The 56,438-nt window shown below is 36.7% G+C and carries 60 protein-coding genes and 2 pseudogenes (2 of these 62 running past the window's edge); 14 read left to right on the top strand and 48 right to left on the bottom strand.

Annotation, left to right across the window (positions count from 1 at the left end):
* The 3 genes from B9N62_RS03210 to B9N62_RS03200 all read right to left on the bottom strand — a co-directional run.
* On the bottom strand, window positions 1-1,046 hold the 5' portion of the coding sequence (locus tag B9N62_RS03210) for an ArsS family sensor histidine kinase (RefSeq protein WP_087584347.1). The gene continues 196 nt to the left of window position 1, outside the view; the window shows 1,046 of its 1,242 coding nt (coding positions 1-1,046); its start codon is at window positions 1,044-1,046; its stop codon lies beyond the left edge, outside the window.
* The gene (locus B9N62_RS03205; RefSeq protein WP_087584346.1) at window positions 1,046-1,723 is read right to left on the bottom strand and encodes a response regulator transcription factor; all 678 of its coding nucleotides are present in this window, start codon (window positions 1,721-1,723) and stop codon (window positions 1,046-1,048) included. The genes B9N62_RS03210 and B9N62_RS03205 overlap by 1 nt, the downstream gene beginning before the upstream one ends.
* 98 nt (window positions 1,724-1,821) lie before the next feature.
* Window positions 1,822-3,225, bottom strand: a complete 1,404-nt coding sequence (locus B9N62_RS03200; RefSeq protein ID WP_087584345.1) for a Do family serine endopeptidase — start codon at window positions 3,223-3,225, stop codon at window positions 1,822-1,824.
* Window positions 3,226-3,380: 155 nt separating this feature from the next.
* Between B9N62_RS03200 and B9N62_RS03195 the strand changes: the two genes are divergently transcribed.
* Genes B9N62_RS03195 through B9N62_RS03185 form a run of 3 tightly spaced genes read left to right on the top strand, consistent with a single transcriptional unit; the run spans window position 3,381 to window position 6,284 of the window.
* Window positions 3,381-4,277, top strand: coding sequence for a DnaJ C-terminal domain-containing protein (locus B9N62_RS03195; RefSeq protein ID WP_087584344.1), 897 nt, complete (start codon window positions 3,381-3,383; stop codon window positions 4,275-4,277).
* Window positions 4,278-4,280: 3 nt separating this feature from the next.
* Window positions 4,281-4,655 (top strand): heat shock protein transcriptional repressor HspR, encoded by a 375-nt coding sequence (locus B9N62_RS03190; protein WP_087584343.1) that lies wholly within the window; start codon window positions 4,281-4,283, stop codon window positions 4,653-4,655.
* A gap of 3 nt (window positions 4,656-4,658) precedes the next feature.
* Entirely contained in the window at window positions 4,659-6,284 is a 1,626-nt protein-coding gene (locus tag B9N62_RS03185; RefSeq protein ID WP_087584342.1) for a cation:proton antiporter, read from the top strand.
* A 102-nt stretch (window positions 6,285-6,386) separates the two neighbouring features.
* Here the strand turns inward: B9N62_RS03185 and B9N62_RS03180 are convergent, their stop codons facing one another.
* The 3 genes and pseudogenes from B9N62_RS03180 to secA all read right to left on the bottom strand — a co-directional run.
* Window positions 6,387-7,586 (bottom strand): ABC transporter permease, encoded by a 1,200-nt coding sequence (locus tag B9N62_RS03180; RefSeq protein ID WP_087584341.1) that lies wholly within the window; start codon window positions 7,584-7,586, stop codon window positions 6,387-6,389.
* Window positions 7,587-7,637: 51 nt separating this feature from the next.
* A pseudogene (locus B9N62_RS11005) lies at window positions 7,638-7,739 on the bottom strand (SEC-C metal-binding domain-containing protein); the annotation flags it as partial.
* A 108-nt stretch (window positions 7,740-7,847) separates the two neighbouring features.
* Window positions 7,848-10,244 (bottom strand): annotated as a pseudogene (gene secA / locus B9N62_RS03175) (preprotein translocase subunit SecA); the annotation flags it as partial.
* Between the two features lie 97 nt (window positions 10,245-10,341).
* Between secA and lolA the strand changes: the two are divergent.
* Complete coding sequence (lolA, locus tag B9N62_RS03170; protein WP_054196481.1) at window positions 10,342-10,854, top strand: LolA-like outer membrane lipoprotein chaperone; 513 nt, start codon at window positions 10,342-10,344, stop codon at window positions 10,852-10,854.
* Window positions 10,855-10,880: 26 nt separating this feature from the next.
* On the opposite strand, the gene B9N62_RS03165 is transcribed toward lolA, so the two are convergent.
* From B9N62_RS03165 to B9N62_RS03140, 6 genes are read right to left on the bottom strand one after another with little or no spacing between them, the layout of a single operon-like run.
* Window positions 10,881-11,420, bottom strand: a complete 540-nt coding sequence (locus B9N62_RS03165) for a hypothetical protein (RefSeq protein ID WP_087584339.1) — start codon at window positions 11,418-11,420, stop codon at window positions 10,881-10,883.
* Window positions 11,417-12,736, bottom strand: coding sequence for an ATP-dependent DNA helicase (locus B9N62_RS03160; RefSeq protein ID WP_087584338.1), 1,320 nt, complete (start codon window positions 12,734-12,736; stop codon window positions 11,417-11,419). The genes B9N62_RS03165 and B9N62_RS03160 overlap by 4 nt, the downstream gene beginning before the upstream one ends.
* Window positions 12,737-14,746 carry a bifunctional C40 family peptidase/M15 family metallopeptidase gene (locus tag B9N62_RS03155; RefSeq protein ID WP_087584337.1) on the bottom strand — a complete coding sequence of 670 codons (2,010 nt, stop codon included), beginning with the start codon at window positions 14,744-14,746 and terminating at the stop codon, window positions 12,737-12,739.
* On the bottom strand, window positions 14,743-15,237 hold the full coding sequence (locus B9N62_RS03150) for a chemotaxis protein (RefSeq protein WP_087584336.1): 495 nt from the start codon (window positions 15,235-15,237) through the stop codon (window positions 14,743-14,745). The genes B9N62_RS03155 and B9N62_RS03150 overlap by 4 nt, the downstream gene beginning before the upstream one ends.
* On the bottom strand, window positions 15,230-15,676 hold the full coding sequence (locus B9N62_RS03145; RefSeq protein ID WP_087584335.1) for a DUF523 domain-containing protein: 447 nt from the start codon (window positions 15,674-15,676) through the stop codon (window positions 15,230-15,232). The genes B9N62_RS03150 and B9N62_RS03145 overlap by 8 nt, the downstream gene beginning before the upstream one ends.
* Complete coding sequence (locus B9N62_RS03140; protein WP_087584334.1) at window positions 15,673-16,539, bottom strand: D-amino acid aminotransferase; 867 nt, start codon at window positions 16,537-16,539, stop codon at window positions 15,673-15,675. The genes B9N62_RS03145 and B9N62_RS03140 overlap by 4 nt, the downstream gene beginning before the upstream one ends.
* A 104-nt stretch (window positions 16,540-16,643) precedes the next feature.
* Between B9N62_RS03140 and B9N62_RS03135 the strand changes: the two genes are divergently transcribed.
* Window positions 16,644-17,147, top strand: a complete 504-nt coding sequence (locus tag B9N62_RS03135; RefSeq protein WP_087584333.1) for a hypothetical protein — start codon at window positions 16,644-16,646, stop codon at window positions 17,145-17,147.
* A 122-nt stretch (window positions 17,148-17,269) separates the two neighbouring features.
* Here the strand turns inward: B9N62_RS03135 and B9N62_RS03130 are convergent, their stop codons facing one another.
* Window positions 17,270-17,563, bottom strand: a complete 294-nt coding sequence (locus tag B9N62_RS03130) for a hypothetical protein (protein WP_021090986.1) — start codon at window positions 17,561-17,563, stop codon at window positions 17,270-17,272.
* Between the two features lie 2 nt (window positions 17,564-17,565).
* Complete coding sequence (gene rsmH / locus B9N62_RS03125) at window positions 17,566-18,489, bottom strand: 16S rRNA (cytosine(1402)-N(4))-methyltransferase RsmH (RefSeq protein WP_087584332.1); 924 nt, start codon at window positions 18,487-18,489, stop codon at window positions 17,566-17,568.
* Window positions 18,490-18,616: 127 nt separating this feature from the next.
* On the opposite strand from rsmH, the gene B9N62_RS03120 reads away from it, so the two are divergent.
* The 4 genes from B9N62_RS03120 to ftsZ all read left to right on the top strand — a co-directional run bounded on the left by B9N62_RS03120 (window position 18,617) and on the right by ftsZ (window position 23,389).
* The gene (locus B9N62_RS03120) at window positions 18,617-19,204 is read left to right on the top strand and encodes a class II aldolase and adducin N-terminal domain-containing protein (protein ID WP_087584331.1); all 588 of its coding nucleotides are present in this window, start codon (window positions 18,617-18,619) and stop codon (window positions 19,202-19,204) included.
* Window positions 19,205-19,343: 139 nt separating this feature from the next.
* A complete protein-coding gene (locus B9N62_RS03115) occupies window positions 19,344-20,801 on the top strand; it encodes a peptidylprolyl isomerase (protein ID WP_054196471.1) in 1,458 nt (485 codons plus the stop codon).
* 6 nt (window positions 20,802-20,807) lie between these two features.
* Window positions 20,808-22,235: a cell division protein FtsA gene (gene ftsA, locus B9N62_RS03110; protein WP_087584330.1), complete on the top strand. Its 1,428-nt coding sequence runs from the start codon at window positions 20,808-20,810 to the stop codon at window positions 22,233-22,235.
* 14 nt (window positions 22,236-22,249) lie between these two features.
* The gene (gene ftsZ / locus B9N62_RS03105; protein ID WP_087584329.1) at window positions 22,250-23,389 is read left to right on the top strand and encodes a cell division protein FtsZ; all 1,140 of its coding nucleotides are present in this window, start codon (window positions 22,250-22,252) and stop codon (window positions 23,387-23,389) included.
* Window positions 23,390-23,479: 90 nt separating this feature from the next.
* Here ftsZ and B9N62_RS03100 read toward each other — a convergent pair whose 3' ends face one another.
* The 16 genes from B9N62_RS03100 to rpmH all read right to left on the bottom strand — a co-directional run bounded on the left by B9N62_RS03100 (window position 23,480) and on the right by rpmH (window position 38,265).
* A complete protein-coding gene (locus tag B9N62_RS03100) occupies window positions 23,480-23,773 on the bottom strand; it encodes a metal-sulfur cluster assembly factor (protein ID WP_021091019.1) in 294 nt (97 codons plus the stop codon).
* Between the two features lie 3 nt (window positions 23,774-23,776).
* Window positions 23,777-24,967: a peptidase M50 gene (locus B9N62_RS03095; protein WP_087584328.1), complete on the bottom strand. Its 1,191-nt coding sequence runs from the start codon at window positions 24,965-24,967 to the stop codon at window positions 23,777-23,779.
* Between the two features lies 1 nt (window position 24,968).
* Entirely contained in the window at window positions 24,969-25,307 is a 339-nt protein-coding gene (locus tag B9N62_RS03090; RefSeq protein ID WP_021090578.1) for a hypothetical protein, read from the bottom strand.
* Between the two features lie 73 nt (window positions 25,308-25,380).
* Window positions 25,381-26,421: a peptide-methionine (R)-S-oxide reductase MsrB gene (gene msrB / locus B9N62_RS03085; protein WP_087584327.1), complete on the bottom strand. Its 1,041-nt coding sequence runs from the start codon at window positions 26,419-26,421 to the stop codon at window positions 25,381-25,383.
* A 79-nt stretch (window positions 26,422-26,500) separates the two neighbouring features.
* Entirely contained in the window at window positions 26,501-28,033 is a 1,533-nt protein-coding gene (gene purH, locus B9N62_RS03080) for a bifunctional phosphoribosylaminoimidazolecarboxamide formyltransferase/IMP cyclohydrolase (RefSeq protein ID WP_087584326.1), read from the bottom strand.
* Window positions 28,034-28,054: 21 nt separating this feature from the next.
* Window positions 28,055-28,627 (bottom strand): hypothetical protein, encoded by a 573-nt coding sequence (locus tag B9N62_RS03075; RefSeq protein WP_087584325.1) that lies wholly within the window; start codon window positions 28,625-28,627, stop codon window positions 28,055-28,057.
* On the bottom strand, window positions 28,628-29,371 hold the full coding sequence (locus B9N62_RS03070) for a TerB family tellurite resistance protein (RefSeq protein WP_087584324.1): 744 nt from the start codon (window positions 29,369-29,371) through the stop codon (window positions 28,628-28,630).
* A 3-nt stretch (window positions 29,372-29,374) separates the two neighbouring features.
* Window positions 29,375-30,436, bottom strand: a complete 1,062-nt coding sequence (locus B9N62_RS03065; protein WP_087584323.1) for an SDH family Clp fold serine proteinase — start codon at window positions 30,434-30,436, stop codon at window positions 29,375-29,377.
* A gap of 3 nt (window positions 30,437-30,439) precedes the next feature.
* Window positions 30,440-32,629, bottom strand: coding sequence for a phosphoribosylformylglycinamidine synthase subunit PurL (gene purL / locus B9N62_RS03060; RefSeq protein ID WP_087584322.1), 2,190 nt, complete (start codon window positions 32,627-32,629; stop codon window positions 30,440-30,442).
* A gap of 272 nt (window positions 32,630-32,901) precedes the next feature.
* Window positions 32,902-33,489 carry an NAD(P)H-dependent oxidoreductase gene (locus B9N62_RS03055; protein WP_087584321.1) on the bottom strand — a complete coding sequence of 196 codons (588 nt, stop codon included), beginning with the start codon at window positions 33,487-33,489 and terminating at the stop codon, window positions 32,902-32,904.
* Window positions 33,490-33,531: 42 nt separating this feature from the next.
* Window positions 33,532-34,857 carry a tRNA uridine-5-carboxymethylaminomethyl(34) synthesis GTPase MnmE gene (mnmE, locus tag B9N62_RS03050; RefSeq protein ID WP_087584320.1) on the bottom strand — a complete coding sequence of 442 codons (1,326 nt, stop codon included), beginning with the start codon at window positions 34,855-34,857 and terminating at the stop codon, window positions 33,532-33,534.
* Window positions 34,854-35,915: a Jag N-terminal domain-containing protein gene (locus B9N62_RS03045; protein WP_087584319.1), complete on the bottom strand. Its 1,062-nt coding sequence runs from the start codon at window positions 35,913-35,915 to the stop codon at window positions 34,854-34,856. Before B9N62_RS03045 ends, mnmE begins: the two co-directional genes overlap by 4 nt.
* Window positions 35,915-37,468 (bottom strand): membrane protein insertase YidC, encoded by a 1,554-nt coding sequence (gene yidC, locus B9N62_RS03040; protein ID WP_087584318.1) that lies wholly within the window; start codon window positions 37,466-37,468, stop codon window positions 35,915-35,917. Before yidC ends, B9N62_RS03045 begins: the two co-directional genes overlap by 1 nt.
* Before the next feature lies 1 nt (window position 37,469).
* Window positions 37,470-37,811, bottom strand: coding sequence for a membrane protein insertion efficiency factor YidD (yidD, locus tag B9N62_RS03035; RefSeq protein ID WP_087584317.1), 342 nt, complete (start codon window positions 37,809-37,811; stop codon window positions 37,470-37,472).
* Entirely contained in the window at window positions 37,808-38,143 is a 336-nt protein-coding gene (gene rnpA, locus B9N62_RS03030) for a ribonuclease P protein component (protein WP_087584316.1), read from the bottom strand. The genes yidD and rnpA overlap by 4 nt, the downstream gene beginning before the upstream one ends.
* Entirely contained in the window at window positions 38,131-38,265 is a 135-nt protein-coding gene (gene rpmH / locus B9N62_RS03025) for a 50S ribosomal protein L34 (protein WP_002940373.1), read from the bottom strand. Before rpmH ends, rnpA begins: the two co-directional genes overlap by 13 nt.
* A 122-nt stretch (window positions 38,266-38,387) precedes the next feature.
* Here rpmH and B9N62_RS03020 point away from each other — a divergent pair, with 122 nt between their 5' ends.
* Together B9N62_RS03020 and B9N62_RS03015 are read left to right on the top strand one after the other, a co-directional pair.
* A complete protein-coding gene (locus B9N62_RS03020; RefSeq protein ID WP_087584315.1) occupies window positions 38,388-39,041 on the top strand; it encodes a uracil-DNA glycosylase in 654 nt (217 codons plus the stop codon).
* Window positions 39,038-40,288 carry a hypothetical protein gene (locus B9N62_RS03015; RefSeq protein WP_087584314.1) on the top strand — a complete coding sequence of 417 codons (1,251 nt, stop codon included), beginning with the start codon at window positions 39,038-39,040 and terminating at the stop codon, window positions 40,286-40,288. Before B9N62_RS03020 ends, B9N62_RS03015 begins: the two co-directional genes overlap by 4 nt.
* A gap of 43 nt (window positions 40,289-40,331) precedes the next feature.
* Here B9N62_RS03015 and B9N62_RS03010 read toward each other — a convergent pair whose 3' ends face one another.
* The 14 genes from B9N62_RS03010 to B9N62_RS02950 form a co-directional block, all read right to left on the bottom strand.
* On the bottom strand, window positions 40,332-40,721 hold the full coding sequence (locus B9N62_RS03010) for a YbgC/FadM family acyl-CoA thioesterase (RefSeq protein ID WP_087584313.1): 390 nt from the start codon (window positions 40,719-40,721) through the stop codon (window positions 40,332-40,334).
* A gap of 22 nt (window positions 40,722-40,743) precedes the next feature.
* The gene (locus tag B9N62_RS10465; protein WP_180382146.1) at window positions 40,744-40,884 is read right to left on the bottom strand and encodes a hypothetical protein; all 141 of its coding nucleotides are present in this window, start codon (window positions 40,882-40,884) and stop codon (window positions 40,744-40,746) included.
* A 10-nt stretch (window positions 40,885-40,894) separates the two neighbouring features.
* A complete protein-coding gene (locus tag B9N62_RS03005) occupies window positions 40,895-42,067 on the bottom strand; it encodes a Cj0814 family flagellar-dependent secreted protein (RefSeq protein WP_087584312.1) in 1,173 nt (390 codons plus the stop codon).
* 117 nt (window positions 42,068-42,184) lie between these two features.
* Entirely contained in the window at window positions 42,185-42,709 is a 525-nt protein-coding gene (locus B9N62_RS03000; RefSeq protein ID WP_087584311.1) for a threonine/serine exporter family protein, read from the bottom strand.
* Window positions 42,702-43,484, bottom strand: a complete 783-nt coding sequence (locus B9N62_RS02995; RefSeq protein ID WP_087584310.1) for a threonine/serine exporter family protein — start codon at window positions 43,482-43,484, stop codon at window positions 42,702-42,704. The genes B9N62_RS03000 and B9N62_RS02995 overlap by 8 nt, the downstream gene beginning before the upstream one ends.
* Window positions 43,468-43,947: a DUF4149 domain-containing protein gene (locus B9N62_RS02990; RefSeq protein ID WP_087584309.1), complete on the bottom strand. Its 480-nt coding sequence runs from the start codon at window positions 43,945-43,947 to the stop codon at window positions 43,468-43,470. Before B9N62_RS02990 ends, B9N62_RS02995 begins: the two co-directional genes overlap by 17 nt.
* A gap of 10 nt (window positions 43,948-43,957) precedes the next feature.
* The gene (gene prmC / locus B9N62_RS02985; protein ID WP_087584308.1) at window positions 43,958-44,770 is read right to left on the bottom strand and encodes a peptide chain release factor N(5)-glutamine methyltransferase; all 813 of its coding nucleotides are present in this window, start codon (window positions 44,768-44,770) and stop codon (window positions 43,958-43,960) included.
* Window positions 44,760-45,962 carry a M48 family metallopeptidase gene (locus B9N62_RS02980; RefSeq protein ID WP_087584307.1) on the bottom strand — a complete coding sequence of 401 codons (1,203 nt, stop codon included), beginning with the start codon at window positions 45,960-45,962 and terminating at the stop codon, window positions 44,760-44,762. Before B9N62_RS02980 ends, prmC begins: the two co-directional genes overlap by 11 nt.
* A gap of 11 nt (window positions 45,963-45,973) precedes the next feature.
* Entirely contained in the window at window positions 45,974-47,347 is a 1,374-nt protein-coding gene (locus tag B9N62_RS02975; RefSeq protein WP_087584306.1) for a sodium-dependent transporter, read from the bottom strand.
* A gap of 189 nt (window positions 47,348-47,536) precedes the next feature.
* The gene (locus B9N62_RS02970; RefSeq protein WP_087584305.1) at window positions 47,537-47,977 is read right to left on the bottom strand and encodes a hypothetical protein; all 441 of its coding nucleotides are present in this window, start codon (window positions 47,975-47,977) and stop codon (window positions 47,537-47,539) included.
* Window positions 47,978-48,083: 106 nt separating this feature from the next.
* Window positions 48,084-48,884 carry a 3'-5' exonuclease gene (locus tag B9N62_RS02965; RefSeq protein WP_087584304.1) on the bottom strand — a complete coding sequence of 267 codons (801 nt, stop codon included), beginning with the start codon at window positions 48,882-48,884 and terminating at the stop codon, window positions 48,084-48,086.
* Window positions 48,881-49,528: a ribulose-phosphate 3-epimerase gene (rpe, locus tag B9N62_RS02960; RefSeq protein ID WP_087584303.1), complete on the bottom strand. Its 648-nt coding sequence runs from the start codon at window positions 49,526-49,528 to the stop codon at window positions 48,881-48,883. Before rpe ends, B9N62_RS02965 begins: the two co-directional genes overlap by 4 nt.
* 9 nt (window positions 49,529-49,537) lie before the next feature.
* Window positions 49,538-50,860, bottom strand: coding sequence for a hypothetical protein (locus B9N62_RS02955; RefSeq protein WP_180382150.1), 1,323 nt, complete (start codon window positions 50,858-50,860; stop codon window positions 49,538-49,540).
* A 47-nt stretch (window positions 50,861-50,907) separates the two neighbouring features.
* Window positions 50,908-51,654 carry a hypothetical protein gene (locus tag B9N62_RS02950; protein ID WP_087584301.1) on the bottom strand — a complete coding sequence of 249 codons (747 nt, stop codon included), beginning with the start codon at window positions 51,652-51,654 and terminating at the stop codon, window positions 50,908-50,910.
* A 173-nt stretch (window positions 51,655-51,827) separates the two neighbouring features.
* On the opposite strand from B9N62_RS02950, the gene rpmB reads away from it, so the two are divergent.
* The 3 genes from rpmB to B9N62_RS02935 all read left to right on the top strand — a co-directional run bounded on the left by rpmB (window position 51,828) and on the right by B9N62_RS02935 (window position 53,488).
* A complete protein-coding gene (gene rpmB / locus B9N62_RS02945) occupies window positions 51,828-52,019 on the top strand; it encodes a 50S ribosomal protein L28 (protein ID WP_021090707.1) in 192 nt (63 codons plus the stop codon).
* Window positions 52,020-52,042: 23 nt separating this feature from the next.
* Window positions 52,043-53,173 (top strand): potassium channel family protein, encoded by a 1,131-nt coding sequence (locus tag B9N62_RS02940; RefSeq protein ID WP_021090478.1) that lies wholly within the window; start codon window positions 52,043-52,045, stop codon window positions 53,171-53,173.
* A gap of 114 nt (window positions 53,174-53,287) precedes the next feature.
* Complete coding sequence (locus B9N62_RS02935) at window positions 53,288-53,488, top strand: YdcH family protein (RefSeq protein ID WP_087584300.1); 201 nt, start codon at window positions 53,288-53,290, stop codon at window positions 53,486-53,488.
* 25 nt (window positions 53,489-53,513) lie between these two features.
* Here B9N62_RS02935 and epsC read toward each other — a convergent pair whose 3' ends face one another.
* From epsC to B9N62_RS02915, 4 genes are all read right to left on the bottom strand, one after another.
* Window positions 53,514-54,065 carry a serine O-acetyltransferase EpsC gene (gene epsC / locus B9N62_RS02930; RefSeq protein WP_087584299.1) on the bottom strand — a complete coding sequence of 184 codons (552 nt, stop codon included), beginning with the start codon at window positions 54,063-54,065 and terminating at the stop codon, window positions 53,514-53,516.
* A gap of 4 nt (window positions 54,066-54,069) precedes the next feature.
* Complete coding sequence (gene cysK, locus B9N62_RS02925; RefSeq protein ID WP_087584298.1) at window positions 54,070-54,975, bottom strand: cysteine synthase A; 906 nt, start codon at window positions 54,973-54,975, stop codon at window positions 54,070-54,072.
* Window positions 54,976-55,093: 118 nt separating this feature from the next.
* Window positions 55,094-55,762, bottom strand: coding sequence for an endonuclease III domain-containing protein (locus B9N62_RS02920; RefSeq protein ID WP_087584297.1), 669 nt, complete (start codon window positions 55,760-55,762; stop codon window positions 55,094-55,096).
* On the bottom strand, window positions 55,759-56,438 hold the 3' portion of the coding sequence (locus B9N62_RS02915; RefSeq protein ID WP_087584296.1) for an ATP-binding protein. The gene runs 85 nt beyond the window's last position; the window shows 680 of its 765 coding nt (coding positions 86-765); its start codon lies beyond the right edge, outside the window — the gene reads right to left on this strand; the stop codon is at window positions 55,759-55,761. Before B9N62_RS02915 ends, B9N62_RS02920 begins: the two co-directional genes overlap by 4 nt.

Raw genomic sequence — 56,438 nt, 5'->3', positions numbered from 1 at the left:
CCTTGGGTTATAAATTTCATATGATCCTTGCTAACAACGATATTTACATGCTTATCAGTTGAGTACTTTATACCATTATCTATCATATTTTTTATAGCAACTGAAAATAGCTTGAAATCAACAAGAACCCTAACCTCATCAAGCTCGCTAATGCCAACATGCTCTTTTTCTACCATTGCTATATCTATGGCTTCATCGATAAGATCTCTCATAAGACAAGGCGTTTTATTACTAAGTCCTATTTTTGATGTTATCTGCTCTATCGCTGCAAGTTCGTTTATTAAATTTTCAAGCTTGTGAAAAACAGAGATCAGCCTCTCTTGATTTTTACTTTTTTCTATCATTTGAGCAGCTATTAGGCCTTTTGTAATAGGGGTTTTTAGCTCGTGCATTATATTTCTTAAAAAAAGATGCCTTGAGTCATTAAGTGCCTTGATCTGACAAACTGCCTCATAAAATGCCTCTGAAACTTCAGAAATTTCATCCTTGCCATTGCCGACATTTTGCACACCCTCAAGCTCACCATTTGCAAATTTAACAATCTGACGCTTTAGTTTTCTAAGCGGTTTTATTTTATAGATGACAAAAATATAAGCACCTAGCAAAATAACCGCAACCACCAGAAAGACAGCCTTTATCACCTCGTATCTGTAAGGTTGAAATTCTTTATCCATTAAAAGCTTTAGCTCATCTAAATGCTCAATCCTTAAGTAATGATGCTTGTCATAAAGCAAGATCGCACTTGAGCCTAGATCGCTTGAAATTTCTTCTAAAACGGTCGCTTGTTTTAAAATTTCATCTTTTTTCTTCTCGTCTTTGATCTCTGGCATATCGATATTTGAAAGCTGGCGGTCGTACTGAGTTTTATTTATGATGCCACCCATATAAAACAAATTTGTCCTAGCAACATTTGAGTATTTGTTGTTTAGCTCTCTTGTATAGTTTTGCTTATCAAAGCCCATAAGCCACAAAAAAGCTAGAAATATCGAAACGAGCGCGAGCCCGAAGATAAAAGTTATAGTTATAAAAATAGATGATCTTGGCATCAAAGAACCAATTTGTAGCCGATACCACGGATCGCATGGATATATTTTGGCTCTTTTGGATTTTCATTTAGTTTTTGGCGAATCCTACCAATGATAACATCTATACTTTTGTTTGAGCTGTCTTCATTTATGCTTTCGCAGTTATAGATAAGTTCCTCTCTAGTGACCGCTCCACCCTCTTTTAAAAGTAGGTATTTTAAGATGTCGTATTCTGCAGCAGTTAAATTTAGCACATTTCCTTTGAATAAAATTTCACGCTCAAACTCTTTTAAAACCAAGTCTTTATTTAAATTTTTTGACTCATTTAAAGGGGTTGCATTTTGTCTTCTTAAATGGCTTTTGATACGAGCCAAAAGCTCTTGTGGGTCATATGGCTTTGGCAAATAGTCATCAGCACCGTTATCCAACGCATTTACCTTATCTGTTATATCATGCCTTGCACTTGATATGATAATTGGGATGTTGTGATTTTTCCTGATCTCTTTACAAACTTCTAGTCCGTCCATACCAGGCAGCGTAAGATCTAGTATAACCAGGTCAAATTTACTTGTATTTAGCGTAGATAGTCCGATATATGGCTCTTCGGCAGTTATCACTTCGATATCGTAATTTTCCAGATACTCGGTTAAAATTTCAGCAAGTTCCATATCATCTTCTATCATTAAAATTCTAGTCATGATCTTTCCTGTTGTAAATTTAATTTTTAAGGATTATAGCAGATTAAGATTTTAAAAATTTAAAAGAGTAAAGAGCTGAAATTTCAGCTCTTAAGTGGTTATTTTATAACAAGGCCTTGCATAATGCCACCGCGATTTACCCACACCAGCGTCTTTTTGCCTTTTGTGTTTTTGACCGTATTTGAAAATGTCTGAAGGTCTTTTATGCTCTCTTCGCCAACTTGCACGATCACATCGCCTCTTTCAAAGCCAAAATCTTCAGCCCTAGAGCCGCTTTTTACGTCAGTTACAAGCACACCTTGGGTATCTGGACTGATTTTATACTTAAATCTTATCTCATCACTTAGATTGCTAACACTAAGTCCTTCGATGATAATGCTTTTTGCTATGTCTTTTGAATTGTGATCAGCGTTTGCAAGCTTGATTTTTGCATTCATTATTTTATTTGATCGCTCGTAAGTTATATCAACGCTGCTATTTGGAGTTAGTGAGCCGATGAAATTTTTAAGATCATTTGCATTTTTGATAACTTTATCATTAGCCGATATAACCAAATCGCCTCTTTTTAGTCCAGCCTCATCTGCTGGCATACCCTGCTCTACACCGCTTATTAGCGCACCTTCTTTGTTTGTATAAAGCTCTTTTTGCTCATCTGTTAAATTTGCGATCGTAACGCCGATAAAGCCACGCTCTATTTTGCCATCGACGATTAGTTTTTTAGCTATGTCTTTTACCATGTTTGATGGGATTGCAAAGCCAATGCCGTTATTGCCGCCACTTTTTGAAAGAATGGCCGAGTTTATACCAACTAAATAGCCCCTACTATCAACCAAAGCACCGCCTGAGTTGCCAGGATTTATAGAGGCGTCTGTTTGGATAAAATTTTCATATTGATTAAGGCCTATATTATCTTTATTTAGACCTGAGACGATGCCTTGAGTGATACTCTCACCAACGCCAAATGGATTTCCTATAGCAAATACAACGTCTGCATCAAGTAGTTTTGACGAGTCTGCAAAAGTAATTGCATTTAGTCCGTTTGCTTCTATCTTTACAACGGCTAAATCGGTTTTTGGATCACTTCCTATTAGCTTTGCTTTATACTCTTTGCCGCCATTTGCAAGAGTTACGACTATTTGATCGCTATCTTCTATAACGTGGTTATTTGTAACGATATATCCATCATTTGAGATAATAACACCAGAGCCAAGCGAAGTAGTTTTTTCTTTTTCTTTTGGTTTTGCAAAATTAAATCCAAAAAATTCATTAAAGAAAGGGTCATTAAACATCTGCTCAATGCCAGCATTATTTACCGTTTTTGTAGTTGAGATATTTACAACTGAAAGCTTTGCCTGAGCGATCGAGTCATAATAAGAAAGTACGCTATTTTTATCGCTAAGTGGTGAGACTCTCGTGATATTAGAGTTAGCTTCATTAAATTTAATATCAGCCCCCACTAAAAAAGAAGCTGTTACTAATGAAATTAGCATAATCTTTTTCATTTTTTTCCTTTAAACTAAAAATTTTTGCAAATTATAAATATAGTGAAAAAATAAAATCTTAACACTTTTTCTTGTTATTAAACAAAAATAAACTTGACTTGCATAGACTAAAGCTTTGTGATATAATCCGTATCAAAAAAATATAAGGAGAATATATGAGTGAAAGCTTGTATGAGACTTTAGGGGTTTCAAAGGGTGCCTCAAGCGACGAGATAAAAAAAGCTTATAGAAAACTTGCTAGAAAATACCACCCAGATATCAATAAAGACCCTGGAGCAGAAGATAAATTTAAAGAGATAAATGCTGCTTATGAAATTTTAAGCGACGATAAAAAACGAGCTCAATACGACCAGTACGGCGATACTATGTTTGGCGGTCAAAATTTCCACGACTTTGCTAGTAGTTCAGCCGATATGGGCGACCTAAATGAAATTTTAAAGAATATCTTCTCAGGTGGCTTTGGTAGCGGTGGAGCTAAATTTAGCAGCGGATTTGGTAGTAATTTTGGAGGATTTGACGGATTTAGTAGTGGTGGATTTGGCTTTGGCGGAGCTGATCTAGACGTAAATGCAAAAATTTCTATACCATTTGACGTAGCTGTAACTGGCGGTGAACATAAGATAAATTTTAATGGCGAAAGCATTAAGATAAAAATTCCAAGTGGCATAGAAGGCGGCGAGAAGCTTCGTGTAAAAGGCAAAGGTAAAAGCGCTGGCGGACAAAAAGGCGATCTTATCCTTGCTATTAGTGTTGAACCAAGCGACGAGTACGAAAGAGTTGGCGATGATCTATATAAAGATGTAGAAATTCCACTAAAAACTATGCTTTTTGGTGGCAAAATCGACGTTCATACATACAAAAAAGATGTCACGATTAAAATCGCTGAGAACTCAAAAACAGGCACAAAGATCCGTTTAAAAGGATATGGTGTGCAAAATAGAAAGAGCGGAATTTATGGAGATCTTTACTTAAAAGCTAGAGTAAAACTTCCAAATATTAGTGAGCTTGATGAGAGCTTAGTAAAAGAATTAAAAGAAAAATTACCGGAGTAAAAAATGCAAAATTATGAAGAACCACTTTTTTTAATAAGCGTTGTTGCAAAGGTTTTAAGCATACATCCACAAACTTTAAGACAGTATGAAAGAGAGGGACTTATCGAGCCATCAAGAACAGATGGCAAGATGAGGCTCTACTCTCAAAAAGACGTTGACCGCGTAAAAACTATACTAAATTTAACACGCGAACTAGGTGTAAATTTAGCCGGCGTTGATGTGATACTTCAGCTAAGAGAGAAGATTGACGATTTAGAATCAACTATTGATGAGCTAAATAAAAAATTGCACGAAGTTACCAGCCAAACTAGCACAAAAAGATCGCTCGTAAAGAGAAAAAATAGCTTTGATCTTGTATTTTACGAAGGTAAAAAATAATTTATGGAACAAATTTTAGAAGGTTTCTTGCTTGTTGCAGCGATCTCAGTCGCATTAAATGTCATTTTTAAAAAATTTCAGATCCCAACCATCATCGGCTACATCGTAACTGGTACGCTTATATCAGAATTTTTCAACCTAAAAAGCAATGATGAAATTTCTCATATCGCGGAATTTGGTATCGCATTTTTGATGTTTACCATTGGGCTTGAGTTTAGCTTTAAACACTTAATGGGCATGAAAAAAGAGGTCTTTTTAAATGGCGGCTTACAGGTTTGTTTAAGTGGCTTTATAATGGGTGTGATGCTTTATTATGCCCTTCACTTAAAAGACGAAACGGCACTTATTGCAGGTCTTGCGCTTGCACTCTCATCAACTGCGATCGTACTAAAGACACTAAACGATAGTGGCGATGTGAGTAAAATTTACGGCAGAAAAGCACTTGGAATTTTACTATTCCAAGATATTGCCGTCATTCCTATTTTGCTTATGATAGATATGTTTAGCTCGCAAGATGCCTCTATAAATGAGCTTTTACTAAAGACATTTACAAGTGCGATTATTCTTATCGTTGTGCTATTTTTACTTGGTAAATATGTCATCAACTGGATATTTTATAAAGTTATTCAAACAAATTCGCAAGAGGTTTTTATAGCTACGATTTTATTTATGGTCGTTGGCTCTAGCACTTTGGCTCACTTTTTTGGCTTCTCATACTCTTTGGGTGCATTTTTGGCCGGTATGATGATGGCTGAGACACAGTATAAACACCAAATCGAAGTTGATCTTATTCCTTTTAGAGATTTGCTCTTAGGGCTATTTTTTATAACCGTTGGTATGCAGATAAATTTTGCTGTCGTCATCTCAAACATCTGGCTTGTTCTTGGCCTAGTATTTAGTGTCATGGTGATAAAAGCAGTTGTCGTTTTTGCTATCTTAAACATCTACTTAAAGCGAAGAGTTGCTGCAAAAACTGCACTTAGTGTTTGTCAAATAGGCGAATTTGCACTAGCTGTTTTTGGACTAATGACTACTAGAAATTTACTTGATATACAAACTGCTCAAATTTTTATCGCAGCATCAGTTGTGTCGATGTTTGCCACGCCTTTTATACTTAAAAAACTAGACGCGATAGCTGACCTCATAGAACGTGAGATCGTTGTTGAACCAAATGAAGCTCTAAAGCCGCAAAAAATAAAAAATCACATCGTAGTCTTTGGTTATGAAAGGCTTGGACAAGAAGTCGTTTTAAGACTAAAAGAGACAAAGCTTTTATATCTTGTGCTTGATAATGATATTAGTCTAGTTGAGCTTGGTAGGAGCCGCGGGGAAAATGTATTTTTAGGAAATGTTCTACAAAACAACACCCTTGAAAATGCTTGCCTAAAAGACGCAGCCGCTGTTGTTATAACCGTTAACAATGAGCAAAGAGTGGAGCTCATCGCGCAAAAGATAAAAGACTACGGCGTAAATACCCAAACTATAATAAAAATAAATGGTGAGGGCAATAAAGATATTTTTGGTGAGCTGGGTAAAAATTTTCACCTAATAAACGAAGAGCGTGTCATGGCAAAAACACTCGTACACGAGGCTCTTCAATGCAAAATCGATCATGATATAAGAGCGTAAAAGTATAAATTTATCCTAGAATTTTACGAGTTTATGCTAGTTTTAAAATAATCTTTTAAAAATAACTTTTACAAGCAATGAGAAAGCCTAGATCTCTAGGCTCTACTCATTTCTTAAAGTTTGAAGCACATTTACTTCTGTGGCTTTTTTAGCTGGGTAATAAGAAGATATAGCAACGATAAAAATAGCTCCAACGATGATAAGCACAAGATCGATTATGGATAGTTCAAGAGGCAGTTTGCTTGAGCCGTAAACATCAGCCGGCAAGTCTATAATATTAAAATTTCCAAGTAAAAATAGCCCCAAAAAGCCAAGTATCAAGCCAAATATAATGCCGCCTCCGCCGATAACTAGCCCTTGATAAAAAAAGCTCCTTTTTATCTCGCCTTTGCTAGCACCAAGCGCTAAAAGCAAGGCGATCTCCTGCCTGCGGTTCATCACAGTCATTAGTAGCGAGCTTATGATATTTAGCGAGGCAACAAGTATGATAAGCATCAAAACTATAAAAAGTGCTCTTTTTTCAAGTGCGAGCGCTGAGAAAAAGTTGCCATTTTGCTCCCACCAGCCAATAGCAACCGTGCCAGCTGGAAGCCCCTCGCGCACCCTTTTTATATCATCAAATGGCTTACTTGAAAAGATGTGAATTCCATCATAAACGCCTTTTGGGTAGTCTAAAATTTTCCTTAATGCATCAACTGAAGTATATGAAAATGCCTTATCGTAGGCGATTAGCCCAGATGTAAATGAGCCACCGATATCAAAGCGTTTCATCTTTGGCGTTAGCGAAAAGCCAGCAGGATCAGCCTTTGTAAAGATAAGCGTTAGTTTTTCATCGTTTCTTAGCCTAAACTCACTCGTTATGCCACTTCCCACAAGTATCTCAAAGCCCTCTAGCTCTTTTTCTTTCAAAGCTTCATTTACAACTGAATTTATCTGCTTTTCATCTTTAAAATTTACGCCATAAATTAGCCCACCTTCAAGCGCATTTGCCGAGCGGTAAATGACCTGCGTGCTGATATATGGACTAAATTTAAGGTCGCTAAATTTAGCCTTTAGCTCATCTACAAAGCCATCATCGATCGATCCTTTAAAAGCGCTTTGAACAGTTATTGGATAGTTCATCGTAAAAAGCTTGCGCTCAAATTCTTTATCAAACCCATTCATAATAGCCATCGCAACTATTAAAACCATAAGTCCTATGCTAACACCAAGAAAGGCAAGCAAGGCGCTTAGAGCGATAAATGGCTGAGTTTTATCAAATCTTAAATATTTAAAAAGTAGGTACTTTGGTAAGCTTGTCATCAAATAGCCTTTAAAAGATTAAGGCGCTTTGGCGCCTTAAAAGTAGAAATTTTAAGCAAATATGCCTTTTTTAGGGCCACTTTTGCCGTGGCAATCTTTATATTTTTTACCGCTTCCACAAGGGCATGGAGCATTTCTTGGTATCTTTTTTTCAGGCATGAAATTTTCTTCTTCGCCTTGGTTGTTGTAGCTTAGAGGCTCATTTTCAGCATTTTGGCTAGCTTCAAGCATCATCCTAGCTTGCTCTTCTTGCTCCTCGCGGCTCTTAAATCTAACAACTTGAAGCGTCTTAACGCTCTCAGTTTTTAGCCTACCAACTAGCTCCATAAAGAGGTTGTAGCTCTCTTTTTTATACTCCACTAATGGATCTTTTTGGTTATAGCCTCTTAGACCGATACCAGTTTTTAGGATATCCATCTGATAAAGGTGCTCTCTCCACGCATTATCAAGCACTTGAAGATATAAAATTTTCTCTATATCTTTTCTTTGCTCTTCGTTTAGCACGCTCATCTTTTCGTTATATCTAACCTCTAAAATTTGCGCTATTTTTTCTACTAGCTCATTATACTCTAGCCCTTTTAGCTCGCTCTCGTCGATCTCTTCGCCACAATCTGCAAGGATGATAGAGCATAAATTTTTAATGTCAAAGTCATCTTTCAAGCCGCCATGGAAAATTTCAGCCGTATCAAGTAAATTTGTAGCGTATTCAACCCTATTTTGAGCTATCTTTTCGCTCATATCATAGCTCTTATCAAGTAGCTCGTCGCGGTATTTGTAGATAGTCTTTCTTTGCTCGTTCGCCACGTCGTCATACTCAAGCAAGTGTTTTCTAGCCTCAAAGTGCAAACTCTCGACTTTCTTTTGAGCATTTTCAACAGCTCTTGTCACCATGCGGCTCTCGATACTCTCGCCCTCGTCGATACCAAGCCTATCCATGATCGCTTTTATGCGGTCGCTACCAAAAATTCTTAAAAGATTGTCCTCCAAGCTTAGGTAAAATCTACTCATACCAGGGTCGCCCTGACGTCCAGCACGGCCACGGAGCTGATTATCTATCCTTCTACTCTCGTGCCTTTCGGTGCCTATGATATATAGGCCGCCAAGGTCTCTGACCTCGTCGTTTATCCTGATATCAACACCACGTCCAGCCATATTTGTAGCGATAGTTACAGCGCCTTTTACGCCAGCTTGTGCGATGATCTCGGCCTCTTTTTCGTGGTTTTTAGCATTTAGCACAGAGTGTGGGATGCCAACCTTTTTAAGCATCTCGTGAAGCACCTCACTGCGCTCGATACTTGCAGTTCCTACTAGCACTGGCTGACCTTTTTCGTGAGCTTTTTTGATCTCGTCGATGACAGCTTTAAATTTCTCATTTTGAGTTTTATATATAAGGTCGTTTTGATCGATCCTCTTAACTGGCACGTTTGTTGGGATCGAGATGACATCAAGGTTGTAAATTTGAGAAAACTCGGTAGCCTCAGTTTGAGCCGTACCAGTCATACCTGCAAGCTTTTTATACATCCTAAAGTAGTTTTGGTAAGTAGTATCAGCTAGCGTTTGGCTCTCTTCTTGGATTTTAACGCCCTCTTTTGCCTCAAGCGCTTGGTGAAGCCCCTCGCTAAAGCGCCTGCCCTCGCTTAGACGTCCTGTAAATTCATCAACGATGACAACCTCACCATCTTTTACAACATAATGAACATCTTTTTCAAAGAGATTGTGCGCCTTTAGAGCTTGATCTAGGTGGTGGCTTAGCACGGCATTTTCAAGGTTGTATAAATTTTCAACCCCAAAGAGCTTTTCAGCCTTGCTTATGCCAGCTTCCGTGATCATTATCGTTCTATTTTTTTCATCTACTATAAAGTCGCCAGTTGGCTTTGAGCCTGGCACGTTTGGATCAGCTGGAGTGCCTCTGGTAAGCTGTTTTGCGACTTGATCGGCTCTTATATAGCCATCAAGCGTGCGGTTTGTTGGACCAGAGATGATAAGTGGTGTTCTAGCCTCATCTATCAAGATACTATCGACCTCGTCCACGATAACGAAGTTATGGCCTCTTTGCACCTTCTGACCAGCTTCAAATTTCATATTGTCACGAAGGTAGTCAAAGCCAAATTCTGAGTTTGTGCCGTATGTTATGTCGGCGTTATAGGCAGCTTGTCTTACTTCATCGTCGTATCCACCGCTTAGTATCACATCGACGCTTAAGCCTAAAAAGTTATAAAGCTCGCCCATTTGCGTAGCGTCACGCTTTGCAAGGTAGTCATTTACGGTTACTACGTGCACGCCCTTGCCACTCATCGCATTTAAGATAACTGGCAAAGTTGCTACCAAGGTCTTACCCTCGCCCGTTTTCATCTCAGCGATCCTGCCCTCGTTTAGCACCATGCCGCCGATTAGTTGCACGTCAAAATGGCGCATCTTAAGCACCCTTTTGCTGGCCTCTCTAACGATCGCAAAAACATCATTTAAAATTTGATCTAAAGTGACTTTTTCTTCTACTACTTGGGCTTTTAGCTCATTAAATTTGATCTTAAGCTCATCGTCGCTCATCTTTTCATAAGTTGGCTCAAGCGCATTTATCTGCGCCACACGTTTTATGTATTTTTTGACTTCTCTATCGTTTTTCGTGCCAAAAATCTTTCTAAATACCGATGAAATCATTACTTTACCTTCCTAAATTTTTAAACTTTGGATCTTAGCATAGTTTAACTATTTATTTAATTAAACTGGGCTAGAATACGCCAAAAAAGGATAAAAAATGAGAAAATTTCTAGTTGCATCTCTCGTTGCAGTTTGCTCATTTGGTGCTGGCTTAAATTTCAAAAGCCTGCAAAGTGACTTTACACAAACTGTTTTTAGCGAAGGCAAAAGCATAAATTATAAGGGTAGATTTTACGCAAAAAACGACAATACTGCACTTTGGATATATGAAAGTCCAACGCCAAAGAGAATTTATTTTAACAAAGAGCGTGTGATCGTGATTGAGGACGAGCTTGAGCAAGCTATCATTTCAAAGCTTGATGATACGCCAAATTTGACACAAATCTTGGCTCATGCGGAGCAAATTCAGCCGACACTTTACAAGGCGATATATGACGGAGTTGAGTACTTTATAACTATTAAAAACACGCTTCCAACGACGATTGACTATAAAGACAAGCTCTCAAATAAAATAAAAATCACTCTAAGCAACCCTGTAAAAGACGCGCTAATTCCGCAAGAGACGCTAACTCCAGTTATCCCACAAGGTTATGACATTGTAAATCAATAAATTTGGCTAGCTTTAGCCAAATTTATTCACTTCTCTCCAAAATCTTTTCCAAATTCTTGAACGTTATTTAGATCGATAGGCTTTTGAACTACATCATTTGGATCTGGCGAGATGATGATCTCATTGCCCTTTTTCTTCTTTTCTGGTTTTGTTACAATCTCTTCATTAACACTTGGATCGGAGCATAAATTTTGGCTTTTTATTGCTTTTATGATCTCGCTTAGTTCAAGATTATTTATCACTTTTATATTTAAGATAAGCACATCATCGATATCAAGAGAGTGCTTTTTGGCTGCGTATTTTATGAAAAGCTCTTTAAATTTCTCTTTTCCCATTGAGGTTAAAATATCTTCCACGTAAAAGCTACCAACTATTATGTTTAAAGCATCAAGCACATACGCTTCATTTTCTTCAACATCACGTCCGACGACTTCAAGGTTCATATTTATCTTTTTTGTTAAATTTTGTCCAGCTTTTGAATAAATATCTGTTTGAAAATCTCTTACTTTTAGCACGTCTGCAAATGCAAAAATACAAAAAGCAAGGCTTAAAAATAGCTTTTTCATAAATTCTCCTTAATATGCAAAAATACGTTTTCTTGGTAAAATTTCTTAACTTCGTCGTCAATTTTAACCACTTTTCTTAAATGCTGCCTAAAATCACTTTTTTTATCATAAAAAAGTTTTAAATTTTTAGGACTTACTGCACGAGAAAGTGCGACGTAGAGTTGTCCTTTGGCAAAAATGTGGTTGATATTACAAATGAGCGAGTTTATGCTCATTCCTTGAGATTTGTGGATAGTTAGAGCGTAAGCAAGCTTAAATGGAAACTGATAGAGCGATACCTGCACATTTTCTTTGATCTCATCTTCGTTTAAATTTAACGAACTAAATATATAAGCTGCTTTTTCTATCTCACAAATTTCACCGCTATCTTTTTGCACGATCACACTTGAAATGGCGCCATTTTCTTTTAAAATTTGCATGATCTTGCCCTGCTCGCCGTTGTAGTATTCACCCCATTTATTTGAGGTAAAGATGATCTTAGCCCCTATCTTCATCTCTAAATTTCGCGAGATATTTAGCGTGTTTGCCCACTTTTCAAACTCTTTTTTATCTAAATTTTCATCCACAACAAGCACGTCCGAGTTTGAAATTTCAAGAGGTGCATTAAGCGCAAGAAGCCTCTTTTGATTTAGCATCTCAGCCTCTGCGTTTCTACCAAAAAGCACGCTTGTCTCGCTATCTGGCTCTATGACATCCACTCGCAGACCCTCGATGTAAGCTATCATCTCATCATCTAGCTCACCAACTCTAAGACGAGAGAGAATTTCATAAAATCTAAGATCATTTGTGCGTTTTGAGACGAGAAGCTCGACATTTGTAAATTTCATATCCTCCCACGCACTGGAGTTAAAAGCGTACAAAAAGTTAAAAAGCCTATTTTCGTTTTGCTCCTTTTGCACTGGCGGAAGCTGATAAAAATCACCCACTATAAGCACCCTACCTTTAAATTTAGAGGTGAGCAGGCGATATCTTATCATCTCCATTAAATCTGAGCTCACCATTGAAATTTCATCAATTACAAGCAGATCACAAGCATCAAGCATATTTCTTAGCTTGCTTAGTTTGTCTTTTTGATGATAGTCAAAGCGCCTTAGCTCCTCATAGTCTTTGCAGTAGCCAAATTTAAAAAAGCTATGCAAGCTAACACCGCCAAGACTAACGGCACTTATACCAGTTGAGCCAAGAATGATGACGTTTTTAAAATTTTCTTTGTAGTGTCTAATGACAGAGGCCGTTAGATAACTCTTGCCAACACCTCCGCCACCAGTTAAAAAGACGTTTGAGCGAGATAAAATTTCTAAAATTTGATCTTTCATCTACTCAAACATCTCTGGGCGATACTCAAAGTGCATCGTATCAAAGTGCTTCCAGCGTCCGCCCCAGATAAATTTATGTTTTTCAAAAACACGCACTATCTTTTCAGGGATGAGATTTTGGTAGCCATTGCTCCACTGCCAATAGTGGCTCTTTTTCACATTTATATCGATCGCAATACCATGGCTGTGCGGGCTCAAGCGGTTTGTGCCAGCGATTACTCGCCACTTAAATGTTCCACCTGGATTTTTTAAATACTCAAGCAAACTAGCATCACTTTTTACCATATCGTTTAGCTCATTGCTTACGTCTTGCAAAGCAGCTGCGGCTCCATTTTTAGAGTTAAATTTTAAAGGTAAATTTAAAAAATCCTTTAGCCAGATGACATTTACTAAATTTGCTTTTACTGCGCTCTCGCTTGAGCCATAAATTTTGCCTAAAAATTCATAATTTCTACATCTGCCAGCATCGCTTAGTGCGGTGCTAAGCGGCGAAAATGCAGCGTAATCAAGCGCATTCATATCCTCTATATCAGCACCGATACTACACTCATCATCTTTTTGTTTAAAGTCATCATAGACAAATATTGTTCCATCACCAAATTTGACCAAATTATCCTCAACCTTAACATCATAAGCCCTTTGTAAAGCTGAAATTTTTCTAGCTTTATCACTTATTACATTTTCGGGCTTTATCACATTTATAGAATCGACCTTTGAAATAAGCAAATTTGAGTTTTGTATATCGCTTCTGTTTTGTCCGATGTTTAATGTAGTTACTGCCGTAGCACCGATTAACGCTCTGCCGTTATTTTCGGTTTTTAGTCCCCAAGCATCATGTACCACGTAGATATCATCGCCCTTGTACCCAGCATAAAGCATTATGTGTCCCGGCAAATGCACGAGTGTAAGATATGGCACACCTTTTTCTTTTATCTCTTTTGTCTTAGCAGCGTTACTAAGTCCTTTTAGATCAAATTTTTGTCCCATATTTGCTTGAGCCCTTGAGTTTCTAGGCAACCACACGCCAAAACTTGCTAGTAAATCTTTCGTAAAAAGCGAGCAATCCCTTAGCTTATCGACCCCACCCCAACCATAAGGCTGAGTAAGAAGAGAGCTAATAAGTGTTTTTAGATTTGAGTCGTTAAATTTAAGAGGAAAAAGGGCGCCAACAGACTTTGGCAACACAAATTCTCTCAAGAGATTTCTTACATAAATTTTGCCGTAGTAGTTTTTATCATCCTGTGCCAGAACAGGCAGTATCGCTCCAACTCTTGAATAAAACAAGAAATTTCCAGCCTTGTCATAAACTGGCATTTTATCCGTTTTTATAGTCACAAAACTTGACTTTTGATAGGCATTTGCCTCATCATCGCTTATAAATTTTATATCCTCGACCTTTACCCAGCCCCAAACCGCATCATCACTAACAAACGCCCAAGCCCTGTCTTTAGAAAGATGTGACACAAAAAGCGGATGAGCGATGCTTAGGGTTGATTCTTGCAGATAATCAAACGGATAGCCCTCACCTGGAGTTTGCGGATTTAAAAATATCGGCTCATCGGTTGGAAAATTTCTTAAAGCTGTGTTTGCCGAAGTTAGAGCATAAGCAGAGATGCTTGAAAGAGCTGAAAAATTTGCATTGTCCTTTTGTGCGTCAAACCAGCTTTGAGGTATCTGTCTAAAATTTGAGCCAAAATACTTTCTCTTTTCGCTTGGCTTATATATATTAAATGCCCAAAAAACATCGTTTGGATTAAATTTTACGCCCCTTAATGTAAAAACCTTAAACCTTCTTTTTAAAATTTCTTCTTGGTCAAAGCTTGCACTTTGCATATTTTGCGGTAGTGACGAGGCATCTTGCTTCATTTCAAAATCAAGCAAACTAATGCGTTCATTTGGCTTATATACATTTTCATCCGGTAAAGAATTTTGCACATTTGACTTTGGCTGGGTCTGTGAACATCCCAAAAACAAAGCAACACTAAACGCTAAAAATATACCTTTTTTCAAATTTTTTCCTTATCCTTAAAAATATCTTCTACAATTAAAACAAAAATGTAAAACATCTTTTCATCGTTATTTTTACAAATTTGCTTCATCGTCTCATTCTCGCTTTTTACTTTTATGTCATTTGACCTTAAAATTTCTACAATATCAGAGCCAAATTTCTTTGAAAGATCGCCCACTTTTACATCATTTAGAGCGTTTAAAAATCTAGTAGTGTTACAATCCATCTGCACCGGCTTATGATTTAAAATATTTTTAAACTCAAGGCTTAGCTTCTTTAACTTTTTCTTCTTAACGTAGCTGTGGATGATGGTTAAGACAACCAAACTAAAGCCAAAGAAAATGTGCAAATTCAGTGAATTTTCACTCATTTTCCCATTCAAGAAAAGAATGCCACTCATAAAAAGACCGATCACACAGATAAAAAGCAGCAACAAGATGATGTACTTAAAAATCACCTCAAGCATAATGTTGTCTTTTAGCCTATCAAACATCAAGCCCTACTATCTCATCTTCGCTGTAAACTAAAATTTCATTTTCTTTTAGTAGTTTTGCTGTGATGCCATCGCCTAAAATAAGCCTCTTACTAAAGCTTCCGTCATAAATTTGCCCACTTCCACAACTTGGACTTTTTGATTTTAAAATGGCCTTTTTGCAGCCATTTAATTTGGCTATCCTTAGGCAAATTTCTGCTCCATTTTTGAAATTTTCACTCACATCTTTGCCTGAAAATTTACAAACAACCACACCATTTTTCATCTCAGCCGGCTCCCTAGGCGTGCTAAGTCCACCGTAAACCTCTGGACAAACAAAAAGCAGATGATATCTCTTTGAAATTTCATCTAAAACATCTTTATTTAAAAGATTATTTTCGCCGTTAAATTTGCAGTTTATGCCAGCTAGGCAAGCGCTTATTAAGATTTTTTCTCTCAAAGCCCGGCTTCTTTTAAAAGTTCACCAGCATAAATTTCACGAAGTTTGCTTGAAATTTCTCCTACTTTTGCACCATTTATCGCCTTGCCATCAGCATAAACAACTGGTAAGAGTATGAGCGTCGCAGCCGAGATAAAGACTTCATCAGCACTATAAACTTCATCCATGCTAAATTTTCGCTCCTCTATCTTAAGGCCAATATCTTTAGCGATCTTTAAAAGCCTCATACGGCGAATTCCTGGCAAAATTTCATTTGAAAGTGGTTTGGTTATGAGTGTTTTATCCTTGATAATAAAAGCACTTGAGCTACAGCCCTCTGTCACAAAGCCATTTTCCACCATAAAGCCCTCATCTGCACCTTTTTTATGAGCTTCATTTTTAGCGTAGCACTGAGCCAGAAGTGAGATAGACTTGATGTCACGCCTTTTCCACCTGATATCCTCGACACTCACGACTTTTATGCCAGTTTTTGCAGCAGGATTGTTTAAAATTTCACTCTCGTAACAAAAAATAAAGACACTTGGTGTTAAATTTTCTATAAAATAGAAATTTCTAAACGCCACGCCTCTTGTTATTTGCATGTAAATTCCGCCCTCTTTTAAGGCGTTTTTGGAGATTATCTCATTTAAGATCGCTTCAAATTTTTCCTTTTCATAGGGCAAGCTTATATCTATCTCGTTTAAGCTTCTTTCAAATCTCGCCCAAAATCCATCTTTATCAACCATTTTTGAATTTATCACAGGTACAACCTCATAAATTCCATCACCAAATATAAATCCTCTATCAAAAGCACTAACTTTTGCCTCGTCTTTTTGCAAAAATTCTCCATTTAAAAAGACGGTTTGTAAAGCTTGATCTACCATTTTTAGCTCCTTAAATTTTGGGCAAATTGTATCTAATTTTGTTTGAATTTATAGATTCTTAGATATAATGAGCCAAAATTTCAAAGGTAAAAAGTCTATAAAAAATGCAAGAAACTTTAAAAGATAGAATCATAAAAAACGTTTTTTTTGTTTCAAAACAGCCAGTTTTATTCAGGGATCTACTTGAAGCAAATGCCCTTTTTAACGAAGGTATGCTAATAGATGGAGCAAAGTTAAATTTTAGATTTAATCACATCAAGCTCTACCAGATTTACACACTTATCTGTTTTGTCATTTTATTTCCATTGTTAATCATCACGCATCATTTTTTAGCAAAAACTGATGCACACATATCGATAATAGCGACTGCTGTCGTTACTTCGGCCGTTTTCATTGGCTTTGATATGTTTAAAGTTTGGGCAAGAAGAGAGATAAGTCACGATCTTATCAAGAAAGCTTGGAGCGTGCATTTTCCATATTTTAGCTATGAAAAATACTCAAGTAAGGTCGAAGAAATTTATAATACTGCTATAAAAAATGACATATCAAAAAAAGATTTAGAACAATATATATATGAAAAGCTAATCTCTCAAAAAGAAAGTAATTAGCAAGTTAAACTTGGCTTTGTTTTATTGAGCTAATTTTATTTTTATGCAGTTATATACAAAATGGCTATATTATTTGTCAATATAATTGAATCGCCAAAATTTAAAAAACTTTAAATGTTTCGTTATTTCCATTGACGCTCTTGCATATTGTTTAAAATTTGATTTTTATAACGTAAATTTTCGAGCTTTATATTAAGAGCTCTATTTTCCTCTAAAAGCATATCTCGCTTACCGCTAATATCCGCTATATCTCTACTTATATAATAAATTTGATTTGCTATGTAAATTTTTGGCAAAAATATAGCTAGAGCTATAAAAACAGCTAAATAGACCATCACTAATGTCTTAAAGCTTAAATTTACCTCACGTTTTTGCTCCTCGTCGTGAAGTGTTAGCAGCTCTTCTTTTTCTTGCATCTTTATCCTTTTATCTTAAAAACTCGAAGTTTTGCGCTCTTACTTCGCGAGTTTATCTTTAGCTCACTGCTACTTGCTGTTAGTGGCTTTTTGGTCAAAATTTCGCCTAGTTCGTGATTGTTTCCGCATTCACATCTATAAACACCAGGTAGGCAGATACAGCTATTCGCCCATCTTTTAAAGCGCTCTTTTACGATCCTATCTTCAAGCGAGTGAAATGTAATAATCGCCACAAGACAATCTTTAAACCCACATTTTTCTATACTATCAAGTAAATTTGTTAGCTCATCTAGCTCACCATTTACCTCTATCCTAATCGCTTGAAAGGCGAGTATCGCAGGACTAACTCCGCGCCCTTTTATCTGGGCTGTACCTATTAAATTTGCAAGCTCTTTTGCACTTGTTATCTTGCCAAAATTTCTAGCATTTATAATCTTGTTCGCAATCCCGGCAGCATTTTTTATCTCGCCATAATCTCTAAAAATTCTAACCAACTCGTCAAAAGAGTAACCATTTACAACGTCAAATGCGCTAAAATTTCGCTCTTTGTCCATGCGCATATCAAGCGTGCTTGAGCCAAGACTAAAGCCCCTATCATCTTTATCTATCTGAAGCGAGCTAACACCAATGTCAGCCAAAATTCCTCTAACATTTAAAATTTCTTCTTGACTTAGCTTGCTAGTCAATTCAGAGAAGTTACTTTTATAAATTTTAACCCTACTACCAAATGGCTCAAGTTTTTTTAGTGAAAAATTTATAGCTTCGTTATCTCTATCACAGGCAATTAAATTTAAATTTTCGTTTTGAGATAAAATGGCACTAGAATGTCCGGCATATCCAAGCGTGCAATCTATAAAATTTCCATTTAAATTTTTAAAAAAGGATAGAACTTCATCAAGTAAAACACTGATATGTGGACTTTGCAACACTGCCTCTTTATAGTAAATAGTGTGAAAAATTTATCGAAATTTTACTTAAAAAGCTATCATTACACAAAATTTTACATAAATTTTAAGATAGCTTAAATATAATCGCTTAAATGTAGGAGGAAAAATGGAGCTAGAACACTCAATAAATGAGATAAAAACGATATCACTTTCTATGTTTAGAAAGAATTTTTTTGGCGTCTTTCACGGCTCGATTTCGGCAAGAGTCGAAAAAAATCAATTTATAATCAATAAACAAAATGCCATTTTTGATAATTTAAAAGATGATGATTTGACACTTCTTTCATCAAAAAAAGACTATCGTTGGAATGAAGCTAGTCTTGATGCTGATATACACTTAAATATTTATAAAAATATAAATGAGGCAAGATTTGTTTGCTACGCGATGCCACCATACGCAACTGCCTACGCAATGAAACATGAAAAAATAGTACCGAAAGATTATTTTGGGTATATGAGATTTAATGAAATTTCAGTCTATGATCCAAAACAATATGATGACTGGTATGAGCGTGCAGAAACTGAAATTTATAGATACATGCTAGAAAAAAATACAAACATTATTATTATTAAAGGATATGGTATTTATGCATACAGCAGAAGCCCACAACTTCTTGCAAAAGAGATAGCTTTGCTAGAAAATAGCTGCAAATTGCTTCATTTAACTAGTGGTTATAGCGATTATAGTATTTAAAAATCTTGCTAACAATGCTAAAAAATTGTTAGCAAAATTCTTCACAAAGGTATTTTTAAAGCCCCTATTTTAAGCTTATTTAAGGCAATTTTATATAATATATCATACAAATTTCGTTAGTCTTTTAAAGGAAAATTTAATGTTGTCTTGGATGCAGAAACATAAAAAATACCTAGTTGTTACCATTTGGGTAAGTACAATAGCCTTTGTTGGAGCAGGCTTTGTAGGCTGGGGAGCATATGATTTAAACAGCAATCGAGCCACTTCGGTAGCAAAAGTAGGACACAGAAATATAAGCATTCAAGAACTGCAACAAAAATACGATAGCTTATATCAATACTACAATAACCTTTTTGATGGCAAATTAACGCAAGAAAAGGCTAATGAGTTAGGATTACAAAATGCTGCACTTCAGGCTACAATTCAAGAGAATTTACTATTAAATTTTGCAGACGATATAGGTCTTAGTGTTAGCAAAGATGACATTTTAAAATATATAATCGTTGATCCAACATTTCAAAAAGATGGTGCTTTTGATAAAAATTTATACTACGATATTTTAAGAAGGGCCAGAATAAATCCAACCGATTTTGAAGAAAATTTAAAACTAACAATACTACTTGATAAACTTAGAACTATTTTAAATTTACCAGCCAACAAAGAAGACATTGCAATGATGGAAGCAAGCTTTTTTATGCAAGACAAATTAGCAATACAGATAATAAATGCTAATCAAAGTGATATAAAAATAGATGAAAAAGAGCTAAAGGATCTTTGGGAAACAAATAAAAACAACTATATGACAAAGACCATATACGGTCTAGAAACATACTTTATAGAGTCAAATAAAAATGATGTAAATCAAACTACTTTGAGTGACTACTATAACGAAAATAAGGAGAGATATAAAGGCTCTGATGATAAAATCAAATCATTTGACGAAGTAAAGACTGAAGTTATTAAAGACTACAATATCGAGAAAAGTAAGACTGATGCTTTAAAAAAATATACCTCTATCAAAAAAGCCGAGCTTGCAACAAATGAATTTGTTAGTGTAAATGAAGATAATGCGACATTCTCGCTTGATGAAATAAAAGGGGCAAAAGTTGGTGAGGTTATAAAACCATTTACATATAAAGATGGATATTTGATAGTTAGGGTAAAAAGCATAACTCCTCCACAACCTATGAGTTTTGAACAAGCAAGAGCAATGGTACTTGAAATTTACAAAGATAAAAAGAAAAAAGAAAACTTAACAACTATGGCAAAAGAGTCTTTACAAAATTTCAAAGGAACTGATATAGGCTTTATTAGTAGAGATATAAATAGCTCTATCTCAGGACTAAATGAAAGTGAGACTAGAGCTTTTGTTTCTCAACTTTTTGAAACTAACAATAAAAAAGATTATGTTATATTAGAGGATAAGGCCGTTATATACGATATTTTGGAACAAAGGTTGCTTGTAGATAATATGGATAATAACTATAAGCAAATAACACAGCAAAACGTTACAATGCTTAAAAATAATGAGTTAATAAAAGATTTAACAAACAAACTGAAAAAATACTATGAAATTAAAGAATATATCAAAAGGTAATTTATCTTGAGTACAAAAATTTTAGGTATAGATATCGGCTCTTTCCAGATTTGTGCAGTAATAGCACAACATGATGAAAATGGTATTAAGATAATTGGAATTGGAACTGAAAAAACACAAGGAATAAGAAAAGGTGTTATAACCAATATTGAGCAAGCTGCAAAGTCAATAAAAAATGCATTAATAGAAGCACAAAGAGTTGCAGGAACACGCTATGAAAAAGTCATAGTTTCTATTTCTGGTGCGTATACAAAAAGCGTTGACAGTAGTGGTGTAGTAAATATACCAAATCATGAAATAGGTATAAAAGAGATCGAACGTGCTATGCAAATGGCCGATCATACAGCTGATATACCTCATGAGTATGAAAAGCTACATGTTCTTCCTTACAATTTTAAAGTAGATGGACAAGAACATATTGAAGATCCAATAGGCATGAATGGTAGCAGGCTAGAAGTTCAAACACATATTGTTACAGTACAAAAGTCATCTATTAGCAACCTAAGAAAAGCCGTAAATTTAGCAGGTGTTCAACTAGATAACATAGTCCTTTCAGGATATGCTTCTGCGATAGCAACATTAACAAAAGATGAGAAAGAGCTTGGTGCTGCACTTGTTGATATGGGTGGCGCTACTTGTAATCTTGTAGTACATTCTGGAAATTCTATAAGATACAATGAATTTTTACCTGTTGGCTCAGCAAATATTACAAATGATCTTTCTATGGCTCTGCATACACCTCTTCCAAAGGCAGAAGAGATAAAATTAGGCTATGGTACTTTAATAAATAAGTCAGTTGATCTAATAGAGCTTCCGATCCTTGGAGATGAAACAAAAAGTCATGAAGTTTCACTAGACATAATATCAAATGTTATATATGCCAGAGTAGAAGAAACCCTTATGGTACTTGCTAAGATGCTAGAAGATAGCGGCTATAAAGATAGCATTGGTGCTGGAATAATACTTACTGGCGGTATGACTAAGTTAGAAGGTATTAGAGATCTTGCATCTGCGATATTTGATAAAATGCCAGTTCGTATAGCAAAACCAAAAGAAATGGATGGATTATTTGAAATTTTAAGAGATCCAGCAAATTCCTGTGCTATAGGACTTTGTTTATATGGTGCTGGCAACTTTAGCCCATACGAGATTGATTCTGAGAAAAAAATGAGATACCAAGGGGAAATAGCCTCAAAACCGAAAGCAAATTTTAGAAATGTTTTTGTAGAAGAAGATAATGTACAAAATTTTGGACAAGAGGTACAGGATCCAAATGAAAAAGAGGATAGTTTTTCTGATAAAGATTTTGAATTAGAGGTAGCAAATAAATCAAAAAACAAAGAAGAGCTTGCCAATATTGCAGATATTAGTAAACAAGAAAAAAAGCCAAATGCTTTTGCAAAATTTTGGTATAGTATTACACAATTATTTTAAGGAGAATTTCAAAAATGAGTAGCTTCACAGTAGAAGAAAATAAAAGCATCTATGGTGCAAAGATAAAGGTCGTAGGTGTAGGTGGAGGTGGTGGCAATATGGTCAACCACATAATAAGAGTTAATCCAAATTTAAATATAGATCTTATTGTTGCTAATACAGATGCTAAGGCTCTTGAAAATTCTCTTGCACATACAAAAATTCAACTAGGCGAGAAAACAACAAAGGGTCTAGGTGCAGGTATGAGACCTGAAATAGGAAAAGCTGCTGCTGAAGAGAGCTACGATGAAGTAAAAAGTGCACTTGAGACATCAGATATAGTTTTCATTGGTACAGGACTTGGTGGTGGAACTGGTACAGGCGCAGCTCCAGTAGTTGCTCAAGCTGCAAAAGACATTGGTGCGCTAACAGTTGCAGTTGTTACTATGCCTTTTATGTTTGAAGGAAAAAAACGTAGAAAATTGGCTGATTGCGGCCTTGAAGAACTTAGAAAAGAAAGCGATTCTATTGTAGTCATTCCAAACGATAAACTCCTAACATTAATTGATAAAAATGCTGGCATAAAAGAAAGCTTTGAAATGGTTGATGAAGTACTTGCAAGAGCCGTCAATGGTATGAGTACGATCGTACTTGACTCAGGAAAAAGCGACATAAATCTAGACTTTGCAGATGTTAGAACGATTATGAGCCATAGAGGACTAGCTTTAATGGGTGTTGGCGAAGCAAGTGGCGAGGATGCAGCGCAAGAAGCTATAAAAAATGCTATACAATCACCACTTCTTGATAACATGACAATAAATGGTGCATTTGGTATTTTAGTTCATTTTAGAATAAGCCCTAGTTGCCCACTAGCTGATATCAATAATGCGATGAGTATTATTCATGAGGCAGCGGATGAAGATGCTGAAATTATATTTGGTACAACAACTGATGACAAAATAGAAGACAATAAAGTTGAAGTTACAATAATAGCAACAGGTTTTCAAAGCTCACAAAAAGAAGCTGAAAAAAAAGATGAAGTACAAACTTCTAATGCAAACGATATCATAAAAAAAGAGCGTATATTAAGACTTAAAAAAGTTAGTGGTGGATATGACGAAGACTATATGTCACAACTTGATGTGCCGTCATTTATGCGCCATCAAATGGACTAATAAAAAAACAAACTCCTTAAAATTTCTAGAGAGCTTTTGCTCTCTAGCTTATTAAAAATTTACAAACTTTCAAATCTAAAAACTTAAAATTTAAACTCCAAGTTGTGCTTTTACAAAATCGCTTGCCATTTGTATATTCCACTCAGGCTCCCAGACAAGATCGATCTCACACTCTTTGACACCTTCTATATCAAGTACAGCAGTTTCTACCCAGCCAAGTATCATTTCGTGCAGTGGGCAAGATTTGGTTGAAAGCGTCATAGTAACCTTTGCTTTGCCATTTTCATCGCAGCTCGCATCATATATAAGTCCGAGCGAAACGATATCAAAGCCAACTTCTGGATCAACGATATTTGACAGCGCGTTATAAATTTTTTCTTTCATTTTTTATCCTTTAAAACCAGTAAATCTAAAAATATTTATTATATTTATCGATAGCAAAACTATACTAAGAGCTATAAACATCATACTAGCTTGCACTAAAATTTCTAGTTCAAAGCAAGTTGAGAGAAGATAGCAAAGAAGCGAGATAGTATTAAAAGCTATACCAAAATAAGCTATCTTTTTTAGTATCATGGCATCAAGAAGTGGCACTTTTACCTTTCCGACAAAAGGTGCTACGTAGTGATACCATATTAGAAATGGTGCGATCTTGTAAAGATGAGCTACGATAAAAGCAAACAAAAAGCCATATATTAAAAAATACGCAGCTAAATTTAATTTGTCTAAAGCTATAAAAACAGCAGCACCAAGCAAAGCCACCAATGAAAGTACGATATTTACATTCCAGTAATCATACGCCTTTCTAACGCGCTTTTTTAAAATATAAAGTGCTTGAGCTATAAAAAGTAAAGCCGCTAAACATATTGACAAAATAGATAAATTTTCATTAAAAGCTAGTAAGATACCACCCAAAATATAGCATGCTAGTGAGGCTTTACTAAGTGTAAATTTTAGATCATGAGCTAGTGCAAACATAGGTAAGAGTACACTAGCAGCTCCAAGTATCACAAGAAACACGAATCCCAGTACAAAATAAACGTGAAATTTTAGTGTCATCTCAAAATCAAGCATCAGCGTGCCACTAAGTATCATAAGTAAGCAAAAACCAAGCGTTATTCCAATTATCAAAAAGATAGCTGAAACAAAAAGTGCAAAGGCCGCAAAGCTCTTTTTTTCATTATCCATAAAGCTTAATGCGTAAGTCGTAGCAAAAAAAGCGAGTGAGCAAAAAAGCAAAACTCCACTAATTTGTAAAATTTTAGCCTCAGTAAATAACATCCCGTAGCACATGCCCAGCAATGATAGACAAAAAATAGCCAAATTTGAAATAGCACCTTTTGCTGTAAAAAATGGCTTTTCTAAGATGACTGAAGTTAGCTGATAGAGTGCTCCGATAATAATACTCATAACAAAGCCAACAAAAAATATATGCAAAAAACCAGCTGTATTTAGTGAGCTAATCGCATCAAAATCTGCATAAAAGAATGCCGGCACACTTAATGCTAAAAAGAAAATTCCAGCAATAAAATATCCACCAACTAGCTTAAATGGTGGTGCGTAAGTATTTAAAAGCATCTTAGTGGCAAAGACTCGTATCTACGTCTTCTATGTTTGCACCGTCTTTTAGGCTAAAAATCATCTTTACAGCCCCACCATCTATATCTTCACGCTCTATATCAAAGCTCTTATCTATCTTTGGTATAAGACCAGCTGGAAATTTATGATTTAGCATCATAATTTTTGTGTTTTTATCAGCAAATTTAATAGCGATTAATGCATTGACCATTGGCTCTGGCGGCACGCAAGGACGTGAGTCAAAGCCAACAAAATTTACACCATTTTCATTAAATTTATAAAATGGCACGGTTGCACCATCGACATTAAACTGCTCCGCATTTTTGAAAAAATCACTCATTTTTTCTCCTTTTGATTTTGGAGAATTATACTCTGATTAAACTTTTTAAACTATTGATTTGCTTCAACAAAAGCTACTTTACATAAGGTATAAATTCCTCATACCCTAGTCTTGCCATATCTTCAAGCGGTATAAATTTAAGGCTCGCACCGTTTATGCAATATCTTAGTCCGCCCTTGTCACTTGGCCCATCGTCAAATACATGCCCAAGGTGCGCGTCACTATTTTGAGACTTAACTTCGACCCTTTTCATCATAAACGAGTTGTCCTCCTTATATGAAAGAGCTGTTGTCGTTATAGGCTTTGTAAAGCTTGGCCAGCCACATCCTGCATCAAATTTATCTGCACTTGAGAAAAGTGGCTTTCCACTCGTTATATCTACATAAATGCCTTTTTGATCAAATTTATCATACTCACTGCTAAATGGCCTCTCAGTCGCTGCTTCTTGCGTCACGGCATACTGCTCGCTACTTAAATTTTTCTTTAGCTCATCTTTACTAAGCGGCTTAAATTTCGCCTCATCGTAAAGCGGTTTATCAGCTAAACCTAGATCGATATGACAATATCCAAAAGGATTTTTATCAAGATAGTCTTGATGATACTCTTCGCCTAAGACGAAATTTTTAAGTGGCGCCACCTCAACCACGATCTTATCTTTAAATTTCTTTTGCTCTATTTTCATAAAGCTCTCTATCGTTGGCAGATCACTTTCACTAACATAGTAAATTCCGCTTCTATACTGCCTACCGACGTCATTGCCTTGTTTATTTAGAGAGGTCGGGTCGATCACTCTAAAAAAGTGAGCTAAAATTTCAGCCAAAGCGACTCTGTTTTCGTCGTATTTTACATAAAGCGTCTCAGCATGATCGCTCTCATGAAGCTCGCGGTAGCTAGTATTTTCGCTCTTGCCATTTGCGTAGCCTACCTTTGTATCCACTACACCAAATATCTTTTTAAAATATCCCTGCATACCCCAAAAGCAACCGCCTGCTAGATAAATTTCTTTCAAATTTTGCCCTGCCATCGTCTGCTCCTTTATAAGCTCATCCTTTGCCATCAAATTTAGACCAAAAAACACTGCCGTCATTAAGATAAATTTTAAGATCTTTTTCATTCTATCTCCTTTCGTTTTGAAAGATTATACGAAAATTAAAGTTATAAAGTGTGAAGAAAGGGGCAAGCGCCCCTAAATTTTAGTGTAAAAAGTGTCTAACGCCAGTAAAGTATAGTGACATTCCATGCTCATCGGCAGCCTCTATCACCTCATCATCTCTGATGCTGCCACCTGGCTCGATGACACATTTTACGCCGACCTTACTAGCGATGTCAATGCTATCTCTAAATGGGAAGAACGCCTCACTTGCAAGCACGCAACCGCTTAGATCAATTTTTAGTTCTTTTGCCTTTGCTACGGCTGCACGAGCAGCATCAACGCGGCTTGTCATACCCATGCCAATAGCTACCATTGCGCCATCTTTTACATAAACTACGCAGTTGCTCTTCGTTAGCGCAGCTACTTTCCACGCGATCTGAGCATCTTTTAGCTCACTACCAGTTGCAAATTTCTTGCTCATTTGCTTCATATTTTCAAGCTCTTCGTCTTTTACATAGTCTCTTTCTTGAAATACAAATCCACCATCAACGTGTTTAAAGTCAAATTTATCATTTGAGCGAACTAAAAATTTATTGTCTTGAGTGAAAATTTTGATACGTTTTTTACTCTCAAATACTTTAAGCGCGGCATCATCTACGTTTGCAGCGATGATTACTTCAACGTAAATTTCATTTATCTTTTTAGCTAGCTTTTCATCAAGTGTGCCGTTTATTGCTACCACGCCGCCATATGCTGAGATCGGATCGCATTTAAGCGCAGCCTCGTAGCTCTCAAGCAATGTATCTTTTACCGCAAAGCCGCAAGGATTAGCGTGCTTGATGATAGCCACAGCTGGCGCGTCATCAAAGCTAGTTGCAAGCATCAATGCGCCATTTATATCGGTCATATTATTAAAACTAGCCTCGCCTTTTAAGGCTCTAAAGTTGTTTGTGAAGAAATAATCAAACTCATAAAGTGCGCCTTTTTGGTGTGGATTTTCTCCGTATCTTGTGTCAAAAACCTTGCTTCCCACGATAAATCTAGCATCGCCAAAACCGCCATTAAATCTATCATTCATATAGTTTGCGATCATGCTATCATATGCCGCTGTATGCTCGAATGCCTTTATCATCAGTGATCTTCTAAACTCAAAATCATCACTTTTTTCTCTTAGGCGCTTTAAAATTTCATCATAATCAAGCACGCTTGTAACGATAAGCACGTCTTTAAAATTTTTAGCAGCACTTCTTACCATGGCTGGGCCACCAATGTCGATATTTTCGATGATCTCAGCAAAGTCATCAGTCCTGATGGTAGTCTCTTTAAATGGATATAAATTTACGCAAACTAGGTCGATGCCCTCGATGCCATACTTCTTTGCCTGAGCCACATGCGTAGCGTCGTCGCGTTTGTGCAAAATGCCACCATGTATCTTTGGATGAAGCGTCTTTACCCTGCCCTCAAACATCTCAGGCGACGCCGTAAATTCGCTAACTTCAGTTGCTTTGACACCATTTTCTTTTAAAAGTTTAAATGTACCGCCAGTTGAAAGTATCTGCCAGCCAAGCTCTTCTAGCCCCTTTGCAAACTCTACAATGCCCTCTTTATCGCTAACGCTAAGCAATGCTCTCATTTTTTCTCCTTTATTAAATTTTTATCTTTTTGTTAAACACATACCTTTTACAAGCAAAAGCTGCCCCATTTTTATATCCTTTGCGATATTCTTTATCGATAAGGCTTCTAGCGTAATCATAACATTTGCAGCTGCATCTATATAATAGTCTTTTCTCTCTACAAAGTTTTCACGCTTTTGACCAACAATATCAACGCTAAAGGCATAGCTTGAAATTTGATTGCCATCAAAATATCTCGCATCTAATACGCTTAAATTTACAGGTTCCTCTTTTTCAAGCGCCTCGCATATCGGCTTTTCCGAGCTAAATTTCATCACCTTTATGCCACGATCATACGAAAAGATATACTCACTAATTTCATTTAATTTTTTTGCTTTAACTGACATAATGTCGCTCTTGTTGCCATCTTTATCGACAAATATTATACTCACATTGCTATCTTTAACATCGTAGTTGCTGATGACCAACCTTTGATCTCGATAAAGCTCGCTTTGCGTAAGCTTAAATTTTATCTCTTTTCCATCGATATTTACCACTTTAAAATCATTACAAAAGCCAGCCACCGCTAGCAGCAAAATAATAAATTTCTTCATCTAAACTCCAAATTTCTCTTTTAATCGCCCATAAGCCTCATTTATCTCCTGAAGCTTTTTAGTTGAACGCTCTATCACCTCTTTGCTCTCGCCTCTGCCCATCAAAATGTCAGGATGATACTGCCTCACAAGCTCTTTGTAGCGAGCCTTTACCTCATCAAGGCTTGCATTTTTACTAAGCCCTAAAACCTCAAACGCATCTTTTTCTTGGATAGCTTCATCGGGATTTGCCTCAAATCTTGAGCCATAAAAGCTATCAAATTTAAAGATGATCTCATCAAGCGTTTCTTTATCAATGCCAAATCCATAAGCGATATTTCTTATAACATCTTGCTCACTTTTGTTAAATTCTCCATCGATGTAGGCTAAATTTAGAAAAAATGTGAGCCTAGCGACGCATATATCGTAGTTTAGATTAAAAGCACTCTTGTAGTTTCTAGCGGTTTCGTAGGCGTTATCTACATTTTCTTTTTGCTTGTTAAAGACCTTTTTTAGCTCATCTCTTAGCTCTTTACCGCCTTTTGTAATAGCAATCAAATCATCAAGCGTTTGGCTAACAAGCCTTGCTTCAAGCTCACTGACTCTGCCATCACTTTTAGCTACTTTTGCAAGCAATGCTACAAGAAATTTAGTCTCACCAAAGGCTAAATTTTCTCTTTTTCCTTGTGAGGCATTGCCGCTTTTATAGACAGAAAAAAGCAAATAAAAAGCGACAAAAAGAACAATGTAAAAGATAAAATTCATAAATTACCACAAGTGATAGATAGTATTTTTTATTTTGCCATTTACTAGCTCGTTTTTACGCCAAGAGCTCTCGTCGTTCATTACATTCCAGCGACGCTCTTCAGGGCGGTAGAACCAGTCTTTATCTATCTGATAGTAAATTTGCTTACCATTTGTTTCGATGATATTTGCGATATTATTATCATGGTAGCTATTTTCATCGTAGTCAGTAAAAGCCCGCTGTCCCATCTCAGAGTAAAGTAGCGTTAGCTCCTGAAGCATTTCATTTAGATCATCATCCATCTTTTTTACATGAAGGCCGATCTCGTGCGCCTCTCTAAAGAGGATCGGATATTCGTGAGCTGGATAGTTGCCATTTAGCCTTTCAGAAATTTCTGCGATCTTTTTATCGTCCTCTATGTGATACCTAAGAAGCTCGGTACAAATCTTAAGCGATAGCGAGCTAGCACGGTCAACTGCACCAAAGACTAGCGGATGAATATACTCATAAAGTGAGTTATAAGGGTTTGTGTCGTTTGGCCTATCTTTATCTTGTTCTTTCCAAAGCTTTACCACACGACTAAGTTCGTCCATAGAAACACTTACAAGCTCATTACCTTTGTTTGTCGGACTAAGCTCGTGTTTGAGCGAGGTATCGACAGGCGTTAGATAGGCAAGTGGCCCCATGACGATCTCATTTGCACCAAGTGCCATCATTGTAGCAGCTGAGGCACAGTTTGCAGGTATTAAGGCTATTAAATTTTTGCAGTAATTTCTAAGCGTAGTAATGATCCTAAGAGCGGCAATACCACTTCCGCCGTCACTTTTTATAAAAAGATAAGCAGTATCTATCTTTTTACCCTTTAAAATTTCATACATAGCACTTGCATCGTTGCCGCAAACACTACCGGCATTTGAATTATAATAGGTTATCAAAGTAGCGTTTAGTCTTTTTTCGATTGATTTTATTAAATTTTGTGTCTTGCTAAAAAGTACTGGCGGCTTTGCTACGCCTCGCTTTTCAACTTGTTCTGCTTCCTTTTGTTCATTTTCAGCCTCAGCGACCTTGCTCTTTTTCAAAGCCATTTTTTAATCCTCTTTTCTAACGATTTTTGCAAATTCACTAAGATAAATTTCTCTTATCTCATCCACGCTCTCATCGATATCATTTAGCTTAAATCTCTTGCCTCCGCTAACGCCGATTTTTTTAAATTTCACACCAAATTTAGTCGCAAGCGCTTCAAATTTAGCCTCATCTTTTACACCCACTACCGCTCTTGAAAAGCTTTCATCAAAGATAAAATTTGGCTCTTTAAATTTAACTTCACATTTTACGCCGATGTTTGAGATGCTAGCCATTTTTGCCAGCATGATAGCAAGACCACCTACGCCTACGCTATTTGCAAACTCTAAAATTTGCTCTTTATTTGCCTCTATCACTAGCTCCCAAAGAGCTCTCTCAGCTTTATAATCAACCTCTTTTAGCTTTCCGCCAACCACGTTAAATAGCGCCTTTGCGTAAAGCGAAGCTGCAAATTCTCCGCTTGTCTCGCCAAGCAAGTAAATCGCCCTACCCTCGCTTAAAAATGTGCTTTTTAGGTTTAAATTTGCGTCCTCATTTACACCAACCGTGACGATGGCTGGCGTTGGATAGACGCTAACGCCGTCAGTGTCGTTATAAAGGCTCACGTTACCGCTAACAACTGGCGTATTTAGCTCACGGCAAGCCTCTTTTATGCCTTCACATCCCTCTTTAAACTGCCACATCACCTCTGGATTTTGCGGATTGCCGTAGTTTAGGCAGTCGGTGATCGCAAGTGGCACAGCGCCGCTCATCGCGACCTTTCTGCCAGCTGCAGCGACAGCTCTTGCAGCGCCGATTTTTGGATCAACGAAATTTGCTCTAGGATCGCACTGAGCAGCCATAGAGACGGCCTTTTTAGTGCCTTTTACTCTGATACTTGCAGCGCCCAAGCAACCAGGCTGTTTTATCGTATTTGTCTGAATATTTGCGTCGTATTGGTCGTAGATGAAGCTTTTATTTAGCACCTCTGGCTCTTTTAAAAGCTTGAAAAATGCGCTTTTATTATCAACATTATTTGGAATTTTTAAATTTGCTATCTCATCAAGGTATTTTGGACGTGCAACTGGGCGGTCAAGCACAGGAGCTGCCTCGCTAAGTGGGCCGATAGGGATTTCGCCTGCAAGCTCACCATGCCAGTAAAGCTGCATCACGCCGCTACTTGTGACCTCGCCGATGATCTCAGCGTCAAGGTCCCACTTTCTAAAAATTTCAAGTACCTTTTGCTCGTAACCTTTTTTGGCGCATATTAGCATACGCTCTTGAGACTCGCTTAGCATTAGCTCATAAGGCGTCATACCAACTTCGCGCATCGGTACGCGGTCTAGATACATCTTCATACCGCTGCCACTTCTGCCAGCCATCTCAAAGCTAGAGCTTGTAAGTCCTGCTGCGCCCATATCTTGGATGCCGATGATGTAGTCTTTTTTAAAGAGCTCCAAGCACGCCTCCATGAGCAGTTTCTCGGCAAATGGATCGCCCACTTGCACCGTTGGGCGAAGTGATTTATTTTCGTCGTTAAAGCTATCGCTCGCCATCACAGCGCCGCCAAGTCCGTCCCTGCCAGTCTTTGAGCCCACGTAAATAACTGGATTGCCCACACCTTCAGCCTTGCCGTAGAAAATTTCATCACTTTTGCAAAGTCCAAGCGCGAAAGCGTTGATTAGGATATTGCCATTAAAGCTAGGATCAAAGGTAGTCTCGCCGCCGATCGTTGGGATACCCATGCAGTTGCCGTAGTGTCCGATACCTGCGACACTTCCTTTTAGCAGATATCTATGCTTTTTGGCTAGCTCGCCCTCGCCTCTTATCTCGCCAAAACGAAGTGAATTCATGTTCGCAACGACTCTTGCGCCCATAGTAAAGACATCTCTTAAAATTCCACCAACGCCAGTTGCAGCGCCCTGAAACGGCTCGATAAAGCTTGGGTGGTTGTGACTCTCCATCTTAAACACAGCTGCGATCCCGTCTCCAACGTCGATGACACCAGCATTTTCGCCAGGTCCTTGGATGACCCAAGGTGCTTTTGTCGGAAAGCCGTTTAGGTATTTTTTACTTGATTTGTAACTGCAGTGCTCGCTCCACATCGCTGAAAATATACCAAGCTCTAGTAAATTTGGCTCACGGCCTAAAATTTTTAAGATCTCTTCATACTCTTCGTCGCTAATTTTATGTGCTTGTATGGTAGCTTTATCCATTGATGTAACCTTTTAAGAATTTTAAGCTATTTTACAATCTTGCTTATAAAAAGTTACTAAAAAGCCTTTTGAAATTTAGCAGAATAAAGCATTATTGAGAGAATTTTGCCTACTTTGATAAGGCCTTTTTATATTAGCATTTTAAAATTTATGCCAGTGTTTTATTTTTGCTAGCATGGTAATAAAAAGTGGCAAAATTTTCAAACCTAGCTCGTAGCTATTTTGTTGCCACTTTTATTCATATTTGCAGTTTTGTTTCTATATTTAAATTTCTATTTCGTATTTTTAAAAACTTTTTCAAGATGCGCTTCATACTCTTTTAGATATCTTGGCACATCTGGCATCTTTATCACGTCGTAGCAGACAAAATATAGAAGTGGCTTCATGCCCAAAAACTCATTTGCCTTTCTAAAATGATAATAAACTCCATCGATCCCACGTGCATCAAAAAACTCATTTGGATCGCTAAATGCCTCAGCTGGGGCATTCCAAGTAAGGCTTAGCATAAATTTCTTCTCATTTAGCAAGCCGCCCTTGCCATAGTTTTTAGTTGGATCGACCCTGTGCCTGCCATCACTCGTATAAAGCCTACTATGGCCTGTGGTAAAGACCTCGTCGATGTATTTTTTCACTATCCAAGGCTCGCCCATCCACCAAGCTGGCATCTGCCAAACTACTGCGTCCATCCAGAGAAATTTCTCAACTTCAGCCTCGATATCATAGCCATGATCTATCACGGTTTGCTTTACCTCGTGACCCATTTTTGCTAGTTTTTTGCACGCAAGATCGTGAAGTGTTTGATTTAGCCTGCCATCTGAATGACCAAATTTTTTACCACCATTTAAAAGTAAAATTTTCATCTTATCTCCTTTAAAAAGCGCAAATTTTAGCCAAGAAAAGTATCATTTCCCTAAACAAAAATGGCTAAACATCTCGTCTAAAATTTCACTTCTCTCAAATGGCTTTGTGATGCTTGCAAGTGCCTTTATTGCAGTATTTAGCTCGTAGGCAAAAATTTCTAGCTCTTCTTCACTTAGCCTTAAAAATGCTCTTTTTAAAGCCTCGCTCGCCTCTTTGCAGCTTAAAATTTGGCGATTTGAGCTTAGCATGATCTCATCAGTGTCTTGCGTCTTGAGGTAACCCTCAAGCTCTTTTAAAACTACACTCGTATCGGTTTTTGCTGAAATTTTGATAGCACCGTCCAAATTTATGTCAAATTTAAATGCCAGATCGCTTTTGTTTAGGATAAAAAAGGCTTTTTTGTTTGAGTTAGAAACGAGCTTGATTATCTCTTTGTCTTGCTCATCGCTTGGATTTGAGCCGTCAAAGACAGCCAGGATAATGTCAGCCTCGTTTATAGCCGAGATTGAGTAGTTTATGCCGATTTGCTCGATCTTTCCAGCATCTTTTCTGATACCAGCGGTATCTATTATGCGAACTAGATGTGAGCCGATCTTGAAATTTTCTTCTATTCTATCTCTGGTCGTGCCCGCCTCGTCACTAACGATCGCCCTCTCGTATGCCAAAAATGAGTTCAAAATGGAGCTTTTGCCAACATTTGGCTTACCAACGATGGCGATCTTAAAGCCATCAATCAGCCCTCTTCTTTGCTCGCTAAGAGTTGCTATGCGCTCTAGCTTCTCGCTATTTTTTAAAAGCATCTGCTTGGTTTGTTCTAGTAAATTTGCAGGCAGATCATCATCAGCATAGTCAATCATTGTCTCAACAAAGGCAAGAGTTTTGACCACTTCGCTTCTGATCTCGCTTACAAATTTACTAAGATCGCCTTGCATCTGGCGAGTCAAAATTTTAGCAGCGATCTCGCTTTTTGAAGTGATGAGCCCTTGCATAGCCTCGGCCTTAGCTAGATCCATCTTGCCATTTAAAAATGCTCGCTTGCTAAACTCACCCGGCATAGCAAGCCTTGCGCCAGCCTTTATTAGCTCGTTTAAAATTCTCTCACTAACCATCACGCCACCATGAGTTTGAAATTCGACGATATCCTCGCCCGTAAAGCTTGCTGGGCCTTTAAAATATATAACGATAGCTTCGTCTAAAATTTCATCATCAAGGGAGTAAATTTTAGCTAGTTTTGCGTATCTTGGCTCTAAATTTGAAAGTTTAAGCAGTTTTAAAGAGGTGGTCAGGGCGTCCATGCCGCTAAGCCTTACGATAGAAACTGAGCCGATGCCATAAGCTGTGGCAAGGGCTGCGATAGTTTCACTCATTTTTTAAAAAAGTCATTTACGACGACAAATTTGCCGTCATTGCCACTTTTTATGCCGACATATTTATCTGGGAATTTCTCGCGAAGCTTCTCAAGCGCGATCTTGACCAAAACCCCGTCAAGTGGCTTAGTTTGGGCTCTACCGCTATTTTGCACACGCTCGATCACGCCATTTAGATATTGATCCATCATCGCTTCTTGATTTTGCAAAAATTGCGCGATTTCAAGGCGGATAGCAAGGTTGTATTTTGAGTTTAGCCAGTTATAAAGCATGTAAGATATCGCTTTATACCTATAACCTTCTTTACCTATAAGTAGAGCCGCATCAGCTCCATCAAGCTCTATAAGCACCGTTTCATCGTCAAATTTGCTAACTTCAATTTTACTAATATCAAAACAACTTGCCTTAAAAAGACGGTTCACGCCATCTTTGATCTCAGGTAAAATTTTATCGAAGTTGATTATTGCTTTTTCTTTTTTTTCTTTTTGTAAAGCTTGAGCCACACTATCTTCATCAGTTTGATTAAAATTTTCAATAATAGAATTATCTAAAATATTTTTAGGAACATTTTTAGCAACTTGTGACTCCTTTATTTCTTTTGGCTCATCAAGTCTCTTTATCACATATCCTGGCTCAGCCTCTTCTTCACTCTTTTGAGCAAATGCATCTTTAGCTAGAGCTTCATTTTTTTCACTCAAATTTGACTTTTCATTTTTATGTTCTTTTTGCTCAAATTTAGTTTCGCTTTTTTCATCTCTATGTTTTTTAGAGCCTCGCTTTTTATCACTATGATCGTGCTTTTTAGCTTGCTTTTTATCTTCTTTTATAGCCTCGTTCTCATCATTTTTTTTAACAAAATTTTTATCATTTTTTGGTTTATGTTGTGGTTTTGGCTGATTTTCTAAATTTGCTTCAATAATTGCACTTCTTTTAAAAAATCCAAAAAAGCCACTGCTTGGATGCTGTAAAACTTTTATATCAAGCTGAGTTACTGAGCAGTTAAGCTGCTCAGCTGCTTTTTGAAATGCCTCTTGAAGGGTATTTGCTTCTATTTTCATTAAGCCTTTACCTCCGTAGCTTTTTTATGTTTTTCAAAAAGTTTGTTTACAAATACCTGCTGAACAACTGAGCAAACGTTATTTACAAACCAGTAAAGTGTAAGACCGGCTGGGAATGTCACGAAGAAAAATGTAAATATAAGAGGTAAAAATTTCATCACCTTTTCTTGCATAGGATCAGTAAATGTCGTTGGTGTAAGTTTTTGCTGTAAAAACATAGTTAGACCCATCAAAATAGGTAATACAAAATATGGATCCATTACCGAAAGATCATGTATCCAAAGTATCCAAGGTGCGCCTTTTAGCTCGATCGCATTTAGTAAGACGCGGTAGATCGCAAAAAATACTGGAATTTGAAGCAAGATCGGCAAGCAGCCACCCATTGGATTTGCACCATGTTTTTTATAAAGCTCCATCATATGAACTTGCATTTTTTGCTTGTCGTCTTTATATTTTGCCTGAAGCTCTTTTACCTTTGGAGCAAGCTCTTTAAGCTTATTCATAGATAGCATACCCTTGTATGTAAGTGGGAATAAAACTATCCTTATAACAAGTGTTAGCACAACTATAGCCCAGCCCCAGTTGCCAATGTAGTTATGCAAGAAATTTAAAAATGCAAACATCGGTTTTGCTATAAATGTAAACCAACCATACTCAATAACGTCGTTTAGTCTCTCGTCCATTGAGCTTAAAATTTTATGCTCTTTTGGTCCGATATATGCACCTAATTTTAAATTATCATTTGCCTTGACAAAAAGAATAGGATTGTTGTTAGAATCTTTGTCTACGGCTACTTCAAATGGCTTTTCAAATGAGTAAAATAGCGTTGTGTAATATCTATCAGATGCGGCCGCTATTGTGGTATTTGTATAGTTTTTAACCTCTTTTGCATCACCATCTTCTATGATGTTTAGGCTATCATCCGTGTTTCTAAGCATAACGCCATGAACTGTATAGCTATCTATCGCGATATTTGGTCTAAAGCCAGGAGTGATGAAATAATCAACATTTTTACTTAAATTTACTTCAACTTCATATCTACCATTTGGGTAAAATTTGATATTTTTTGTAATCGTAACGCCATCTAAATTTTGAATAAGTTTTATGGTTCTAGGCTCCCTGCTGGCATCTATCTCGCTAGCGTCACTGCTATATGCAACCTTAAAAGCATCAGCATTTAGCGTGCTATCATTAAATCTAAGCTCAAGTGGCAATGGATTTTGCGAAACAAGCTCAATTTTAGAGCCATCTTCTGTTTTATATTTCTCTTCAGTTAGATAGAATTTTGAAATTCTTCCTAGCTTATCTATTTTTGCTTCGTAGCTTTGACCTTTGATAGTAGCGATTATCTCATTTGAAGCCAAATTTTCATTTGATTTTGGTGTATTTTGATTTGTATTTGGAGCTTTATTTTGATCTATTGTTTGAGACATTGTAGTTTGGTTTTGCTCAGGTATCACCCTCTTTGGCATAAAAAAATCATACACTATAAAAAAAACAATAGATAAAAGTGCTGCAAGAAGCAACCTTTTTTGCATAGATATCTGTTCCATTTTAATTTTTTTCCTTTAATTTATCTAATACTTTTACGACATAAAATTTACTATTCTGACAAGGGACAAACCAAAAATTTACATTTCTGGTATCACTTTTTTGAGATATAAAACATAGGTTAAATTTTTTGTAGATGATTGGGTAGTTGATACCGCCTTTGAAAAGTTGATTGCATCTTAAAATTCGCATAAATGTTGCAAAAAAAGCAGAAAAAAAACTATTTGTTTGAAATTCCCAAATCGCGTATTGTGAGCAAGTCGGATAATAGCGACAGCTTTTTGGTAGAAGTATGGAAATATATTTTTGATAAAAAGCGATAGCTTTAATCGCAATTTTTTTCATTTTAAACATCCCATTTTTTTTGTAGACCAACTTAAATTTTTACAAATTTTTTCAAATAAAATCTCTGTAATTCCATTTTTTGCAATAATAATATATGTGCCATCTTTTAATTCACTAGAAATGTTAAAAAAAGCGGCTCTCAAAAGTCTTTTAGCTCTATTTCTAACTACCGCTTTTCCTACTTTTTTACTAGCAACTACTGCTATTTTTTTTTCATTTGTTGGTTTATAAAAAACAATGCAAGCATCACAGTGCCACTTGCTAGCCTCTTTATAAACTTGAGAGAATTCTTTTGAGCCGCTTAACGACTCAAAACCAGCTAAGCAGCCAATCTTTTTCTACCTTTGGCACGTCTAGCGTTTATTACTTTTCGGCCATTTTTAGTTTTCATTCTTAAGCGAAAGCCGTGAGTGCGTTTTTTAGGGGTTTTATGAGGTTGATAAGTCCTTTTCATTTCTATCCTTAAAGTTAATATAAAAAGTGGGATTTTATCAAAGCAATACTTAAATTCCTTTGAATAACTTAGCTTAAAAAGCCACAACTCAAACTTTAAGCAAATCAAGTTATAATCCAAAAATGAATTTTAATAAAGACAATAGGCTTTTAAAAAAATTATTTTTCTTAAAACTAATTGGCTATAAGTTTATTGATAAGAATTTTCTTAGTCTAAGCAATTATCATGATTACAACAATATTGATGAGCTAAACCGTGAGATAAAAAAATGTTCTCTTTGTTCTTTACGAAACAGCTCAAAAGGCGTAACAGCCGGTATCGGCAATGAAAATAGCAAAATCATGTTTATATTATTTTCTAAAAAAAATGATTCTTATGAAAATAACAGTAAAAAATTTTTAGAAAATGCCATAAAAAATAGTTTGAATTTAGATATAAAAGAAATTTATATAAGTTCTCTACTTCGGTGTGAAATTTCACAAAATGATGATAAAAGTCCGATTTTAAGCCGCTCTATCGAGCTTTGTCGTCCTTATTTGCTTGAAGAGATTAGGCTGATAAAGCCAAAGATAATCGTGACTTTAGGAGAGAAAGCTTTTATGCATTTATATCCAAATTTATTATTAAAAGGCGGATTTGCAAGCATAAGAGGTAGTATTTTAAAAAATGAAAATAGCCTTATTTTGCCAACGTTTTCGCCAGAGTGGATCAGCAAAAATCCTAGTTTTGAAAATATTTTTATAGATGATTTAAGAAAGATCAAAGGAGTGATATGAGAAAAATTTTACTTTTTTTAGCCATTTTTTCGACTATTTTTGCATCACAAGATGAGATAAATTTTGAGAGTAATATTACAAAAAACCAAAGTCTATCAAGCATACCTCCAGCAAAGATTACTTATATAAATTTAGAACCAGAATTTTGTGATAATGCCTGCTTAAATGAGCTTATCAAGGCTGATTTACTAGCTAGCTTTATGGCGAGATTTGAACCAGCAAAAATAGACGATAACGCTCTTTTGGAGCTTTATATCTCTCTTGGCGGTGAAGCTATTTTAAAAGTTAATAAAAACGGCAAAATCGCTGTAATCATCCCACAAAAGATTATAAAATCTTATGCAAATGTTGTATCAAATGCAGTCTTAAGCTATGTCTTAAAGCAAGACGCAGATATTGAAATCAAATTTATAAATAGCAACGATGAAAGCCCACAAAGTCTTACAAATGCTATGCAAACGGCTAGAGTCCAAGGCTTTAATTATTTTATCGCAGCCCTTACATCAAATGGTGCAAACATTATAAATTCGCTAGTCCTATCAAATGAGCTTATCTACATTCCAAGCGTTCATAGCTCTTTTATCATAAATCCAAAACCAAATTTGATCTTTGGTGGCATTGATTATAAAGACCAAATTTCAGCTTTGCTAGCTTACTCGAACGAAAAAATAGTTGCATTTGACGATGGTAGCTCATTAGGACAAAAGCTAAATGAATATGTCCGCATGCAAAGTAGCGATTATCATGAAGCCTCTATCGTAGGCAAAGATATAAATTTAAACGATACTTTAAGCAAAAAATCCAAATTTGATAATGCAAGTATATTTTTAAACATCCCAATCGTCAAAGCTTCTCTTGTAGCAACGCAGATGAGGGGCTTTGAGATAAAGCCATACGCACTTTTAAGCACACAGATAAATTTTTTACCAAATATCTTTAATGCCATCGCACAAAGAGATAGACAAAATCTTTTCATTGCAAACTCACTAAATCCTGTTAACGACTTATTTTTGGGGCTTGGTGATCTTTTTGATGTAGATTTTAGATATTCACAAATCGGCTATTCAAGTGCTTTTGGTGCCGAGTATATATATACAAATTTTATAGATAAAAGTGCTGATAGAATTTTTACCGAAAGAGTTGAAAACTCTCAAGTCTTATATGGAGTTAAAATTTATAACGCAAAAGGCGACCACTTTGACGAAGCAAATCAAGAAATTTTGCTCGATCAAAATAGCTCGATGTAAAAGCAAAAAGTGGCTAAAGTTAAATTTTTAATTTAGCCACGATTTAAAATTTAGAATTCTCCAAAAATTTCTTTACCTCGTCATTTATCCTTGCAAGTCTCTCTTCTTTCATAAAGGCTAACGTAATCGTCGCTCTAAAAAGTATCTTTTCGACATTTTTATCATCAAATTTATAAATTTCTTGTTCCAAAACAAGGCTAGCTTTTTTAAGCTCTAAAATTTTAGTTCTAACAAATACTTCATCGCCAAGCACGGCAGAAGCTATAAATTTAGCCTCCAGCGACGAAACTACAAAGTATCCGCTCTCTTTTGTAAAATTTAGCCCAACCTTAAAAAATGCTTCGCTTCTAGCTCGCTCGCAAAATTTAATGTAGTTTGTATGATAGACTATGCCACCAGCATCGGTATCTTCATAGTAGATTCGTATTTTCACAGCCACTCCTTAGGCTTTTAGATTAAGCCCCCATTTTACCTAGTTTTCTTAAAAGCCCCATTATGTCTGCCTCTTTTTCCTCATGCGTCTTTAAATTTCGCTCGTGAGCGCTATTAAAATCATAATTTACGTTTGCGTTAAATCCGTTTACGCCGCTTATCATATTAATCCTTTTAAGCCTTTATATCCACGCCCTTAGCGTTAAATTTCATCATCGTCCGAAGTTCTTCTAAATTTTTTCTAGTATTTTGCTCTAGCTCTTTGTCGTATTTTCTGTTTTTATCCAGCATCTTTTGTGTTCGCTTTTCTTGCTCTATTAGCTTTTCTAGGCGTTTTTGCGCCTCTTTCATATCCTCTTGCATTATTTCAAAGAGGCTTTTTGATGCTTTGCCGTCGTCACTGACGTGTATCTCGCCGACAAATTTTAAACTCCTCGCAAAATCTACGAAATCTTTTAAATCTTGAGGCAATGAATCTACTAAAGATTGCGAGTATTTATCGTATTTATGCCCGTGCAAGTCGGTAAAGGCTTTAATTTTTGCTTGGTACTCTTGTGAGGATATGTTTTTATCCAGACCGTTAATCTTGCCGTGATAGGTGGTTTCACCTTCTATGGCGTGACTATTTTTGTTTAAAATACCGACCAAAAGCCCGCCTTTGGTTATATTGCCGTCTTTACCCGTATATTTGTCTTTTGTAGTATCAAAATACATCCCGCTGCTTATATCCTCTTTGCCGCCGCTGTTGCTGTTTAATATATCGGTAGATGGTTTTAAGTTCTTATGCTCTGAGTAGTAACCGATCGTGGAGCTATTATAAAAAGTAGTCGTTATGCTAGTTCGTTCATTTCTTTGAAAGCTACTATCGGCTCCCATATAGTCTGATATTTTGCTATGAAGCTTTAATACCTTGAGCGTTTTATTGTCGTATTCGTATCCTTGAGGAAATTTGGCAAGGTCTTCTTTGTTAAAACTTTCTTTGGAATTTAAAACGTCCTCGCCGACTACTTGGGATAAAATTTTATATGCATTGCCGACTGTTTTGGCTATATCTATGTTTTTAAAATCAGCTTTTAAAATTCCCGAATTAGTATTTACGTTCACGAGCGATTTTAAGGTATCTGAGTGGATTTTGTAGTCCTTTGGGATACCTGCGGCTTCGTTAAATTCGGACGTAAAATATCCATCCTCATCGACTTTATAGCCTAAAACTTCGTTAAATTTGTGCTCGACCGTATCCAGCTGCGAGATTTCATTTTTATATATGATTTGACTCTTTATGCTATGTTTTTCGTTTAGCTGAAAATTTTTAGCGACGCTCGAAAATCCGCCGATACCGCTTAACATCATAAATCCTTTTTAAAATTTAGTTTTAAGCTATATCGGCAAAAATTAAAAAATATCTAGTAAAAATAATAAAAACTATCAAAAAGCCATACAAAATTTCTATGCCGAAAGTTAAAATTACTCGCGCGTCTTTCTCGTCGCCAGATCGCACTTGGCACCGCGGGTAATCATCAAGGACTGATCGTAAAATAAAATAAGCACCACCGAAACGCCGACGCCAAGGGCTAGCGAGACGGTCGTAGTCGTGATCGCGTTGTCGAAAAATATGATTAGGTATTCGTTTTTCTTAGCGATATCAGTCTCGTTTAGAAACGAAAACAGCGCCAAGATGCCCTTGTACGCGTAAACTCCGGGCACCATCGGCAAAAGCGCGGGAAATGCGATGATCTCGGCGGGCACTTTGAGCCGTTTGGCAAAGAGCATACCTAAAATTCCGCTTAAAAAAGAGACGATGAGCGTAGCGATGCTGATGTTAAAAAATCCCATCTGCATGATCCAAAAGCGGCTAGCGTGCGCAAATGCCGCAAGTAGCGCGCAAAATGCGAGAGTCCTTTCGGGCGGCGAGCTAGCGTAGGCAAAGCCAAGCCCCGCCACCGCGGCAAAAGCGCCGTCTATGAGAGTCGCGGTAAAAAGCTCAAACATGTAAAATCTCCGAATTGCTAAGCGAGAGCGTAATATAGACGCCCACTGCTATGCAAAGTATCAGGATGCCCGTGCTCACGGCTCTACTGATACCTACAAGCGTGTTGTCGTTTATGATATCAAAGACCGAGTTTATGAGAAAAACGCCCGGCATCAAAAATAGTATCGACGAGCCGATCGCCACGTCGCTAGTGTGCGTAAAGCCGTAAAATACGCCAAGATAAGCGATAAAAGAGACCACGAACGAAACTAGGACGTACTGGATTTTTAAATTTACGCCCATTTTAGCAAGCGCAAATCTAAGGCTATAGCCGACCAGAGTCGCAAAAAACACGCAAGCCACCGAGCCAGCATCTCCGCCAAAAAGCCTGCAAAACGCCGCATTTGCAAGGCTTATTAAAATAAGCGAGCTAGCAAATTTGTTCGCGCCTATGCGCATGACGCCCTCAAACTGCTCTTTGGCCTCGCCCAGGCTCAAATTTTCATCCAAAATCCGCCAGCTAAGCGACGAAAGCTCGGAAATGCGGCTAAAGCTCACATGACCAAACGGGATCTTTTTCACGTAGGTTCGGCGCAGGGAGTTGTCGGCCGAGTCCATCACGCTAATGGTAAAGTACTTCACGAAAATCGTCACGCTAACGTCGTAGCCGTAGTGTTTAGCTATGCGATCTACGCACTTTTCTACACGCGCTGTGTAGGTGCCAGCACTCACCATCGCACTCGTGTATTCGGCTAGAAAATTTGTTAAGACTTGAATATCAGGCTTTGCGTTCATTTTGGCTAATCTTAAATTTCACAAAAAATAAAATGATTTGTAAAACAAGCATGATTTTCATCACATATTCACTCGCACTATGCATTTTGGCAAATTCAGCCGTCTGTGTCGCGTCAACACCCAAATTTTGAGCGTAAACTATAAAAGGCGTAAAGAAAAATACAAAGCTAAAAGCTAAAGCCAAATTTAAAAAAGCAAGCATTAACATGCTAAATTTTAGTGAAAAAATAAGCTTTTTTCTAAGATCAAATAGCTCGCTAATCATTATAACTATGCTTATAAAAAGCAAAATATAATTAAATTTCAAAAATATCTTTGTCATCATTTGACCGCTCATAAAATGCGTAAGTATGCCGTCTCCTATGATGTTTTGCGGGAAAAATATGACTGGCGCCACTAAAATACCAAGCGTTAACTCAGCTCCTATAAGTACTGCCAAAAGCAAAAAATAAACTCCTCTCAAACTCTCTCCTTTATATTTTTAACTTCGCACAAAAGCCTCTATCAAAGCCAGCCAAATCTTTGTAAAAACTATACTCAAAACCATTGGCCTCTAAGAATTTTTGCATACTTGCTTTTTGATCATACCCCATCTCACAAGCAACGTTTTTGATATTACGATCTTTTGCTATAAGAATAATGTCTTTTAAGATTTCATCTCCTACTTCGCCTCCAAAGAGCGCACTTTCTGGCTCGTTTAGTACAAATTTACTGAGTTTATAGCTTCTTGCAATATATGGTGGATTTGAAACCAAAATATCAATATCTTCTAAAATTTCATCCACATAAGAGCAGTTTAAAAATTTGATCCTCCCACCTACATCAAATTTATCTGCATTTTTTTTAGCAAGCATCAAAGCTTTTTCGTTGATGTCTGTCGCTACAATATTTGCCTTTGTTTTTAGAGCTAGCATGATACTAATAATTCCACTTCCTGTGCCTATTTCTGCGATCTTTGGTTCATTATATTCGCGTGAAATTTCTATTACTTTATCCACTAAAATTTCTGTTTCAGGTCTTGGGATAAGTACTCCACTTTCCACGTAAAAATCAAGCCCATAAAAGCTAGCTTTACCAGTTATATATTCAAGAGGCTCGTAGTTTTCATACCTTTTAACTAGAGCAAAATAGCCACTCTCATCAAATTCTTTTTTTTGATTTAAAAATATCCATTCAATGCTTACATCAAGATAGTTCATAAGCAAAATTTTAGCAACTCTGCTTGGATTTTGACAAAGTGGGCTTAGTCTTAAACTAGCCTCTTTAAGAGCCTCTTCAATTTTCATTTTCCAGCTCGTTTATACGCTCAAAGAGGCTTGGGTGCGAGTGATAGACGAACGCGTAGATCGGATGGGCCTTCGGGAAGGCCTTGTTTTCGCTGCCTAGCTTTTTTAGCGCGCTTATCATATCGGCTTTGTTTGAGACGTCGCCTGCAAATTTATCGGCGCCAAATTCGTTCGCGCGGCTAAAATACGAGCTAACGGGCGAAAATAAAAACCCGAAAATCGGCGAAAAAAGCAGCAAAAACACGATCACTCCGCCGCCTCCGCTATGAAGCCCAAGCGCTTGATACGCCACGTCTGGGATATTGCCGAATATCAAAAACATCGCAAAAAGCATAACCGCGCTTAGAGCTATCATTTTTAGGATATCTTTGTGCTTAAAGTGCCCCAGTTCATGCCCCAAAACGGCGATTATCTCCTCTAGGCTTAGTTTTTTTACGAGCGTGTCGAAAAGCACCACGCGTTTAGTCGCGCCAAGACCTCCGAAATAGGCGTTTAAGCGGTTGTCGCGCTTGCTGGCGTCTATCGTAAAAACGCCGCTACTTTTAAACCCGCACCGCGCTAAAAGCCCTTCTATACGACTTTTTAACTCGCCATCTTCTAGCGGCTGCATTTTGTTAAAGATGGGCGCGATGAGCGTCGGGTAGATGAGATTTATAATAAGCGCGACCGCGAAGCTTAGCAAAAACGCCCAAAACCACCAAAAATCGCCCAAAAATCTAATGCAAAGCAGAACCAGCCACACAAATAGCGTACCGAAAACCAGCGTTAGCGCGAGCGTTTTAAGCAGATCAAGCGCAAAAATTTTAGGCGTAACGTTTGAAAAGCCGAGCTTTTTATCTTTGACGAAGGTTTCGTAGATATTTAGCGGTAGCTCCAGCAGCGACGAAACGAGCAAAAATGCCATAACCATAAAAACGTTATCGCCTATATCTCCCGTTTTATAAGCATGCCCCGATATCGCGCCAAGTCCCCAGCACGCCCACATCATAAATATCGCGGCGTGATAAGATAGGCTCGCTATCTCAAATTTTTGATTGCTTATCGCTGCGGCGGCGGCGGTTTCGTATTCATTCTGCTCTAACACGACGGCGGGCTTTTTAGCCTCTGCGCGTATAAAATTTATCTGCAAAATCGCCAAAATCGCCTTTGCGGCGACGTAAAAAAAATAAATACCGAGTAAAAAATAAAACATATTTTTACGCCCTATTTCAAAAAATTATCGTAAAACGAGCTGATAAAAAGCACCAAAATGATAAACGGCACGACAAATTTTATATACCAAAACCAGACATTTATTAATTTTGCATGTTTTTCACTACCTTGCAAAATTTCTTTTTTTGCATCATCTTTTAGCACCCAACCTACGAATATTGCACACCCAAATGAAGTAAATACAAAAAATATCGTTGCGCTTATTGCATCATATGCATCAAAAATATTCTTACCAAAAATGCTTACGTGACTTAGTATGTTTGTAGCCATCAGCGAAGGTAAATTTCCTAAAATAAATATGCCTCCAAGAACTAAAAATATTGCTTTTTTGCGTTTTATCTTAAATTTTTCTTGAAGTGTTGTGATTATTACTTCATATATTGGTAGCGATGTCGTAAGTGCAGCGATCATTAATAGTGCAAAAAATGCAACCGCGAAAAAACCACCAAATGGCATGTGAGAAAAAACAATTGGTAGTGATTTAAACACTAAACTTGGACCACTATCCGGCGATACACCATAGCTAAAAAGAGAAGGGAAAATCATAAATCCTGCAAGCACGGCGATTACTGTATTTAAAATGCCTGTAATGATAGAAATTTTAACCAAACCCTCATCCTTTTTTACAAAGCTAGAAAGCGTGATCATCACACCAAAACCAAGCGAAAGAGCAAAAAAGACCTGCCCCAAAACATCAACGAAAAGCTTTAAGTTTATCTTTGAAAAGTTAGGTGTCAAGTAAAATTTTACGCCTTCTATTGCACCATCTAGCGTGATATTTTTAGCGATCATAATAAGCATTAAAATAAAAAGTAGTGGCATTAAAAATTTCGCTGATCGCTCGATACCGCCGACCGCACCTTGCACCAAAATAGCGTAATTAACTAGCACAAAAACAAGTGTCGCAAAGCTGATAGCAAGTGGATTGCTTACGATATTTTGCTCATAAAACACACTTGTCTCCTCAAAACTAACCACATGCGAGAGATCAAGCAAACCAAATGAAATTTGGGCGATGTAGTTTAGCACCCAGCCACCAATAACCATGTAGTAAGCCATGATGCCAAAAGCACCAACAAGCCCCATCCAGCCAACAATCTGCCACTTTTTGCTGATCTTTTTACCATTTATCGATCCACCAAAAGCATCCACAGCATTGCATTTTAGGCGTCTACCGATCGCATTTTCAGCCAAAATCATCGGTATACCGATCACGATCATAGCGATACAAAACACGAGTACGTAGGCGCCGCCGCCGTTTTGCCCGACCAGATACGGGAAGCGCCACGTCGCGCCAAAGCCGACCGTAGCCCCTGCAACAGCTAAAATATATGTGAGCCTTGAACTCCAAGATTTTCTATCCATCTTTTTGCCTTTGTGAAAAATAGGGATTATATAAAAAAATTGATTAAATTTTGCTAGCAACAAGCAGTGTTAGGATGCAAGCCCAGTTTTTTGTTAATTTTAAGAATCTTTACGGAAAGAATTTGCTTTTGCGTTTTATCTTTGTGGGTAAATTTAGACAACTGCTTAAAAATAATTTTAGTAAGCCTATTAGTACAAAACACCAAATTCCACATATCCCTCCATCGCAATGAATAATATCCAGCCCTCCTTGGGACTACAAAAATAGTGATGTTCTGGGATATTTTCAACTATAAATTTTAAAAAATCATAAAAATACTCAGACGTAAATTTAACCTCTATGCTTGTTATATTGTCGCCGATGTAGCTTATCTCGCCACTTAAAATTTTACTTTTAATACTTGGATCTGAGCTGAGAAATTTTTCAATGTCGGTAAAATTTTTATATTCAGCCGTTTTGTAACCTTTTAAATTTTGCAAAACTGGCTTTGAGCCAATGAAGGTCAAATTTTGTTCTATAAATTTCGCCCCATCGTTACTCACGCACCACTTATTGCTAAAATTTGATAAAAAAGCGAGCATCTCATCGTCAGCTGAGATAAAATTTGAAATAGGATTTTTCTGGCTCATTTGCCTCCTTTTTTGTAAAATTTAGCAAACTGCCCACAATCCTTTAAAAACAAAGATCGCATAAAAATTAATGATTAAATTTAGGATTGTGGATAATTTTTTATCGCTAATTCGCACACAAAACCGGTTCAGGTTTTAGCTTCACGCTTGGAGCTGTTTTGCTAAAGCTTATGAGATCCTCTGTAGTTTGGATACTAAAAGGTAGGCGTGTGAGGCAGACTTTAAAAATTTCAGCTGCCGCTATTGCGTCATTTAGGGCTCTGTGGTGGGTATTGTTTATGCCAAGAAGCTCTTTTAGCGAGCCAAGGCCGTATTTTTGCGAAACGATAGTGCGGCGACTAAGATCGATGGTACAAAGCTTTCTATTTAGCAGCATACCAAGGCCGATCTCATTTAGGCTGTGAGAGATAAAGCCATAGTCAAAATTTACGTTGTGCGCGATAAAGACGCTAGTTCCTAGAAAAATTTTAAACCGCTCAAGCACATTTAGTAAATTTGGCGCACCAACTAGATCGCTCGCCTTTATGCCGGTTAGCTCGGTGATATTTTCAGGCACCACATTAGCTGCCACAAAGCTTTCAAAACGCCCTACCTCAACGCCATTTTTCATTTTTATTGCACCGATTTCAATGATCTGTCCGCTCGTCGTACCGCCAGTCGTTTCGATATCAACCACGCAAAATTCCTGCTCGCTAATATCTCTAAATCTCGTGCCAAGCTCGATCTCATTCTCTTCATTTCTAGTGATATCAAGCCCAAGAGTTCGCCACATATCAAGATCGCGCACGTCAATGAGTGATGAAATTTCTTCAATATCACCAAATCTTAAAATAAACTCATGGTAGCCTAAATTTTGCTTGGCTAAAATTTCTATGCTATTTTCTAAACGCTGTTTTTTTGGTTTCAAAACTCAAGCTTTATGGCGCGAATGGCTTGTTCGTAAGAATTTGATGAGAAGATGTAGTTGCCTGCCACCAAGATGTCAGCTCCAGCCTCTTCAAGATCGGGTGCATTTAGTCCATTTACGCCGCCGTCTACTTCGATGAGGCACTTGGCGTTTTTACGCTCTATTAGCTCTCTTAGCGCCCTTGTTTTCTCAAGCACGACTGGCATAAATTTCTGACCACCAAAGCCAGGATTTACGCTCATTAAAAGCACCATATCGACTTCATCAACGATATGCTCGATCGCACTAACTGGCGTATGCGGATTTAGCACGATGCCAGGACTTACGCCATTTTTCCTGATGTGATCTATGAGTCTTAATGGGTGCTTCTCTTCTTCGATATGAAAGGTTAGAAATTTTGGCTTTAACGGCAGGAAAAGGTCAGCAAAAAATGAGTTATTCTCAACCATCAAATGTATATCAAGTGGCTTTGTAGCTGCCTTTGCAACGGCATTTACCACGACTGGTCCGATGGTTAAATTTGGCACAAAATGCCCATCCATAACATCAACATGCACCAGATCGCACCCAGCCTCGCAAATGGCTCTTATCTCAGCTGCCAAATTTCCAAAATCAGCCGATAAAATACTAGGTGCAACATACATTTCTTCTCCTTACTTGGTTACAAATACAAAGCCAATTTCGTCATCTTTTACGTCTAGTCTATTCATGATGCCTACACTATTGTGATCAAAAAAAACATCATCGGATAAAATTTTAGGCAAGCTGACTTTTACTTTTATGCCCTTTTGCCAAAGATGAGTCAAAAATTTATCCGTAATGATACTAAAAATTTGAGAATATCCACTTAAATAATCATTTGAATCATCGCCTTCAGGCATAAAAATAGAGCAAATTTTGTCTAACTTATCTTTTTTTACTCCAAATAGCACTCTTGCGTAAATATCACCATAATACTGAACACAAATACGCAAATAATCGCACTCATTCTCCATATCAAGCGCACTAACCTTGGTATCAACGCACAAAATTTCTTCTTCTGCTAACTGTGAGATAATTTTGCTCGCAATTTGCGTCACATAAGATGAAATTTGAGCAACGCTCTTGTTAATATCTACTGGCTCTGCATCAAAGTCTCTTTTTTTAAGATAAAAAATAGTGTCATCTTTGTAAAAGTCATTTAAATTTTTATAGATAAATATATTTGCATCTTTAAGGTACGTTATTAATTCAATAGATAAATTTGATTCGTTTATGCCACAAAGCGAAATAAATGCACCTGATCTTTTGCTAATGCTAGCAAGTTTGATTAGAAATTTTGCGCCTCTTATATTTAAAGCACCAGAAATATTTACCCATAAAAGAAAAAATTTATATCCGATTTTTAGCATAATATCATGAGCTGACATATCAAAATCTTCAATAAAATCTGAGTCCATAAAACTTTTTATGGCATAAACAACAACACCATCTTTTATAAAAGTATCTATCTGATTTTGTCTTAATCTCACATGATTTAGCTGTGATACTGCATAACTATATAAATTCTTTTTTTTATTAAACTCGGTCGCATCTCTAGCCTCAACCACATCAAATGAGCGATTTTTGAGATAATTAGCTAAATAGTGCTTATACTGCTCAGTTGAGTTATAAATGAAAACTTTGTCATTTGCATTGTTTAGAAATTTATTTAAAAACAAGCCCGCGATATTTTCACTTTCAAACATTGAAATATTTAAAATATTCTTAACTGTTTTCATCATCAATTCATAAAAAATTTCATTGTAATCGCAAATCGCAAATACCACGCCAAGCTTTTGCGCTTCTTCGCTTAAATTTTCAATTACTCTACCAAGCCAAACGGGGCTAAAAAATGTAACTTTTTTTAGTGAAAGCAGTATAGCGCTGATATCACGCGATGAAATTTGGTTTATATATTTTTCACTCAATTTTAATGGAACATTCTCTGCTTCCAAAAAACCAAAAGGCCTTATAATTGCCATAGAACCATTAAAAGTTAATTTCATTTTTGTAGAGCTTTTTTAATAAATATAATGGTTTGCATCTCTGGATAAACATTGATATCTAAAATTTTATCAACTCCAAAATCATAAAATTCAGGCCTACTGGACTCATAAGAGAGCAAAATCTCAAAAAAACAAAGCATCTCTTTATCAATCTTGCTTAATGATTGTTTGTTCATATTCATCGCTTTTAAAAAAATATCCCAAAGACTAAAGCCATATTTTTTTTGCAAAATTTTATTATAGCTTACGTCAGAATACGAAATAACGTCTGACATGCAAGATGGAAATTTCGAAAATAAATTCTCACACACTATAATACAGGCCATAGAATACGGAGCAAGCGATAAATAGTTATAGTGCTTTTCTTTAAAAGAGTTTAATATCTTTAGCCAATCTGATAAAATTTTAGCATTAAGCTCTATCAAATCAACGATTTTAAAATTAAATACCTTATAAATTTTTGGGGATTTTAAAAATATAAAATAAGAAAGCACTATCGCTCTAAAAGTATCAATGCCAAGCATATTTACTATTACTACCAAATCGTTGCCATCATAAGGAATATCAAATTTTGCACGTTTAAAAATGGAGTTAAAATAAGTCTTAAAAGATGCTATATTTTGTAAAGTAGTAACTGCCTCAGTTAGATTACCAGCTAATAAAAAACGCTCGACCTTTTCAAAAAGAGTTGGCATCTGCAAAACAAAATCAACATTTTTTTCGATCAACTCTTTACTAAGCATTTTATATCACTCAAGATTTCTAAATATTTTTGCTATTTATAATTATAGGCAAAGGCGTTATTTTATCTAGATTATTAATAAAAATCAATTCTTTTAAAAAAGAATCTATTTAAGCATTACTTTTGTTTGTTTTAGATAAAATCAGCAGAAATTTTTGTTTATAAGGAAAAAAAATGTCAAAAAGATGTGCGATAACAGGCAAAGGACCGATGATAGGCAACAATGTGAGCCACGCTAACAATAAAACTAAAAGAAGATTCTTGCCAAATCTTAGAACGATTCGCGTTACGCTAGAAGATGGTACTACAAGAAAGATAAAAGTTGCTGCTTCTACTCTAAGAACGATGAAGAAACAATCAAACTAAGAATATAAAATGAAGAGGAATTTATGTCTTTTCTCTCAAGACTTTTAAAATTCCTCAACTGGTCAAACTCTACGAAACCAGAAATAAGCCTAGATACTGAGCTTTATGAACAATTAAAACCTTTTAGATTTCCACTAATTTCAGTCGTATTACTGTTACTTTTTGGAACATTAGGTTATGTCTTAATAGATAATTTCTCGCTAATAGATGCCTTTTACCAAGCTGGCATGACTTTTACAACAGTTGGTTTTACCGAAGTTGCTCCAATAACTCCAAAGGGCAGAATTTTTACTATCACGTTTATACTTATTGGTTTTATTATATTTACACTATCGATCGGTATTGTGGTTGAGGTTTTAAAAAGAGGTACATTAATTAGCATTTTAAAGGAACGACGCATGCTTTATAGGATCGCAAGACTAAAAAATCACTTCGTTATTTGTTATCACAATCTATACACAATCGAACTTAGTGCTCAATTTCGCGAAAATCATATACCTTTTGTAGTGGTCGATGATAGAGAAGATATCGCAGAGCTAGCTCAAATTTATAAATATCCATATTTCATAAAAGCTCAGCCACATACACAAATTGCCTTTTTAAAAACACATCTATCAAGCGCAAAAGGACTTATAACTCTTAGCTCAAATATTGCTGATAACATCGCCCTTATAGCATCTGTAAGACTTTATGAAAAAGAGATAGGTCGCAGAAAGCCTTATCATATTATAACAAATGCAGAGACAGAAGACGATACACAAAGATTAAAAAAATTAGGCGCTGACAATGTGGTAAGTCCATCTCGCTTAGTCGCGCAGCGATTAAGTGCTATGAGCGTAAGGCCGGACATGGAAAATTTATTAGAGCAGTTTTTGTATACAAAGAATTCACCTATCGACATAGAAGAAATTCTTGTGCCTGATTACTCTTGGATAAGATTTAAAAGATTAAAAGAAACTCATCTACGAAATATTACAAATGCAGACATAGTAGGCATTAGAGATATAAATAATAATTTTGTGCCAATGCCAAATGGTGACACATTAGTGGGGACAGGATCAAAGCTTTTAGTCATCGGTACCGTTGATGGAATACGTCTAACCAAGCGTGTTGTAAAAAGCAAACACAAACCTGAAGAATTTAAATACGTATAAAATAAATTTTCTACTTGCTCTTTTTAAAAATTTAAGCAATGGCTTGGCGTCTATTTTATATCCAAGCATTTACAAAGTCTTGATAAAATTTCTCAAATTTTTATAGGAGCCGATATGTTACATGAATATACAGACCTTATAAATGAGCTAAAGAAAACCGATGCTCGTTTTGCTGCTCTTTGCAAAAAACATGATGAACTAAATAAAAAAATAGACGACAATCTGGCAAAACCATCTGAAATTGATAATTTAAAGAAAGAGAAGTTAAAACTAAAAGACGAGATTTATACTCAAATTTTAAAGCATAAAAAATAAGAATAAATTTATCTAATCCTTAAGATTAGATAATAAATTCTGGTTCAAATTTTGTCCCATTTACTCGAACTATTCTCGCTGGTATACCAACGACTGTTGTGTTTGCTGGGACATTTTTTAACACGACTGAGTTTGCGCCGATCTTAGCATTTTCACCAATCGTTATGGCACCTAGTATCTTTGAGCCAGCTGCGATAGTCACACCATTTTTTACAGTCGGGTGCCTTTTGCCACACTCTTTTCCAGTACCTCCAAGTGTTACTTGATGATACATCATTACATCATCACCTATCTCAGCTGTCTCACCGATAACCACACCCATACCATGATCTATGAAAAATCTCTTGCCGATCTTTGCTCCAGGATGAATCTCGATGCCCGTTAAAAATCTTGCAATTTGCGAGATGAGTCTAGCTAGAAAAAAATGCTCTTTTTTATATAAAAAATGAGAAATTTTATGAAACAAAACCGCATGAATACCAGGAGTGTTTATAAGTATTGCTAAAAAGCAACACTTATGTACCGATGGGTCTTTTTCACGAACAGTTTGAACTAGCTCCTTTAGACTCTCCCACATATTTTTATGCTCCGTAAAGCTCTGTACTTAGGTATCTCTCGCCGTTATCTGGAGCTATGAAAAGTACTTTTTTACCAGTGCCAAGTCTTTTAGCCACTCTTTTTGCAGCCACGTAAGCAGCACCACCGCTTATACCTATCATGAGTCCATCACTTTTAGCGATTGCTCTAGCTGCGTTTAGTGCGTCATCGTTGCTTACTTTTTCTACCTCGCTAACTAAGCTCATATTCATAGTATTTGGTAAAAATCCGGCTCCAATGCCTTGAATTTTATGCGGTCCTGGGTTGCCACCACTTAAAACCGGCGATGCTTCAGGCTCTACTGCGATGATCTTAGTATCATAGCCTTTTTCTTTTAAAATTTTTGCTACGCCACTTATTGTACCACCTGTGCCAACGCCAGCTACAAATGCATCAAGCTTGCTAAAATCAGCCACGATCTCAGCTGCTGTTGTTAGCTCGTGAGCTTGTGGGTTATACTTGTTTTCAAACTGGCTTAGCATTACGTGATTTGGCTGTGCTGCTAGCTCTGTAGCTCTTGCGATCGCTGCTTTCATGCCACCAGACGCTGGAGTAAGCTCAAGTTGTGCGCCATAAGCAGCTACGATCTTACGTCTTTCGATACTCATGCTCTCTGGCATGCAAAGTATCACTTTAAAACCAAGTGCAGCACCGCACATCGCTACACCAATGCCAGTATTTCCGCTCGTTGGCTCAACGATAGTATCACCATGTTTTAGCGTACCGTCAGCTAGCATCTTAGTTATCATATTAAATGCGATCCTATCTTTTACAGAGCCACCTGGATTAAAAAACTCTAGTTTTACGTAAATTTCGGCTTCATCAGCACCTGTTTTTATCTTTACAATAGGTGTATTACCAATCGTTTTAACGATGTTATCGTAAATCATCACTCCTCCTAAATTAAATAAGATAAATTTTGTGTAAATTTAGCACAGAATTTTAAAATAGACTATAAAAAGCCCCGATATTTGGCAAATTTATAAATAGTTGTTACATATTAGTAGTTTAATTTTTAATGCTGCTTAATATTTTTTGACCATTTTGGCTTAAGATTTTACCTTTGAAATTTTCCTTGCAAAACTCCAAAATAAGAGCGTGATAGAGTTTTAAAATTTCAACCTCATCAAATTTCTCGCTATCAAGAAATTTATAAATTTCATCATAATCAAGCGAGCTAAACCACTCAGCAGCCTCGTCGTAGCTCTCAAAAATATAGTCAAAATACGCCATTATCCTAAGCGCGTAAGCATCAAAGACCATGTAAGGCTTACCGCAAGCATAAGCAAGTATCGCATCGCAAGTCTCAGCTCCAACACCTTTTACGCTTATGAGCCACTCACGACTTGCGTTTTCTTTGAAGTTTTCAAAGTCACCAAATTCATTTTTTATAGCTAGACAAAGCGTCTTTAGTCGTTTAGCCTTTGTATTATAAAAACCACTTGGCTTTATAAGCGTGGAAAGTTCGCTGTTTTCAAGCGTGCAAATGCCTTGCAGGCTATCTTTACTGGCATTTTTTAGATTATCTAGCGCTTTTTCTACATTTTTCCAATTGGTATTTTGCACTAAAATAGCACCCAAAACAACCTCAAAAGTACCCTCGCCTGGCCATTTGAGCTCATCAAAATTTCTACTTTTGTGATTTAGCAGGGCTAAAAACAGATCAGTTGATCTCATTTGAAATTTTCTTTAAATGTGAGATAAAACTGCTTTGCCGTTCTGCCGCTCCTGCTAGCTCTAAGGGTGGCGAAATTTTTAGCAAGACTGTGAAGTACTTCTCTATCGCCAGAGTACTCTTTAAAGTAAAAATCAACCATTTTTAGGTACTCATCATAGTTACCTTGATAAAAACTAATCCAAAGGCCAAAGCGATCTGAAAGAGAAATTTTCTCCTGAGCTGCGTCACTGTAATGTATCTCGCCGTCCATTAACTGCGAGTTTTCATTTTCGCTTTTAAACTCACTTATTAGGTGGCGACGATTTGACGTGGCATATAAAAGCACGTTTTTAGGTGGCTTTTGGATAGAGCCGTCCATGATAGGTTTTAGAAATTTATACTCATTGCTACCATTTTCAAAGCTTAGATCATCGCAGAAAATGATAAATTTAAACTCACTTTTTCTAATCTCGTCGATAATGTCACCAAGATATTTTAGATCTTCACATCCAAGCTCGATTATGCGAAGTCCGGCTTTATAAAATTTAGTAAAAACAGCCCTTACAAGGCTTGACTTGCCACATCCTCTCTCGCCCCAAAGAAGCACGTGGTTCGCATCCTTGCCTTCTATAAAATTTAGAGTATTTTTTAGCAAAATTTCTTTTTGTTTTTCTAGTCCATAAAGTGAGTCGATAT

This window comes from Campylobacter concisus (assembly GCF_002165785.1).
Classification (GTDB): domain Bacteria; phylum Campylobacterota; class Campylobacteria; order Campylobacterales; family Campylobacteraceae; genus Campylobacter_A; species Campylobacter_A concisus_W.
Note: the sequence above shows the minus strand (reverse complement) of the source record. Positions and strands in the feature narration are given on the sequence as shown.

What these genes read in the sequence shown, in the direction of transcription:
- B9N62_RS03205 (WP_087584346.1), bottom strand. Translation starts at nt 1,723, where the DNA reads ATGACTAGAATTTTAATGATAGAAGATGATATGGAACTTGCTGAAATT.
- B9N62_RS03200 (WP_087584345.1), bottom strand. Translation starts at nt 3,225, where the DNA reads ATGAAAAAGATTATGCTAATTTCATTAGTAACAGCTTCTTTTTTAGTG.
- B9N62_RS03195 (WP_087584344.1), top strand. Translation starts at nt 3,381, where the DNA reads ATGAGTGAAAGCTTGTATGAGACTTTAGGGGTTTCAAAGGGTGCCTCA.
- B9N62_RS03190 (WP_087584343.1), top strand. Translation starts at nt 4,281, where the DNA reads ATGCAAAATTATGAAGAACCACTTTTTTTAATAAGCGTTGTTGCAAAG.
- B9N62_RS03185 (WP_087584342.1), top strand. Translation starts at nt 4,659, where the DNA reads ATGGAACAAATTTTAGAAGGTTTCTTGCTTGTTGCAGCGATCTCAGTC.
- B9N62_RS03180 (WP_087584341.1), bottom strand. Translation starts at nt 7,586, where the DNA reads ATGACAAGCTTACCAAAGTACCTACTTTTTAAATATTTAAGATTTGAT.
- lolA (WP_054196481.1), top strand. Translation starts at nt 10,342, where the DNA reads ATGAGAAAATTTCTAGTTGCATCTCTCGTTGCAGTTTGCTCATTTGGT.
- B9N62_RS03165 (WP_087584339.1), bottom strand. Translation starts at nt 11,420, where the DNA reads ATGAAAAAGCTATTTTTAAGCCTTGCTTTTTGTATTTTTGCATTTGCA.
- B9N62_RS03160 (WP_087584338.1), bottom strand. Translation starts at nt 12,736, where the DNA reads ATGAAAGATCAAATTTTAGAAATTTTATCTCGCTCAAACGTCTTTTTA.
- B9N62_RS03150 (WP_087584336.1), bottom strand. Translation starts at nt 15,237, where the DNA reads ATGTTTGATAGGCTAAAAGACAACATTATGCTTGAGGTGATTTTTAAG.
- B9N62_RS03140 (WP_087584334.1), bottom strand. Translation starts at nt 16,539, where the DNA reads ATGGTAGATCAAGCTTTACAAACCGTCTTTTTAAATGGAGAATTTTTG.
- B9N62_RS03135 (WP_087584333.1), top strand. Translation starts at nt 16,644, where the DNA reads ATGCAAGAAACTTTAAAAGATAGAATCATAAAAAACGTTTTTTTTGTT.
- B9N62_RS03130 (WP_021090986.1), bottom strand. Translation starts at nt 17,563, where the DNA reads ATGCAAGAAAAAGAAGAGCTGCTAACACTTCACGACGAGGAGCAAAAA.
- B9N62_RS03120 (WP_087584331.1), top strand. Translation starts at nt 18,617, where the DNA reads ATGGAGCTAGAACACTCAATAAATGAGATAAAAACGATATCACTTTCT.
- B9N62_RS03115 (WP_054196471.1), top strand. Translation starts at nt 19,344, where the DNA reads ATGTTGTCTTGGATGCAGAAACATAAAAAATACCTAGTTGTTACCATT.
- ftsZ (WP_087584329.1), top strand. Translation starts at nt 22,250, where the DNA reads ATGAGTAGCTTCACAGTAGAAGAAAATAAAAGCATCTATGGTGCAAAG.
- B9N62_RS03100 (WP_021091019.1), bottom strand. Translation starts at nt 23,773, where the DNA reads ATGAAAGAAAAAATTTATAACGCGCTGTCAAATATCGTTGATCCAGAA.
- B9N62_RS03095 (WP_087584328.1), bottom strand. Translation starts at nt 24,967, where the DNA reads ATGCTTTTAAATACTTACGCACCACCATTTAAGCTAGTTGGTGGATAT.
- B9N62_RS03090 (WP_021090578.1), bottom strand. Translation starts at nt 25,307, where the DNA reads ATGAGTGATTTTTTCAAAAATGCGGAGCAGTTTAATGTCGATGGTGCA.
- msrB (WP_087584327.1), bottom strand. Translation starts at nt 26,421, where the DNA reads ATGAAAAAGATCTTAAAATTTATCTTAATGACGGCAGTGTTTTTTGGT.
- purH (WP_087584326.1), bottom strand. Translation starts at nt 28,033, where the DNA reads ATGAGAGCATTGCTTAGCGTTAGCGATAAAGAGGGCATTGTAGAGTTT.
- B9N62_RS03075 (WP_087584325.1), bottom strand. Translation starts at nt 28,627, where the DNA reads ATGAAGAAATTTATTATTTTGCTGCTAGCGGTGGCTGGCTTTTGTAAT.
- B9N62_RS03070 (WP_087584324.1), bottom strand. Translation starts at nt 29,371, where the DNA reads ATGAATTTTATCTTTTACATTGTTCTTTTTGTCGCTTTTTATTTGCTT.
- B9N62_RS03065 (WP_087584323.1), bottom strand. Translation starts at nt 30,436, where the DNA reads ATGGCTTTGAAAAAGAGCAAGGTCGCTGAGGCTGAAAATGAACAAAAG.
- purL (WP_087584322.1), bottom strand. Translation starts at nt 32,629, where the DNA reads ATGGATAAAGCTACCATACAAGCACATAAAATTAGCGACGAAGAGTAT.
- B9N62_RS03055 (WP_087584321.1), bottom strand. Translation starts at nt 33,489, where the DNA reads ATGAAAATTTTACTTTTAAATGGTGGTAAAAAATTTGGTCATTCAGAT.
- mnmE (WP_087584320.1), bottom strand. Translation starts at nt 34,857, where the DNA reads ATGAGTGAAACTATCGCAGCCCTTGCCACAGCTTATGGCATCGGCTCA.
- B9N62_RS03045 (WP_087584319.1), bottom strand. Translation starts at nt 35,915, where the DNA reads ATGAAAATAGAAGCAAATACCCTTCAAGAGGCATTTCAAAAAGCAGCT.
- yidC (WP_087584318.1), bottom strand. Translation starts at nt 37,468, where the DNA reads ATGGAACAGATATCTATGCAAAAAAGGTTGCTTCTTGCAGCACTTTTA.
- yidD (WP_087584317.1), bottom strand. Translation starts at nt 37,811, where the DNA reads ATGAAAAAAATTGCGATTAAAGCTATCGCTTTTTATCAAAAATATATT.
- rpmH (WP_002940373.1), bottom strand. Translation starts at nt 38,265, where the DNA reads ATGAAAAGGACTTATCAACCTCATAAAACCCCTAAAAAACGCACTCAC.
- B9N62_RS03020 (WP_087584315.1), top strand. Translation starts at nt 38,388, where the DNA reads ATGAATTTTAATAAAGACAATAGGCTTTTAAAAAAATTATTTTTCTTA.
- B9N62_RS03015 (WP_087584314.1), top strand. Translation starts at nt 39,038, where the DNA reads ATGAGAAAAATTTTACTTTTTTTAGCCATTTTTTCGACTATTTTTGCA.
- B9N62_RS10465 (WP_180382146.1), bottom strand. Translation starts at nt 40,884, where the DNA reads ATGATAAGCGGCGTAAACGGATTTAACGCAAACGTAAATTATGATTTT.
- B9N62_RS03005 (WP_087584312.1), bottom strand. Translation starts at nt 42,067, where the DNA reads ATGTTAAGCGGTATCGGCGGATTTTCGAGCGTCGCTAAAAATTTTCAG.
- B9N62_RS03000 (WP_087584311.1), bottom strand. Translation starts at nt 42,709, where the DNA reads ATGTTTGAGCTTTTTACCGCGACTCTCATAGACGGCGCTTTTGCCGCG.
- B9N62_RS02995 (WP_087584310.1), bottom strand. Translation starts at nt 43,484, where the DNA reads ATGAACGCAAAGCCTGATATTCAAGTCTTAACAAATTTTCTAGCCGAA.
- prmC (WP_087584308.1), bottom strand. Translation starts at nt 44,770, where the DNA reads ATGAAAATTGAAGAGGCTCTTAAAGAGGCTAGTTTAAGACTAAGCCCA.
- B9N62_RS02980 (WP_087584307.1), bottom strand. Translation starts at nt 45,962, where the DNA reads ATGTTTTATTTTTTACTCGGTATTTATTTTTTTTACGTCGCCGCAAAG.
- B9N62_RS02975 (WP_087584306.1), bottom strand. Translation starts at nt 47,347, where the DNA reads ATGGATAGAAAATCTTGGAGTTCAAGGCTCACATATATTTTAGCTGTT.
- B9N62_RS02970 (WP_087584305.1), bottom strand. Translation starts at nt 47,977, where the DNA reads ATGAGCCAGAAAAATCCTATTTCAAATTTTATCTCAGCTGACGATGAG.
- rpe (WP_087584303.1), bottom strand. Translation starts at nt 49,528, where the DNA reads ATGTATGTTGCACCTAGTATTTTATCGGCTGATTTTGGAAATTTGGCA.
- B9N62_RS02950 (WP_087584301.1), bottom strand. Translation starts at nt 51,654, where the DNA reads ATGCTTAGTAAAGAGTTGATCGAAAAAAATGTTGATTTTGTTTTGCAG.
- rpmB (WP_021090707.1), top strand. Translation starts at nt 51,828, where the DNA reads ATGTCAAAAAGATGTGCGATAACAGGCAAAGGACCGATGATAGGCAAC.
- B9N62_RS02940 (WP_021090478.1), top strand. Translation starts at nt 52,043, where the DNA reads ATGTCTTTTCTCTCAAGACTTTTAAAATTCCTCAACTGGTCAAACTCT.
- B9N62_RS02935 (WP_087584300.1), top strand. Translation starts at nt 53,288, where the DNA reads ATGTTACATGAATATACAGACCTTATAAATGAGCTAAAGAAAACCGAT.
- epsC (WP_087584299.1), bottom strand. Translation starts at nt 54,065, where the DNA reads ATGTGGGAGAGTCTAAAGGAGCTAGTTCAAACTGTTCGTGAAAAAGAC.
- cysK (WP_087584298.1), bottom strand. Translation starts at nt 54,975, where the DNA reads ATGATTTACGATAACATCGTTAAAACGATTGGTAATACACCTATTGTA.
- B9N62_RS02920 (WP_087584297.1), bottom strand. Translation starts at nt 55,762, where the DNA reads ATGAGATCAACTGATCTGTTTTTAGCCCTGCTAAATCACAAAAGTAGA.